This is a genomic window from Alishewanella sp. WH16-1, assembly GCF_001441695.1.
Taxonomy (GTDB): Bacteria; Pseudomonadota; Gammaproteobacteria; order Enterobacterales; family Alteromonadaceae; genus Alishewanella; species Alishewanella agri.
Genome location: NZ_LCWL01000095.1, coordinates 1 through 57671, shown reverse-complemented (window position 1 = coordinate 57671; position 57671 = coordinate 1). Strand labels below are relative to the sequence as shown.

Here is a 57671-nt window from a genome sequence, read left to right as displayed (position 1 = left end):
TGCAACGCAATCAGAATTTGCTGCGTTAAGCGCTCCTGCACTTGTGGGCGCTGAGCAAAAAAGCGCACGATCCGATTGATCTTCGATAAACCAATAATCTTCTTTGCCGGAATATAGGCCACAGTAGCGCTACCATCAATAGTCACAAAATGGTGCTCGCAGGTACTGGTAAAGCTAATGTCTTTCACCTTGACCATTTCGCTAACTTGCATCTTATTTTCAATCAGCGCAATTTTCGGGAAATTGCGGTAATCCAAACCGCCAAATACCTCATCAACATACATCTTAGCAATGCGATGCGGTGTTTCTCTAAGGCTGTCGTCGTTTAAGTCCAGCCCGAGCGTCTGCACTATTTCGGTCATCAGCTGATTAATTTTCTGATACTTTTGATCGCGGGATAAACCGTTATCATGCATTGGGGTTTCCAGACCTCTGGCTTCCAATGCACTACGGACTAACATCGCTTCTTCAGTTAACATATTCACTTCCAACACCTGACTCTGATGCGCCTTGTACGCGGCAACTCTGCTTGCAGTTTAGCGGCGGGCATAATATTTGCCATTTTACACCCATAAAACACGAAAGCCCAGCTAAAGCCGGGCTCAAGGATGTCGAGGGCAGGCTTACTGTAACAAAGCGAGCGCTTCTAACAGTTCACGCGGCTCCACTTCCGGGCCATTTAACGACTCATCCCAGTTGGTGCCAATCAGCACGCCATCGTCGTACATTTCTTTTAACCAGCCTTCACAGAACACATCCAGCGGGATGGCTTCAGGCTTATAATTTTCCCATTCGTCTGAGCAATGGGCCTGAGCGTCCGCTTTATTCGACCAGAACGGCATCACGTCAGTTTCTTCAAATTCTACCGATTCGACTACCAGCAAATTTTCACCATCCGCCAGGGTCCAGACTACCCCTTCGGTTTTAGCTTCTTCGACAAAACGCTGAAAACTTGGATCATGTGCAAACTCAGACATACCTAACCTGCTTTAAAAGAAATTCTCCCTGCTATTAAAGCAGAGATCGGCAACCAAAAGCCAACTTTATTCACCATAATGGCTGCTCCCTACCCCCTAATCAGAAAATGGCGTACAATCGCCCCGACTGTGACAATCCAGAATGGACGGTAACTGAAACCATGGCGCAATATATTTTTTCAATGTATCGGGTATCGAAAGTTGTACCCCCGAAACGTACCATCTTAAAAGATATCTCCCTGTCGTTTTTCCCCGGTGCGAAAATCGGCGTACTGGGCTTAAACGGCTCCGGTAAATCTACGCTGTTACGCATTATGGCCGGCGTAGATAAAGAATTTGAAGGCGAAGCCCGGGCACTTAGCGGTACCAAAATTGGTTATCTGCCGCAGGAGCCGGAGCTGGATCCGAATAAAACCGTAAAAGAAATCGTTGAAGAAGCGGTCGCTGATGTAAAGCAAGCCTTCGCCCGTCTGGACGAAGTCTATGCCGCTTACGCCGATGAAAATGCCGACTTTGATGCGCTGGCCCGTGAGCAAGGTGAACTGGAAGCCTTAATTCAGGCTAAAGATGGCCACAACCTGGAGAATACGCTGGAGCGCGCCGCAGATTCACTGCGTTTGCCGCCCTGGGATGCCAAAATCGAACATCTGTCGGGTGGTGAACGCCGCCGGGTAGCAATTTGCCGGCTGGTACTGGAACGCCCGGACATGCTATTACTGGACGAGCCAACTAACCACCTGGATGCTGAATCCGTGGCCTGGTTAGAGCGCTTCCTGCACGACTACCCTGGCACTGTCGTTGCCATTACCCACGACCGTTACTTCCTCGATAACGTGGCGGGTTGGATTTTAGAGCTGGACCGCGGTGAAGGTATTCCTTGGCAGGGTAACTACTCCAGCTGGCTGGAGCAAAAAGAAGCCCGGCTGGCGCAGGAAGAAAAATCTGAAAATGCCCGCCAGCGCTCTATTAAGCAGGAATTGGAGTGGGTACGCACTAACCCGAAAGGTCGCCATGCCAAGAGCAAGGCACGGATGGCCCGCTTTGAAGAGCTGCAAAGCCAGGAATTTCAAAAGCGTAATGAAACCAATGAGCTGTTTATTCCGCCGGGGCCGCGCCTGGGTGATAAGGTGCTGGAAGTCAGTCATTTGCGCAAAACCTTTGGCGATCGGGTGCTGATTGATGATTTAAGCTTTAGTATTCCGAAAGGCGCTATCGTCGGTATTATCGGTCCGAACGGTGCCGGTAAATCGACGCTGTTTAAAATGATCACCGGCACCGAACAACCGGATGGAGGCAATATTGAAGTCGGTGAAACGGTACAGATCGCCAGCGTCGATCAGTTCCGCGATAAGATGAACCCGAAAAACACGGTCTGGCAGGAAATTTCTAACGGTCAGGATATGCTGCAAATCGGTAACTTCCAGATCCCAAGCCGGGCTTATGTCGGTCGCTTTAACTTTAAAGGCAATGACCAGCAGAAATTTATCGGTGAGTTATCCGGCGGTGAACGTAACCGGGTGCATTTAGCGGCGCTGCTTAAAGCCGGCGGCAATATGCTGTTGCTGGACGAACCAACCAACGATCTGGACGTAGAAACGCTGCGTGCACTGGAAAACGCGCTGCTGGATTTCCCAGGCTGTGCCATGGTGATCTCGCATGACCGTTGGTTTCTCGACCGTATCGCCACCCACATTCTGGATTACCGCGATGAGGGTAAGGTGAACTTCTTCGAAGGTAACTACTCAGATTATGAAGCCTGGCTGAAGCAAACCTACGGCGCCGCGGCATTAGAGCCACACCGGATTAAATATAAGCGGATCTAAGCTCCGCCTTTTCGTTAAAACGCCTGCACTTGCAGGCGTTTTTGTTGGCACAACTTGTCAATTACAAAAAAAGGCGTATAGTAACTGATAATCATTATCATGTAAGGAGTTTATGATGAAAGCACTGATGATTATTACCCTGCTCACCGGTATTGCCTTACCCACTGTGGCGTCAGATCGTCCGGCCCATTTTCAGGGCACCGAAATTACCTCAGCCGCGCAAGCAAAAAGTATTTTAAAACAGTACAACGCTAAGTTAGCGGCGTTGTTAAAAACCGAGTTAAACCCGACCAGCATGACCGAGATCCACCAGCTGACCTATACGCTGGAGAATGCATTGGCTAAGCTACCCGCTGCAACAGACGACATCAAAGCTGTGCTGGAAGAAGTGCATCTGGGTTCAGAAAGTATGGATTATCAGCGCGTGAAAACCAACGCAGCGGCCTATTTGCAGCAAAGTCAGGCGCTGCTTAACTAACCCTCTGTAATATGGCCTGGCAGCTGCCAGGCTTTGATAAAACCAAAAACTGGCAAGCGCTTGGCACAGCCGTTACAATAACCGCACCCACGTTACTGATTGTACTGTAATGAGCAGCTGGCAACTTTTAAGCTGGATCCTGTTTGCATTTATCCTGCTGCGTTTTTATCCGCGGGAACTGTTACCACGGCTGCTGCAGCTCTCAGGCTATCAACATCTGGTATTTGCTTCGGCTGTGGCGCTGACGCTGCTCTGGTCGGTGCGGGCCGGTATCGCACCGGGGTTGGAATTGTTCTTTCTTGGTGTGACAACACTGGTACTGTGTCATGGCTGGCGTATCGCGATCTGGATTAGTTGTCTGCCGCTGCTGCTGTTAATGCTGTTTGGGGTTATCGACTGGCCAGATGGCGGCGCCTTTGCCTTAACCACCTTTGTACTACCCGGCTTGTTTAGTTACGCCGTATTTGTCTGGTCTTATCACTATTTAAGCCGGCACCTGTTTGTTTACATCTTTGTTGCCGGCTTTATCAGTGCAGCTCTGACGATCTGCGTGAAAATCTTGCTGACGTCTTTGTGGTTCTATACTCAGTTTGATTACGGCTGGCATACCATCTATCAAAACTATACTCAGCTGGCGTTACTGATTTGGTTCGGTGAAGCTCTGCTTAATGGCATGGCCATCACCCTGATGGCGGTGTACCGGCCACAGTGGCTCAGAACTTTTTACGATAATGAGTACCTGTCGCCGGATCGCTAGGGCGTTTAAACGCCCCAGGTCGCTAGACCACGCCCTGCTCGATCATCGCCTCAGCGACCCGCTTAAAGCCAGCGATATTGGCCCCTAATACTAAGTTACCCGGTTGACCAAATTCTGCCGCGGTATCACGGGCGCGCAGATAGATATTACGCATTATCACCTGCAGCTTGGCATCGACCTCCTCAAAGCTCCAACGTTGCATACTGGCATTTTGTGCCATCTCCAGTTGACTGGTGGCAACACCGCCGGCATTGGCTGCTTTGCCGGGGCCATAGGCAATACCGCTTTTTAAGAATACTTCAACCGCCTCTTGTGTAGAAGGCATATTGGCACCTTCTGATACCGCCAGACAGCCATTCTCTACCAGGGCTCTGGCATCAGCGACGGTCAGCTCATTCTGGGTGGCACAAGGAAACGCCAGCTCGGCTTTAAAGCGCCACACCGCATGACCATCAGCCGGATAATCCGCTGTACTGATATATTCGGCGTCCGGATGAAACTTTAGATAAGCCGTTAAGCGTTGTGGCTGCGCTTCTTTAATCTGCTTTAAGGTATCCAGATTAATACCGCTGGCATGATAGAGAGTGCCTGAGGAATCGGAACAGGTAACCGCTGTGGCACCCAGCTGCTGCAGCTTTTCGATGGTATAGATTGCGACATTGCCCGATCCTGAAACCAAACAACGTTTACCAGCGAGCTGCTGCTGCCGGTCTGCCAACATATATTGGGCAAAGTAGACGCAACCATAACCAGTTGCTTCCTTGCGCGCCAGTGAGCCGCCCCACAATAAGCTCTTGCCGGTAAAGACACCATCAAAGCTGTTGGCCAGCTTTTTATATTGGCCAAACATATAACCAATCTCGCGGGCACCGACACCGATATCACCGGCTGGCACGTCAGTGGTGGGCCCGATATGCCGGTACAACTCATTCATAAAAGACTGGCAGAAACGCATAATTTCGCCGTCAGATTTGCCTTTCGGATCGAAGTTAGCGCCACCTTTGGCACCACCAATCGGTAAGCCGGTTAGCGCGTTTTTAAAAATCTGCTCAAAACCCAGAAATTTGATAATGCTGGCATTAACAGAAGGATGAAAGCGAATTCCCCCCTTGTATGGACCTAACGCCGAATTAAACTCAACACGATAGCCTTTGTTAACCTGAATATTGCCCAGATCATCAACCCAGGGCACCCGGAACATAATTTGCCGCTCTGGCTCGACCATCCGTTCAATAATAGCTTGTTGCCGGTATTTAGGATTGTGTTCCAGGATGGGTGTCAACGACTCCAGTACTTCTTCAACGGCCTGATAAAACTCAGCCTGGGCCGGGCTGCTGTGTTGTAAACGGCGAATGGTATCGTGAATATAGGTCATGATTTGGCTTCTTGCTGCAATGTCTGGCGCAATAATGATTTCTAGCCGTATAGATGTCAAGAGAGAAAGATTTCCAAAATAGAATATTTAAACAAATAATGCGCATAAATATATGGAATAGTAAGTTTATTGCACATAAAAAACCGATCGCCATCAGATTTTCGCTTGCCACCCCAGATTGAAAACAAAAAAACTAATTTTTAGTCAAAAACGCTACTAATTAGTATTAAGTAATTTCCACAAATTAACAAAAACTTGCATATAAAAATAATTACATATAAAACATGATGTTAAGTTAGTTATAAAGTTGGCATAACGCTTGTAATAGTAAGGGGGTAGTAACCCACTAACCCTTAACGAAGCGAGTAGAATATGAAAACCTTAACTAAACTGATGCTGACCACTGTTGTAGCTTTAACCTTAGCCGCCCCGGCCAGTGCCAATAGCCTGAGCGAACTCAGTAGTGAATTACTGAGCAAACAGCTGAGCGAATTACGTGAATCGGTAAAAGTACAAGCGAAACAAGCGCTGGAAAGCAGCGTGCGGCAAGTTGCAGAGCAAATTGGTTTGGCATCCGCTGTTACGCCAGAACAGACTGACGTAGCAACGACCAGTACAGTCGCTAAGCCAGAGGCTCAGGCTAAGGCGGAATAATGCAGAATACAGGACAGGCGGTAATGCAGTACGCCTTCAGGCCCCAGTGGTATTGCGCAACCGGGGCCTGTTAGCCAGCAAGGTTAGCCTTTTAACACCGTCGCCACGGCTTTGGCGAAATAATCGATATTAGTATGATTTAACCCGGCAATACTGACCCGGCTTGAACCCACCATATAAATACTAAACTCTTCGCGTAAGCGATCGATTTGCGCTTTATTTATTCCCAGAAAGCTAAACATACCGTGCTGACGGGCGATAAAGCTAAAATCCTGCGTAATCCCTTCGGCGGCAAATTTATCAATAATCAGCTGACGGTAGCTGTTAATCCGGTCGCGCATTTCTGCCAGTTCCTGATGCCACAATGCTGTTAATTCCGCGCTATCCAGAATATGGCTAACGATAATGGCGCCGTGTGCCGGTGGCATGGAGTAAATCGAGCGTACGACGCTCAGCAGATTGACTTTCGCCAGCTCCATCACCTTGCTGTCTGCAGAGACGACACTAACCGCACCGATCCGCTCACGATACAGGCCAAAATTCTTCGAGCAAGAGCTACACAAGATCATCTCAGCGACCCGCTCCGCCAGATAACGCAGGCCCTTGGCATCTTCATCCAAACCGCTACCAAAGCCCTGGTAGGCCATATCTACCAATGGCGTAAAGCCTCGCTCCAGTGCCAACTCGGTAAAGCGCTGCCATTGCTCAAAGTTCAGATCCATACCACTGGGGTTATGACAGCAGGCATGAACTAATACCACGTCGCCGGCCGGCACTTGCGCTAACTCTGCGAACATCTGCTCGGTTTTTAGCCCCTTGGTATCGTAATCGTAATAGGCGTACTCTTTAACTTTTAAGCCAGCTGCCTGAAACATCGAAATATGGTTAGCCCAGGTCGGGGTGGTGACCCAAATTGTCGCATCCGGATTGGCGCGTTTAATAAACTCGGCCGCAACCCGCAGTGCGCCAGTACCGCCAGGCGTATGCGCCGTGGTCACCCGGTTCGCTAGCAACACCGGATGGCTACTGCCAAAGGCCAGCTTCTCAATATGGGCGTTAAACCCCGGATCTCCGGCCATTCCAATATAGGTTTTACTATCTTCCTGCTTCAGACGCAGAGCTTCGGCTTCTTTTACGCACTTCAGCACCGCCGTGTGGCCCTGCTCGTCTTTGTACACACCGACGCCAAGGTCAACTTTCAGTGGATTAGGATCTTCACGGTAAGCCGCCATCAGGCCCAGAATGGGATCGGTGGCAACGGGTTTTAACTGAGCAAACATAATGTTCTACCTGGATTAGAGTGCTAATAAAAAAGCCGGTTTACACGGCCAGTAAATAGTCCGGAATAGTCAGACAGACCGCCACCAGCAAGGCCAGCGCCTGCGGATTAAACACCTCTGGCTGGAAGTCTTCGGCATCGACAATGCCCAGTATTCTGCCCGATTGCGCATAGAGTGGCAAACAGGCTTCGGCCTGAACTTTCGGGTCACACGTATAGTATTCGCCACCCTGTTGTAAATAACTGGCGACACTGTTAATCACCCGCGCTTTACCGCTTAAGCCAACAGTGCTGTTGTTACTGATTGCAGCGAACTCTGCCGTCAGCGGGAACTCGGCGCGTGAGGGCGCACCAAAGTAGCTGAGTTTGACCAATACCGCTTCGCCAGCTGGATTTTGTCTCGCCTGGTAGATACCAAACCAGGCCACGCCAGCCTGCTGTTGATAAAAAGCAGTAATTTGACTGAGCTTACTGAGGGCTTGTTGATTGGCAGCAGTTTGACCACCTAAAATAGCGGTTAAATCATATGGCTCTGCCGCCAGCACGCCAAACAGTGAGCAGGCCCCACCTTCACCGAGCTCTGGCACCTGATATTGCCAGTTCACCGCTGTGTCGGCCGCTTGCTGCAGATACTGCTGCAAAGCCTGCTGTTGTTCAGCGACTGCGGCAGTAAAAACCGGCGTCGCCAACTCTGCTAAACCACTTAATTGCAAATACTGTGTTAAAGAGACTGAATTACTCAAATTATAGCCGTCCAGATTTCTAAAATAATGCGCATCATTCTACCAGAAGCCACTGAAAATCCAAGCTGACCACCGAAAAACTTGCCTCGCGCTTACCACCTCAGTAAGCTTGCCGGCAATCGTTTACACAGATCCCTATCTTATGAGTAAAAAAATATCTCTTGCCGATTGGCAAACGCAACTGGGAGCCAACAACAGTCCGGAAGCTTTGGTACCGGCCTCGGCTGCTGACAATCTGGTTTATTCCACGGCCAGTGGTCGCATTAACAGCAAAACAGAGCAAGAAATAGTCGGTACCGCCTACGCAGACGGGGCTCTTAGGGTAAGGCGTGAAACCAAAGGCCGGGGTGGTAAAACCGTCCTGACAATAAGCGGCCTTACCGGCAGCAACGAGCAACTAAATGCCTTATGCTCTGAGTTGAAAAAGAAATGTGCCTGCGGTGGCGCGGTAAAAGACGGCGTGATCGAAATTCAGGGCGATAAACGCGAACAGGTCACGGCAGTCCTGCAGCAAAAAGGCTATCAGGTAAAACAAGCCGGCGGCTAGCAGAACCATAACTTAACAGTAAAACGGCAGCTCAAGCTGCCGTTTTTGCTCAGGCTCACTGTTCCGAGTTATCCGGCCGGCCAAAAACGCCGGTGAAGAAGCTGCCTTTGCGCCACAGTGGTCGCTGCGCAGTGTTTGCCACATCTAAGGCAATATTAAAGTTAATATCAGTAAAGACCGCCCCGGCATCATAGCGAATGGGGCCGTAGTCACGTTCCAGGCTTGGGATATCGTCTGATGGCTTATGATAATGCTTGGCAAAGAAACTGCCCCAGATCTTACCGCCATCCTGCGCCGGATCCTGTGAGGTAAAACCGGTCATTAAAAAGACGGCCGGTACGCCCTGTTGTACTAACCGGAAATGGTCTGAGCGGGTAAAAATTGCCTGCTCCGGCATCGGATCGGCACTGAGCTTAATACCTTCTTTTTCCGCCGCACGCGCTACTACCTCACCCAGCGTAGAATGGTTAGCGCCAAAGGCTATCAGATCGGCAAAGGGGTAAAGCAGCACCGGCATATCCAAATTAACATTGGCCACCAACTTCTCAACCGCCACAGGTGGATTTTTGGCAAAGTAATCGGCACCCAGCAGGCCTTTCTCTTCGCCGGTCAGCGCGACAAACAGAATCGAGCGTTTCGGCGCCGCTGGCAAAGCCGCAAATAAGCGCGCCGTCTCCAGCAAAATGGCGGTGCCCGCAGCATTATCCATGGCACCGTTATTCACTTTATCATTAGTGCGTAAATCATTGGCCAGGCCAATATGATCAGAATGTGCACTTAATACCACGACTTCATCTTTTAAGCTCGGATCAGAACCAGGCAGTAGCGCCAGCACATTGGGGCTGGTTACATTTTGATGTGTGCTCTCGCTTTGCAGACTAACAGTACCATTCAGAGCAAAGCCCTGTGGGGTTGCATCCTGCTCCAGCTGGGCAAAGATCTCATCCAGCGATTTACCACTGGCGGCAAACAAGGTTTTAGCCGCTTCCGGATGTAAATATGCGCCGCCTTGTAACTGCGGAAAGCCGCGTCCCGGTTCACCATCAGCATTAAGCCAGGTCATACTGGGCGTATTTAAATACAGCAAGCTGTTGGCATAAGGCCGCGTTTTTTCTTGCTCAGGCGTATGCACCGTTAGAATGCCAACGGCACCACGCTCGGCGGCAAACTCGGTTTTCATGCTACCCAGATAGGCACGCTCTTCACTAGGCAATTTAGCGGGTAAGCCAGCCAGCATCACAACGACCTTGCCTGTTACATCAAGGTCCGCATAATCATTCAGCCCAAAAGCTTCGGAAACCAAACCATAGCCGACAAATACCATTGGCGCCGTTAACGCCACACTGGTCTGTTGTAAACTAGGCCCACTAAAAAACTGCTGCGGATAGCTCAGCTCCTGTACGTGATCGTCAAACTGAAAACTCAGTTTGGCACTACCTGGTACCAGCAAGGCTTTGCGCAGTGGGACTTGCTGATAGAAACTGCCATCGGCAGCACCGCCTTTCAATCCCAACCCCTGTAACTGTTTGGCAATATACAGTGAGGCGATGTCATGACCACGACTGCCGGTATCCCGGCCTTCCAGTAAATCATCCGCTAAAAAGCTCAGATGGCTCTCAATAAACAGCGGGTTAGCTTTAGGCTGGCTTAGCTCCGGCGCTGACTTACCACAGGCAAATAGCGTAGCCGCTGCGGCCAGCGCCAATAAAACAGGTTTTTTCATACGACAGTACTCGTTTACGTATAGGGTTACTAAAAATAAAACGGGTGCCGTTTAAGCGGCACCCGGAACTTAAGCTTCAGACATCAGGGTTGGGTAGAGAGCTGCCCTTGCTGCTGATAACGCTGCTGATAGCGACGATGCAGCTGCTTATGCTTGTTATCCAGATCGACAGTACGGCCATCGATCCACATTTGTTCAACTTGATGACCGCGGTAATCAAAAATATCACCGTTTGATACCACTAAGCTGGCACTTTTACCCACTTCAATCGAACCAAGACGATCGGCAACACCGGCAATCTCTGCAGCATCCAGCGTCAGTGCGCGCAGCGCGGCAGCAGGATCCAGCCCATAGCGAGTAACATGGCCGGCAGCAAACACCAGATTACGGGTATCCCAGAAGCCGTCCAGCGATAGCGCAAACTTCACGCCGGCACGTTTTAACACGCCTGGCGCACTAAACGCCTGATCGTAGGCTTCATCAACACGGGTCGGCAGACCATAAGGCGCGGTATAGATCACCGCCACCTGGTTGGCAGCCAGCTCATCGGCAATGCGCCAGCTGTCACGACCACCGACAATCACTAACTTCACACCATACTGCTGCGCCAACAGCATTGCCTGACGCATTTGCCGTGGATCATCGGCATGCACAAACAGCGGTAACTGCTGCTCAAAAAAGCTTAACATGGCATGCCAGCGTGAATCACGCCCACGATTCAGCCCTGCTTTTTCCGCCAGATAGTAGGCATGAGCCGCGGTAAAGTAGTCCTGCAATTGCGCCAGCTGCTCGGCCTGACGCTTTTGCTGCTGCTCGACACTATCGCGAACCCACCAGCCGGTTTGAATCCCCATTCGTGGCCAATTGACATGCAAGCCAACACTGGATTGCACCAAAGCATCCTGCCAGTTCCAACCATCCAGTTGCATCAGGGCTGAGCGCCCGGTGATCAGCGCGCCGGACGGGTAAATCAGGCTGTGGCTAAAGCCATTACTGCGAATGGTTGGGATCACGGCCGAATCAGCATTAAAGGCCACTTCAGCGCGCAAATCCGGGTTAGTAGCAGTGGTTTCCCGATCATCACGGGTGGCACGTACCGCCTCGACTTCAATTAAACCCAGCTGATTAATCAGTGCAATCAGGCCCGGGTACAGATTCTTACCAGTCAGATCCTGCACCTGTGCATTGGCTGGCGCGCTCAGGTTCACGCCAACCGCGGCAATTTTACCATCCTGAATCAGTACATCCTGCACCGTTGGTGCGACCACCACTGAATGGACGGTAGCATTTTTTAATAACAGGGGCTGGCTCGCTGCCGTGCCCGGTACCGGATTAACCGCGGCGGCACTGCCGGCAGCCAGCACACAGGCTGCGGCCAGAATAGATTTTATTAATTTCATCAGTGTTGTCCTCCGTGGGCATGACCGTGGCTATGCAGGTGATCACCAAAACCAAAACGCAGTTTCAGCCAATCGTCGTTATCCTCGCAGTGCCAGATCGGATCGTCCTGTTTGTAGCTGTTAGTACTGCCCTGGCGTGCCGACTCACCGGCCGTCAGCACTTTCTGGATCAGCTGCTGGCGCTCACTCTCCAGTTGCTCGCGCTTTGCCAGATCGCTGCTACGATCAAAGTAACGCGCACCTTCAATCCAGGTTTGCTGCACGACGCTATAGACTGATAACGGATGCTGATCCCACAGTACGAAGTCAGCTTGTTTACCTTCAGCAATCGACCCGACTTTATCATCAATTTTCAGCTGCTTGGCCGGATTGATGGTGACCATCTTCATCGCTTCATGCTCATCCATATTGCAGTACATGGTCGATTTTGCTGCTTCCTGATTTAAGCGACGTAACAGGCCCGGGTCATCAGAGTTAACACTCACTAACAAGCCTTGCTCATGCATTAAACAGGTATTGGTTGGGATGGCGTCTGTCACTTCCATCTTAAAACCCCACCAGTCAGCAAAGGTTGACACACTGGCGCCGTGCGCCTGCATTTCACTGGCGACTTTGTAGCCTTCCAGAATATGGGTATAGGTATTCACCTTAAAGCCCATCTCATCAGCAACTTGCATCAGCATCAGAATCTCTGACGCCACATAAGAGTGAGTGTGGATATGACGTTTACCTTCCAGTATCTCGACCAGGGTTTCCAGCTGGTAATCACGACGCGGCGGCACGGTGCGACTCTGCTCGCGACGCGACAACGTGTTATAAGCCTGCCAGGCAGCCTGATACTCTTTCGCCGCCTGGAACTGATCACGGATAAAGGTTTCTACCCCAATCCGGCTTTGCGGGTAACGGGTGTTAAACTCGGTGCCCCAGTTTGATTGCTTGACGTTTTCACCCAGCGCAAACTTGATGCTTGGCGGCGCATTACGGAACTTCATGCCCTCGGCATCCGCCCCCCAGCGCAGGCTGATAATTTGTGCCCGGCCACCGATAGGGTTGGCACTACCATGCAGTACCTGAACCGCGGTAACCCCACCTGCCAGCGCACGGTAGATATTAATATCATCCGGGTTAATCACATCGCCCAGATGCACTTCAGCGGTATTGGCATGCGAACCTTCGTTAACGCCCTGCTCAGTAGCAATATGCGAGTGCTCATCGATAATACCTGGGGTTAAATGTAGTCCGGTCGCATCAATGACACGGTAGCCGCGTGGCGTTGCCAGATTTTTGCCAATTTTTTCAAACTTGCCGTTACTGACCAAGACGTCGGTGTTTTCCAACACGCCAGCCTCAGTAGCCGACCAGACGGTCGCATTTTTAATATGGAGCTTTTCGGCTTGCGGTAAGGCTTCGACACCAAAGGCACGGTTTGGATAAGTCAGCTTTGACAGCATGGCTGCCGGCGCTGGCGCCGGTTTCGCTGCTTTGGGCTCGATGCTACTGCGCTGCGCCGTCACACTTTGCTGTTTGCCCGCTGCATCCAGCCAGTAGCCGGCTAACTGTTCGCCACTGAGCACACCATTAAACTGCAGCACCACAGCCTGCTCGGTTAAATCTTTTAATGGCAGACTAAATTGCAGGCGCTGATCCTGAGCTTTGATATTTGCCAGTTTGGCTTTTTTCTCGCCCAGTACCGCTTCGCCAGCTAGTTTCGGGGCATTGCCAGTTAACGTTATCTGTACGCTTTGCTCACCGACACTCAGCTGATACTGCCCGGCAAAGGCCGCAGGCTGGACTGGTGCAAAGCGTTTTTCCTGACCACGCAGCCAGGTCGCCACGATCTCACCCTCTGCGAACAGATCGCCACGGCTGATTACCAGATCGGCCTGATAACCCGGCGCTACTTTACCCAGTTGTTGACCCAGGCCAAGAATATTAGCGGGTACCGTAGTCAGCGCCGCCAGCGCTTGCTGTTGGCTTAAGCCGTACTGAACAGCTTTGCGCAGATTCGGGATAAAGTCGGTTTTTTTGTTCAAACCGTGGCTGGTAAACGCAAAAGGGATACCAGCCTGCGCCAGTACTGCCGGGTTAGCCGGTGCCCGTTCCCAGTGGCGTAAATCGGCCAGATTGACATCCAGCCGCTGCTCGGCAGTCGTCACATCCGGCGCGGCCGGGAAATTCAGTGGTAATAAGATCGGCTTGCCAGTGGCTTTGATTTGCTCCAGCCGGCTGTATTCGTAACCTGATCCCAGTAACAACGCATTAGTAATCTCAAACTCAGACAACACCTTGTTGGCTCGCAGCAGCGAACGCTCATCACTGGTGTCAAATAACACCCCTTGCTGTTTAACATTAGCCAGACCTGCCAGCGCAGCATTAAACTCTAAAGGCTGGCCATTCACCGTGACATTTTCGCGGCTGCTGGCTGCCTGATACCAGTTGGCATCAGATAAAGTCTGACGGATCAGCGCAATAGAGCCCATTAGGGAAGAGGGGTAAGTTTGTTTCGAACTGCCTTTGCTAAAGGCCATAAAATGCTGGCTATCGGCTTTTAATACCAGATTATTCGGTAAATCATCGGCCAGTGAGGCTACAAAGGCGGTGCCGCGGAAAATCCCATCCTGGCGCGCGCTCTGTACCACCGTAAAGCCCTGCTTCAGAAACTCTTCCGCCGCTTTGCTATCCGGTTTGAATTCGCTGACCCAGCGCTGCTCTGCATGGATGGCATCATTGGCAGCATTACCACCACGGCGTTCATTTTCATAGACCGGACGGCGGCCAAAACTAAAGCCCTCGCCTTCACCGGCTTTTGGCACACCGTACTGGGTGTAGGGGTCTATAAAACCCGCATAGACGGTGTAACCGCTAAGATCCCGCTGTTGGTAACCAGCCGGCACCCGACCGTTACTGTTAACAGCCTCAATTTTGCCATCCCGGATCAGGATGGTCGCACCGGTCAGGGTTTTACCCGGTTCGGTTTGCACGGTGGCATTGGTCAGCGCAACCAGATTCGGTGTTTTATCGCGGATCCCAAGCTGCGGTGTAGTCTGAGCTGCGCTACCGGCTGCACTATAGCAGCCGAATAACGCCAAACTCAGCAAAGACAGGCGAGCTGATGTCATAACATTTTCCTGAATGAAGCGGGGTTTACCCCTGCGTTTTTATACTAAAAGTAAGATGACTTAACTCCTGCTCGGCCAGCGGCATACTAAAATAGTAACCCTGTACCAGGTAGCAGGCGTTTTGCTTTAAAAACTCGGCTTGCGCTTCAGACTCAACCCCCTCTGCTACCACCCGTAGCTGCATCTTCTGCGCCATCGCGATAATAGCCGCCACGATATCCATATCATTCTGATCTTCCGGAATATCTTTGACAAAGGAGCGGTCGATTTTCAGCTCATCAACCGGAAAGCGTTTTAAATAGTTAAGCGACGAATAGCCTGTACCAAAGTCATCAATAGATAAAGAGACGCCGAGACGCTTTAACTGATTTAGCTGTTTAATAGCCGCATCGGTGTCCCCCATTAACATACTTTCAGTAATTTCAAACACCAGATAGGCCGGATCGACACCGGTACGCTGTATAATCCGTTCAATCGTTGCCGTTAATTGTTCGTCGTTAAATTGCCGTACCGACAGATTAATTGAGACACTAACCGCATAACCACGACTATGCTGTCGCGCCAGGAAACGACAAGCCTCCAGAATGATCCATTCACCAATGGGTACAATCAGACCGGTACTCTCTGCTACGTGGATAAAGCGGTTAGGCGGAACCAGCGTATTATCCGGCAGCAGCCAGCGGATCAAGGCTTCATAACCAATTAAGGTTTCATCACTGAGATCGATTTTTGGCTGGTAATAAAGTAAAAATTGCTGGTCCCGGATCGCTTCCCGCAGCTGACTTTCAATCAACAACCGTTCATTCGCCGCATCATTTAAGTCCTGTGAGAAGAATCGGTAAGTGTTCTTACCGCGGGCCTTAGCTTCATACATTGCTAAATCGGCGTGTTTTAGCAGTAATTCTTCATCAACAGCATCATCCGGCGCCACGGTAATACCGATTGACGCGCTAATCGCCACTTCTTGCCGGCCCAGTTTGACGGGTGTTAAAAACGCCTGTTGTAACTCTGACGCTATAGTACCGGCGTGTACCTTATCCTTAATATCACTGAGAATAACCGCGAATTCGTCCCCGCCCAGCCTGGCGATTAAGTCATCATCCCGCAGTCTGCCTTTTAAACGCCGTGCCACCTCGACCAGCAACTCATCACCCGCATCATGACCCAGGGTGTCGTTAATTAATTTAAATTCATCCAAATCGAAATAGAGTAGCGCGAAACTAAAATAACCACGCTGCGACATCAAAATCGCCTTGCGTAACTGATCGCGGAAATAGCTGCGGTTAGCCAGCCCGGTTAGCGCATCATAATAAGCCAGTTGCTCCATTTGTTTCTGGCTCTGTTTGATAAAGGAAATATCCTGTAACGATGCGACATAATGCGTGAGTAAACCTTTATCGTCACGGATTGGTGCTATCGCCAATGACACCCATTGCCCCTGTTCTGCCTGGCGACCAGGTTGCAGCAATACATCACCATGCCAATGCTGACGCTGCTCCAAGGTCTTGCTGATATCAGTACTGAGTTGCTGCATATCATTGGCAAACAATTTCAGCAAAGAACAGCCATGGATAGTTGCAGCAGGTTGCGCCAACATCTCAGCTAAAAAAGGATTGATATATTCAATTTCCAGATGCTGATTCGTTATTGCGATACCTGAACTGGAAAACGCGACCGCCTTACTTAACTTTCTCGCCTGGAGTTCAGCCCGCTCCTTTTCGGCAATACGGGCATTTAAACCTTGCACCAGCTCACTAATTTCCCGTGACATTCCCAGAAATGCCCGGTTTAGCATCCCCAGTTCATCCGCCTTATTGTCCAGAAAAAGTTCCGGTAATTGTCCCTGCCCCAACCGCTCAACAGCCTGAGCCAACCTTTTTAACCGGCGTAACAAAATCTGGTGCATCAGGCCGAACAGCAGCAGCGTCAACAACAACGCAATGGCAACGGACATCAACATCGCGCGAAAACGAAAGTCATATTGTGATGCCAACAGCTGTGCGCGATCCTGGTATAACAGCAGCGTCCATTGCAGTTTCGGAATCGGGATGCTGGTTAACAAATAAGCCGGCGCCAAGGCGGCAAGACGGTCGGCCCCGCCGGGTAAGGCTGCGGCGACAGCTGCCAACTGCGGATCGGCAATAGGTTCGCCCTGATAAACAGCATACATAGCTGCTTGGGAGTCTTTAACGCCAGGCTGCAATACTTGTCCATGTTCATCCAGAAGCAGGCTGCGGTTTAACGGACTCCAATGACCGATATTGGAGCGGTTAACGGTTAACTCTGCCAGGTTAATAGCTAAACCTAACACTCCCAGAAATTCATTTTGCTGATAAATGGGAACTAACACGGCAACGATCCAGCTTTCCCAAACCTGGTCATAATAAATCGGGCTCCACCGCAAGGTTCGCTCGGGGTTTTGCTCTGGTGCCGCTAACTGATACAACGGATTCGTGGTCACCGGCAACTGCTTGTCTACGTGGATGACCCAATCAGCAGGGGCCACACGAATAAACTGCTCTGCTGCCATAAAAAACACACTGGAAAAATCCTGCTGCAATAGCGGCATCATCTGCTGCCAGGCGATTGCACTGGCCTGCAAAATGGGTTGCGCTTTATTCGCTGGCCGCCCTTGCGGTGAAAAGACCCCAGACCACTCATCGCGCTGGCGCCAGCTGCCATCGTTCACTGGCAACGCCTCACTGACCGGCAGCGTACCGACAGGGCGTTCGGTTAAATGACGCAGCAGAATTTGCTGCGCGCGCAACGCTTTTAATTCCAGTGACAGCAGATAACGTTCAAATTGCTTCTGATAATTGTCCGCCGTACGGGCAATACTTTGCTGTTGCTGCTGTTGTAAGCTTTGCTGTTGGTAACTGGTGAAAAAATGGGTGATACTCAAGCCTGTCAGCAAAACGGCCATAAACACCAGAGCTGAAAACTTTAGTCCCAGTGAATTAATCCTGGTAACCTTATTCTGCGTAAGATCCTTCACCAATTGGGCTCGCTGCTGTTATAGTGACCTAAAGTGCCTCAGTCAGGTACACTGAAAGCGGTGTTTGACTGTACAATGTTCTAAGTTAATCGAACAGAAGAGAGTATACAAATGAAAAAAGCCCTGTTTGCTTCCCTGCTAAGTTTTACGCTGGTTATGCCTGCCATCGCTGCCACCGCTTTTACTGATGGCAAAGATGCCGTTGACTACCGTCAAGCCAGTTTTCAATTGATTCGCCATAATATGGGCGATATTCAGGATATGATTCGCGGTAATGTTGCTTTCGATGCTGAGCGGGTACAGCGCCGTGCCGAAGCACTGGCTCTGCTGAGCCAATTACCCTGGGAAAGCTTCACCATTCCGGGCACTAAAGAGGCCGGTGGTAATGTTAAGCCGGCGATTTGGGATAATTTGCCAGAAGTACAGGAGCGCGGTGCTAAGATGGCTGCAGATGCCGCAACTCTGCTTGCAGCGGCGAAAACTGCCGAGCAAGCAGAGATTCGCAAAGCCTTCGGGGATTTCGCCAGAAACTGTAAGGCGTGTCACGATAAATACAAAGCAGATTAATTAATAGATCAAGGGCAGCCATGGCTGCCCTTGATCTGTAAAGCGCCGCTTAATCGTCATTAAATAAACTTCAACAGCATTTCCCCTTGCCAGAGATAAAACACCGTTAATAACACCGCCACCAGCGCAAAATAACTCCAGCTGGCACGCAAAGATGGAGCTTTAGCAGTAGCACTGGCTTTACTGCGCCCGGTAACCATGGCCCCAATTACGTTATCATGCCGGATACTGTGCCAGATTGCCGCCAATATATGCACAGCGACGCAAATCAAAATCAGATCAATATTCAGTTTATGAATTTTTGATGCCAGTGACACCCAATCTTCTGCTAAGTGCCGCACCAAGGGGCCGTCGCTAATATAACTGTTGTCAAAGGTTGCCAGCCCGCTCAAAATTTGCACACTGAGTAGTGATAGCAGCGCAAAAATCATATAGCCGCCGGCCGGGTTATGACCGAGTACTGGTTTCGGATTGCGTAAATAACGAACCGCGGCTAGTGGTGAAGCCGCAAAGTGACTAAAGCGGGCGGTCACACTGCCATAAAACCCCCAGCAAATCCGGGCAATCAACAAGGCAGCCAGGGTGTAGGCCAGTAACTGATGTTGTGCCATAAGTCCTTCATTGCCGGTGTACCAGAGCGCGGCCAGCAGAACCACCTGCGACCAGTGAAATACCCGTACCGCCAAATCCCATACTTGCACTTTAACTAACATTGAGCTTTCCTTTTGTTGTGCTAACCTTCTGATTTTACACCAGCGGAACAATAAGATGAAAATACTAAGCTGGCTACTGGCGCTGCTTTTACTGGTAATTATTCTGCTCAGCGGCAGTCTGTACTTTTACCTTAAGGGTAGTTTACCAAACTATAATGGCCGTTATCAGGTCGCAGTGGCTGAACCTGTCCGCTTAAGCCGTGATGCGCTTGGTTATCTGACTATTTATGCCACCGAGCGTTCCGATGCGGCTTTCGCACTGGGTTTTGCTCACGCCCAAGAGCGTTTTTTTCAAATGGATTTGAGCCGCCGTTATGCCGCAGGAGAACTGGCGGCCTTATTCGGTGCGCGGGCATTACCTCAAGACAAACAACAGCGGCAGCATTTATTCCGGCGCCGGGCCGAACAACTACTCACCAGTCTGCCAACCGCTGAGCTGCAACTGCTGGCCGCATACAGCCGGGGCGTCAATGAGGGTCTGGCCAGTCTGTCGCGAGCGCCGTTCGAATACAGTCTGCTACAGAGCCAACCCGAGCCCTGGCTGGAGGCGGATACCCTGTTGGTGATCTACAGCATGTATCTGGATTTACAGGGCAAAGCCGGACGCGATGAATATGCGATGACCCAATTACAGGCGGCGCTTCCAGCCGACTGGTACCATTTTTTACAACAACACAGTAGTGATTGGCAAGCAGCGATCGACCAAAGCCGGGTCAACGCCATAGCGGTTCCGGATAGCCCTTATCCCACAGCATTACAGCAACTACAAAGTTGTCAGGATTGTACGCTAAAAGATGCGACTGATCTGGGCAGTAATAACTTTGCCGTCGCCGGCAGCCTTACCTCGCATAGCGCAGCAATTCTGGCAGATGATATGCACCTGTCACAACGCGTGCCGGGGATCTGGTACAAGGTGCAATTAAATTGGCAACATAACGGCACCACCAGACAAGTAACCGGCCTCAGTTTACCGGGTACACCCGCGATAGTGGTCGGCTCCAACGGCAAAATCGCCTGGGGTTTTACCAATACTACCGCCGACTGGCACGACCTGGTGAAGATCGAACTCTCAGCCGATCAGCAACAGTACCTTGGCGTCGACGGTTGGCAGCCGCTGCGACGTTATCAGGAACAGATTCTGGTCAAAGATGCGCCGGTTGAAACCTTGACCGTACAATACACTGAGTGGGGCCCGTTAGTGTCCTTTCCCGACGACCAGCCATATGCACTGCGTTGGGTCGCGCACGAACCCTATGCCGTTAATTTTACGCTGCGCCAGCTGGAACTCGCCGATAATGCTGCAGCAGCGCTCGCGCTTGCACCTGAGATGGGTATTCCGGCGCAGAATCTGCTGGTAGCCGATGCCGGTGGCAATATTGGCTGGACAGTATTTGGCCCAATCCCAGAGCGGAAACTACAAGATTGGGATACTGCACAGTATTGGCATCAGGGTGATAATTACTGGCGTGAGCGCATCGCTGCCTCCGCTTATCCCCATATCTTTAATCCTGCTTCAGGCCGTTTATGGTCAGCAAATGCCAGGACCGTTGGCGATGAAGCTTATCAACTACTGGGTAATGGCGGCTATGATCTGGGGGCCCGCGGCCGGCAAATTGCGGATAGCCTGCGTGAAGCCAGCCAGTTTGATGAACAGGCGCTACATCAGATCCAGCTCGATCACCGCGCAATATTACTGCAACGCTGGCAACAGCTCTTGCTAAACGAGCTGAGCGTCGAACTAGCGGCGCAGTTAGGTTTGAGCGAGTTTAGGCAACATATTGCCCAATCAGCTGATACTGCCTCACCCGAGGCAATTGGCTATACCCTGCTGCGACAATTCCGGCTTAGCATGCTGGAGCTGACCTTTGCCCCCATCGCTGCATTACTGGAGCAAGCCGGCGCCCGCAGCAGCGATCTAAAATATTCGATGGAAACCCCGTTTTGGCTGCTGTGGCAACAGCAGCGCCCGGATACCTTACCGGCGGCATATAGCAGCTGGCAGGAGCTGCTGTTAAGCGCCGCTCGGGATAGCCAACAGAAGATCCTGGAGCAGTATGGCAGTTTGCAGCAGGCCAACTGGGGCAAACGCAACAGTGCGCGGATCGAGCATCCGCTGGCTTCAGCCATACCACTGCTCGGCCGCTGGCTGAATATGCCGGCCACGCCGCTGGCCGGCGACAGCCATATGCCGCGGGTACAGCATGCGGCCTTTGGCCAATCGCAACGTATGGTGGTGGCTCCCGGCCAGGAGCAAAGCGGCATTCTGGTGATTCCGGCCGGGCAATCCGGGCACCCGCTGTCGCCCTTTTACCGGACGGATCATCGTTACTGGCAAGCAGCGATAGCGCTACCCTTTTTACCGGGGCCGGAAAAATATCAGCAACAGTTGCTGCCGGCCCCTTGACTTTGGCCATCCAGACGGATTATGGTGCTGATATGAAAACAGTATCAGTTGTGCTCGGTTTTTTTAGCTTTACCACCTTAGCGAGGAGGTAGCTGACCGTGCGCGCGTGTTAAGCAGAAACCTCCCAAGCCGGGAGGTTTTTTTTTGAGTCGTTTTTAGTAGTTATCAGCACAGAGGCCGTTATGGAATTAGATCAGATCAGAACCGCGATCAGCGATACCGATCAGCAGTTATTGGGGTTACTGGCAAAAAGGCGTGCACTGGCATTGGCCGTCGCCGAAGCGAAATTATCGCAGAACAAGCCCATTCGCGATCAGAAGCGGGAACAGGAATTATTACTGTCGCTGATTGAGCAAGGTAAGCCGCTGGGACTGGATGCGCAGTATGTGACACGAATTTATCATGTCATTATCGAAGACTCAGTGTTACAGCAACAAGCCAAGGTGCAGGGCCAGCTAAATGGTGAACATACCCCGGCGGTAAGGGTAGCCTTCCTCGGCGGTCAGGGCTCTTACAGCTACTGGGCAACGCAAAAATACTTTACCCGTCGCGCCGAGCGGATTATTGAACTGGGCTGTGACAGCTTTAATGACATTGTCAAAGCGGTGGAAACCGGCCATGCCGACTATGCAGTACTGCCCATTGAAAATACTTCATCCGGTTCTATTAACGAGGTATATGACTTACTGCAGCACACCCGCTTATCGATAGTCGGGGAGTTAACCCATCCGATCGAGCACTGCTTGCTCGGCCTGCCTGGTACCGACCTGAGCAAAGTACGCCAGGTCTGCTCCCATCCGCAGGTCATTGCCCAGTGTAGCCAGTTCTTACTGGGGCTGACTAACGTTAAAATTGAATACTGTGAAAGTTCATCCGCCGCCTTTGCCAAGGTAAAAGCCTTACAGGACCCCACTATTATCGCGATTGGCGGCGAAGAAGGTGGCAAACTCTATGGCCTGGAGGTATTAACCCGCGAGCTGGCGAATCAGAAACAAAACGTCAGCCGCTTTATTGTGGTTGCCCGTAAACCGGTGCAAGTGGCAAAAGCGATCCCGGCCAAAACCACCTTTATTATGTATACCGGCCAGCAACCCGGTGCTTTGGTTGAAGCGCTGCTGGTACTGAAACAACATGGCATCAGTATGAGCAAACTCGAGTCACGCCCTATTCCGGGTAATCCGTGGGAAGAGATGTTTTATGTCGATGTCAGCGCCAATCTGAATGACTACGCCATGACGCGCGCGCTGGAAGAGCTGAACAATCTGACCAAGTTTGTCAAAGTGCTGGGCTGCTACCCGAGTGACGAAGTCACGCCAACCGAGATCCAGGCATAAGTCTGCATAGCCAGGCCTGAACAGCCAAGCCTTAACAGAGAAGATCGAGGGCAGCCCAGAGGCTGCCCTCACTGTATCAGAACAGGATCTGCTGGCCCTGCTCCGGGATCTGCGCCTGAATCCCCGCCTCAGCCAGCACCTCTTGCAGCACCTGCTGTGCCTCAGGTTCACCATGCACCAGATAGAACTCGGGCGCACCGCCAATGGCGGTGGCCCAGCGCACTAGCTCAGTTTGTCCGGCGTGCGCAGAAAAGCCGCCAATGGTATGCAATTTGGCTTTTACCACTGTATCCTGCCCGAAAATTTTCACCCGCTTTTCACCATCCACCAAACGCCGGCCGAGCGTGCCTCTGGCCTGAAAACCAACAAAGATGAGATGGTTAGTGTTTTTCCATAAATTATGTTTCAAATGGTGTACGATGCGCCCGCCATTACACATACCACTGCCAGCGATAATAATAGCGCCATGAGTCACCCGGTTGATTGCCATTGAGTCTTCGACGGTTTCAGACACTTTCAGCATCGGTAACAACTGCTCCAATGTCATGCCTTTCTTATAACCAATCTTGTCCAAATCACTTTGCTCAAGTCGGTGCAGATACTCGCTATAGATCCGGGTAATGCTAATCGCCATCGGGCTATCCAGAAAGACCAAACGTTGCTTTAGCCGCCCCTGACGGTGCAATAGTGCCAGGTAATACAGAATTTCCTGCGAGCGTCCCAGGGCAAAGGCCGGAATAAACACATTACCGCCATCGTTATAGGCTTGCTCCAACGCAGTCGCAAACTCTTCAATGGTATTATCCAGCGGTTGATGGTTACGATTACCATAGGTACTTTCCATCAACACAATGTCGGCCTGGTCAACCTCGGTTGGTGCCGGCAGCAGTACAGTCGCGGGATTACCCAGATCACCGGAGAACACCAGTTTTTTCATCGCCTGCTTACCCTTTAGCCAGAGCTGCACTATGGCCGACCCCAGAATATGGCCGGCATCAGCAAACTCCAGTTCAACGCCCTGTAATGGGAAAGCTCTTTTGTTATAGCCCAGCACCTGTACTAAGTCACTCACCCGCTCCGCATCCTGCAGCGACATCACCGGCTCATAGATTTTCTTGCCGGCTCGGGCGGCTTTGCGGTTTTGCCATTCCAGATCTTTTAGATACAGATTGACTGAGTCCTTTAACAGCACCGGTAACAGTTCGGCGGTGCCCGGAGTACAGTAAATATTGCCGCCAAAGCCTTTCGCCACCAGCAAAGGCAATAAGCCGCTATGATCAATATGCGCATGCGACAGGATGACGGCATCTATGTCCTTTGGTTTAAACGGGAAGCGGAATTTGTGCCATTCTCTGACCTGATCCGCGCCCTGCACCATGCCACAATCGAGTAAAAACTGTTGCTGATTCATCTTTAACAGATAACAGGAACCGGTGACCTGCCTGGCGGCGCCGATAAAGGTTAAACTGGCATTAACTGGCATGGTTAATTTCCTCATGGTTCACCGCGCTAGTTTGCGGTGCTTGTTGGGGTCCATGCAATTTGGCAAGTGCCAGCATAGCCCGGGTTAATTGTTGGTTAAAACGACGCAGCTCGGCAAAACGCAACAGCTGATCGCCGCCAGAGTCATTACTTAAACGTTCGGTCAACACCAGTAGGTATAACTGATCTTTCAATTTTTGCCGTTGCCGCATCAAATCACGATAACAGCTACGGATCAGCTGGGCAGCATCCGGCCAATGTGCCGAACTGAGTTGTTGCCATAAAGCCTGTTCTGGCACAAAGGCTTGCGGATCGCGCTCGGCTTGCTCTGCTAACTCAGGTAGTAACTGTAATGTCATTTCTAACCTTAGCTGATTTTTGATTAGTTCGTTTAGCGCGTGCGATTCCTGCTCTGCCAGCTGGCTTTTGCCCAACAAGGTTAAATAGTGACTGATCTCACTTTGTAGCTGCCGGATCTGCTCAATACTCTGGCTTGATAATGTTTTACCCTGACTTAACAGCAACGCCTGACCGCTTATCAATTGCCCTACCCTTAAACTCTCCATACTCAGGGTCTTAATGGCCACTGCCGGAATACTCAGGCTGGAAGCATCCAACACCCGTAGTTGGCCGGCTTTTTGTGCCCGAAAGCGGCTATTTAAAAACAATACCAACCTGCTGGTCAGCGGCCACATCAGAAGCACGCCTAAAATATTAAATAAGGTATGAAACAGCGCCAAGCTAAGCGCCGGATTAGGGTCGTGAAACAGCGCGTTCTGTAGCAGGCTGATAAACCACAGCAAGGGTGTCAGGATAATGATAGCGGCGATACCGGTTACCAGGTTAAAGATCACATGTAGCATGGCTAATCGCTTGGCTTTTGCCGTCGCAGCTAAGGTCGAGATAATGGCGGTGGAGGTAGTACCTAAATTTGCCCCTATCACAAAGGCAGCCGCTACTGACAACGGAATAACCCCAGTTGAGGTCGCAGTAATAACCAGCGCCAGTACAGCAATTGAAGCCTGCATCACCACGGTCAGCAAGGTGCCAATTAACACCCCGAGTAACAAGCCCCAGACACCAAGCTCGCTGAGCAGGGAAAACTCGATATCGACAAAGACGGTATCGAAACTGTCTTTTAAGTAAGCCAGCCCCAGGAAAAACAAACCGAAGCCCACCAATGCCTCGCCAAAACCTTGTCGCCGAGCCGATTTTGCGAATAGTTTTAATAAGGCCCCCGCGCCAATCAGCGGCATCGCCAGCGCTTCAATTTTAAATTGCATGCCGACTAAAGCGACAAACCAACCGGTCAGAGAGGTCCCGACATTACTGCCATAAATGACAAAAGCAGCATTTTGCAGCGACAAGATACCAGCATTGACAAAGCCGATGGTGGTAACAGTAATCACGGTTGAGGATTGCACAGCGACGGTGGTGGCCGTGCCAAAGAGCAAACCCTGCCAGGATTTTTGGGTGCTGCGCTCCAGAAAATGCATCAGGGCCCGACCGGCTGCAGCTTTTAGCCCCTTACTCAGCCAGTCCATGCCCAGCAGGATTAACCCGAGCGCACCCAGACCAATTAAAATATCTGATAGCATAGCCTTCCTTCTTGCTTTTCTATGTTATAACCCAACTTTACAACGCCTTAGCTGTTTTGTATCAAAAAAGTAGTAATAAAGGGGATCTTGTCATGACCGAAAGCAATGCTTTATATAAACGCCATTTTGCCACGGCCCAGGAATCATTAGACGCTATCTCGCAACTGCAGGACCATGACTCCTACAAACTGGCCTTTGCCGATACCGGTTTTTTAATGCAGGACGAGCTGCGGCATGTGCGCTTACAACTGGAATATCTGAAACCGCAACTGGTGCTGGATCAACATCAGATCAATGCCACTATAGTCGTGTTCGGTAGTGCGCGCTTTTTGTCCCCAGCTCAGGCCGAGCAACAACTCGCAGAAGTGAAGCAGCATTATGCGGCAAACCCGGACTCCCCTGCCGCTATCCATGCACTGACGCAAGCGGAGCGGGATCTGAAGAACAGCCGTTATTATGCGGCATCGCAGGAGTTTTCACGTCTGGTGACCGGTCATAGTTGCCAGCATCCGCACTGCGCGCTGACTATTATCAGCGGTGGTGGCCCGGGGATTATGGAAGCGGCCAACCGCGGCGCGATGGATGCGAACGGCAAGAGCATCGGCTTAAATATTGTGCTGCCAAAAGAGCAGCATCCTAACCCCTATATCACCCCGGAATTCTGTTTCCAGTTTCATTATTTTGCCATTCGCAAAATGCATTTCCTGCAACGGGCGCGGGCGCTGGTGGCCTTTCCGGGTGGCTTTGGTACGCTAGATGAGTTATTTGAAACCCTTACCCTAATCCAAACCAAAAAAGCCGAACGGGTACCGGTGATCCTGTACGATAAAGCTTTCTGGCAACGTTTGATCAATTTCGAGATGCTGGCAGAAGAGGGACTGATTAGCCCGCAGGACCTGGAACTGATTCAGTATGTCGACAGCCCGGAGCAAGCCTGGCAGGTGATTTATGATTTCTATCAGTTGGGTAAGTAGCGCCAGTAAATTCGGGCGCTAACTGCGCCCGTCTGCTGCTTTTTGCAGTAATTGCTTACTTTCCTGCAGAAATTGCTGCGCCAGCTCGCCGAAGAACTGCTGGCCCTTGGCAAATTCCGCCATTAAACCGGCTTTGTCCTGCGCTGCCAACAAGCCCAGCAGCTGAGTAAAACGCTGCTGATAACGCTGCAGCAGCGCCGTCACATCAGCCGATGACAACATAATATCGGCATAAAGTTCAGCGTTCTGTGCAAACAAGCGCCCCACCATCGCCAGCTCCAGCCGGTAAATCGGTGAACTGAGTGCCAACAGCTCATTTAAATCGGCCTGCTCTTCGGCCAAATGCACACCATAGACCAAAGAGGAAAAATGCCGCATCGCCTGGATCAGTTGCATGGCGCTATCATGCTCATCCGCGGCCTTAGTCGTCAGCTCCGCGCCCCAGATCACCAGTTGCTTTAATAACCACTGATAATCTTCCGGCTGCCGGCCGTCGCAGACTACGACGACTTGCTTAATCAGGTTATTGATATCCGGACCAAACATCGGATGTAAGCCAACGACAGGCCCGCTATGCTGCGCCAGCATCGCTTGCAGCGGCCGAGCCTTAATGCTGGTTAAATCGGCCAGTACGCACTGTGCAGGCAGCGTCGGTAACTGCGCAATCACCTGCTCGGTCAGCGTAATAGGTACCGCCAGTAATACCAGGGCGGCATCCTGACATAACTGGGCCGCCTGCGGCCAGTCCTGAGGTTCCAGTATTGCCACCTGATAGCCGGAGCGTTGAAATAAGCTGACAAAACGATTGCCTAAGGCCCCGGCGCCGCCGACCACCACCACCTTGCCGCCACTGGGCCGGCAACAGACAAAGTGCTGATCCTGGGTGGCATAAGACTCGCGCATCACCCGGCGTAATAAGTCCTCAACCAATTCCGGCGAGACGCCTTGCGCCAGCGCTTGCTGTCGTCTGGCGGCAAGTAATGCCTGCTCCCGCTCCGGTACATAGACCGGCAATGCATATTGTTGCTTCACCTGCCCAACCTGGGCGGTGACTCTGGCCCGGCGCGCCAATAGCTCGACGAGCTCACTATCCAGCTGATCAATTTGCTCTCGCAGCGGCTGTAATGCCGCTGTAGCTACATCACTGGGCTTCACCTCAGGCCACCGCCGCCAGTTGCCGCATTTGTTGCGCTAAACTGTCCAGTAAATCTGCGGTTGTTGACCAGTCAATACAGGCATCCGTGACTGAGACACCGTATTTTTCAGCTTTGCCATTAACGATATCCTGCCGCCCGGCCTGTAAGTGGCTTTCCAGCATAATACCGATAATGGCCTCATTGCCGGCTAAACGCTGTGCCAACACCTCTTGTGCCACCTGTGGTTGCCGGTTATGGTCCTTATTGGAATTGCCATGGCTACAGTCTACGACAATGCCGTGCGGTAGTTTGAGTTTATCCAATTGCGCCAACGCAGCCTCAATGCTGGCGGCATCATAATTAGGTTTGGCGCCACCTCGCAGAATAATATGCCCATCCGGATTACCGGCAGTTTGGATCAGGCTGACCTCACCTTTTTGATTAATGCCGAAAAAGGTATGACCGCTGGCAGCCGATTGCAGGGCATTAAGCGCAACGCTTAGGCTACCATCAGTACCATTTTTAAAACCAACCGGCATGGATAAACCGCTGGCCATTTCACGGTGAGTTTGCGACTCCACAGTGCGGGCACCAATTGCCGCCCAGCTAATCAGATCCGACATATACTGCGGGCTGATCGGATCCAAGGCTTCGGTCGCCACCGGCAATTCCAGCTCGACCATTTTCAATAACAGCTCTCTGCCCCAGGTTAAGCCGGTCTCTAAATCGAAAGAGTCATCCAGGTGGGGATCGTTAATAAAGCCTTTCCAGCCGACTGTGGTACGGGGCTTTTCAAAGTATACCCGCATCACGATATACAAACTGTCCTGATAGGCTAACTGCAGTGCTTTTAACTTATTGGCATAGTCAATGGCGGCGACCGGATCATGGATTGAACACGGGCCAGTTACCACTAACAGACGTTTGTCACGGCCGTGAATAATATTGGCGATATCAGCGCGGGCTTTGGCAACAAAGTCCGCGCCTTGCTCCGATAACGGCAATACCCGTTTTAATACAGCCGGCGAACTTAAGGGTTTCTGCGCTACGATACGCAGGTCATCGACGATCATGGACACGATTGAGCTCCTTTGCAGTGCTGCGGAGACTAAGCATAGGCAAGAGTCTGGGCTTGTGCCGCCTGCTGACGCAAAAAAGCGTTATCTTCCGCCCTCTGTGCTAAGTAAGCTGTTCAAAACCCAACTCAAATCCGTAAACTTATTTATACAGCACGTATCTATAAAATTACAATAGACTGGAGTGTACGGATAGATGGCTATCAGGTCAACCCTGTAGGTCAACAAAAATAAGGAAATCCCTAGCTTTAGCCAGAAAAACAAAATGCACACTTATCTTTACAGTTAACCTGACAGAATAGCGAATTCAGATAATTAACAGCGAAAAGGGTTATAAACGTTGTAAGATTTTTTGATAGGCCAGCGAGATACGGACAAAGGTGGTTTTATCACCGCCTCGATCCGGATGATGTTTTAGCGATAAACGCCGAAAGGCCTTTTTCAGCTCGCTAAGGCTGCAGGGCCAATCCAGTTGTAGCAGCTGTAACGCCTCATCATCGTTGAGCTGGATCACGCTACTGCTAACGCCATGGCGCTGCTGATAATACTGCCAGAAGCTCGCCAGTCGCTTACTTAATGCCACCGGCGTCATCCGCCAATAGTTTTGCCAGTCGGCATAATAAGCAGCCTTGCTGTCGGTAGGCAGCGGCAGATGGTCTTGCCAGGGTGCAATTTTAATTCGTGCCAGGCCAATATCCAGATAAGCGGTACTGCTTAACGCCCAACGCTCTGCCAGTCGGTACAGCAAGTGATACAGCACAAAATGGCGTTGGAACAGCGCAAACTGGCTGTCTTGAATGGTAGTAAGAGGTTTTAAATTCAGCAGGCTTAAAAGTTGCTGCTCCGTCAGCTCGCCAAAACGGCGTAGCAGGATCTGCTCCAACCGAAGTTCCAGTTGTTGCAACTGAGTGGGATTTAGCGGTGCTTTAGCAGTCAGTTCTGCCATAAAAAAACAGGGCCGGCATAGTGCCGGCCCTTAACAGCTTAGTTAAGCTTTTCGCGGATACGCGCTGATTTACCTGAACGATCGCGTAAGTAGTAAAGCTTAGCACGGCGAACGGCACCACGACGTTTAACGGTGATGCTGTCTACCAGCGGGCTGTGCGTCTGGAATACACGCTCAACACCTTCGCCATTAGAGATTTTACGTACGGTGAACGCAGAGTGCAGACCACGGTTACGCTTGGCGATAACAACGCCTTCGTAGGCCTGTAAACGGGTTTTGTCACCTTCTTTAACTTTAACCTGAACCACTACAGTGTCACCTGGAGCGAATGCAGGAACGTCTTTTTTCAGTTGTTCCTGTTCAAGTTGCTTGATGATGTTTTGGCTAACTTTGCTCATAACAATCTCACTTTACCTGGAGTTAACTATCTTGCTTGCTGCTGCAACGCCTGGTATTCCTGTTGGAATTCTGCCAGTAATTTGCGTTGCTCCTTAGTCAGAGCCAGGGAATTTAACATATCCGGCCGTCTTAACCAGGTTCTACCGAGAGCCTGTTTCAGACGCCAGCGTCTAATTTCTTCATGGTGCCCACTCAGCAATACGGCGGGTACCTGTTTGTCTGCTAACACCTCAGGGCGGGTATAATGTGGACAATCCAACAAGCCGGCTGCAAACGAATCCTGCTCAGCAGATAAATCATGTCCCAAAACCCCGGGTACCAGTCGCGACACAGCATCAATTAATACCATTGCCGGCAACTCGCCCCCACTTAGTACGTAATCACCGATTGACCATTCTTCGTCAATTTCGGTTTCGATCACGCGCTCGTCAATTCCTTCGTAACGGCCTGCTACCAGGAGCAGTTTCGGATGTTTTGCCAGTTCAACCACACCTTGCTGGTCTAATTTGCGGCCTTGCGGCGACAAATAAACCGTATGCACCTTACCTCCCGCTGTGGCTTTCGCCGCGCGAATGGCATCGGTCAGTGGCTGCACCATCATCAGCATACCGGGGCCGCCGCCATAAGGCCGGTCATCAACAGTCCGGTGTTTGTCCGTGGTGAAATCCCGCGGGTTAAAACACTGCAGCTGAATAATGCCCTGCTTTACCGCCCGACCAGTTACACCGTATTGCGTAATCGCCTGAAACATCTCCGGAAACAGTGAGACAACGCCCACCCACCTTGGTTGTTCCTGCATTAAAACGCCGGGTCCCAATCTACTGTGATTTGCTTCGCGGTTAAATCCACCTGCTTGATCACGGTCTGATCAAGATAGGGAATTAAGCGCTCACCCTTACCAAAGGCGTCAGTCCGGTTGGCTTTCACCACTAACACATCGTTAGAGCCGGTTTCCATTAAGTCGGTTACCACGCCCAGATCATAGCCTTGCTCATTCACGACTTTCAGATCCATCAGATCTTTCCAGTAGTACTCGCCGTCGTCCAGCGCCGGTAAGGCATTGGCAGCAACCGCGATTTCAGCATTGACATAGGCCTGCGCCTGTTCCCGGACATTAATGTCAGTCAGTTTGGCGATTAAGCCATTACTATGCCGTTTCCAGCTGCTGACTGTTACTGTCTGCCAGTTACCCTGAAATTTGACCTGCCAGGGTGTGTAATCAAAAATCCCTTCCGGGATGTCCGTGTAGGAGTTAATTTTTAGCCAGCCATTGATGCCGTAAACCGCACCAAACTTGCCAAGTACTACAAAATCTTTTTCACTCAACAGTGACAACTCCACACGCCTTGCTAATTAAGCAGCTGCTTTCTTAGCGTTTTTTACCAGAGTGGCCACGCGATCACTCAGTGCAGCACCTTGTGCTACCCAGTGGTCAACGCGATCCAGGTCCAGACGCAGTTTCTCTTCAGTGCCGCTGGCGATTGGGTTAAAGAAACCCACGCGCTCAATAAAACGGCCATCACGAGCAAAACGGCTGTCCGCTACCACAACTTGGTAAAATGGACGCTTTTTCGCGCCACCACGTTGTAAACGAATAGTTACCATACCGTCCTCTAATTTCAATCGTTCAGGTTTTAAAAAATAACAAAGCCCGCAGTCGGACTGCAGGGCTGCTGCATTGTACGGATTTTTGCCGCGAATGCAAGGCATTTCGCGGCCTGGCAACCCGTCACACCAGGATCAGCGCGGTGGTAACATACCGGGAGGCAACTTGCCGCCCATGCTGCGCATCATCTTCATCAAGCCGCCTTTGCCGCTCATTTGCTTCATCATTTTCTGCATTTGAGTAAATTGTTTCAGCAACTGATTGATCTCCTGCACCTGAGTGCCGGAGCCGGCCGCTATCCGTTTTTTGCGCGAGCCTTTTAGCAGGTCCGGAAATTCCCGCTCTTTCGGCGTCATCGAGTTGATAATGGCTTCCATCCGTACAAACTGCTTTTCATCTAACTGGCTGGCAGCACCTGCTGGCAGATTTTTCATCCCCGGCAGCTTGTCCATCAGTGACATCATACCGCCCATGCTACGCATCTGTACCAGCTGCTCGCGAAAATCTTCCAATGAAAAGCCTTTGCCTTTCATCATCTTCTGCGCCATTTTCGCGGTTTTTTCTTTATCGACCTTCTGCTCAAGCTCTTCAATCAGGCTCAGCACATCGCCCATACCTAAAATGCGCGAGGCGATACGATCCGGATGGAACGGCTCTAAGGCGTCAGTTTTCTCACCGGTACCGATAAACTTAATTGGCTTGCCGGTAATATGGCGGATAGATAAAGCGGCACCACCACGGGCATCACCATCGGCTTTGGTTAAGATCACCCCGGTTAATGGCAGGGCTTCGTTAAAGGCTTTGGCCGTATTAGCCGCATCCTGACCGGTCATGGCATCGACCACGAACAGGGTTTCAATCGGCTTTACCGCGGCATGCAGCGCCTTGATTTCATCCATCATCTCGCTGTCGACATGCAGACGACCGGCGGTATCGACCAGCAGCACATCAAACATCCGGGTTTTGGCATGCGTGATGGCAGCATTAACAATAGCAACCGGCGCCTGCGAGATGTCGCTGGGGAAAAACTCAACATTGACCGCTTTGGCCAGGGTTTCCAATTGTTTAATTGCAGCAGGCCGGTAAACGTCAGCCGATACCACCAACACTTTTTTCTTTTTCCGTTCGGTCAGAAACTTTGCCAGCTTACCAACAGAGGTGGTTTTACCTGCCCCCTGTAAACCCGCCATCAGAATCACCGCCGGCGGTTGGGTATTAAGAGCCAGCTCTTCATTCGCCTCGCCCATGGCTTCTTCCAGGGCTTTACGGACGATTTTTAGAAATTCCTGCCCTGGGGTCAGACTTTTGCTGACCTCCAGACCCACAGAGCGCTCTTTGATCTGGTTGATAAAGTCTTTGACAACCGGCAATGCCACGTCAGCTTCGAGCAGTGCCATCCGCACTTCCCGTAGCGTTTCTTTAATATTGTCTTCGGTAAGACGACCACGACCACTAATATTTTTCAGGGTCCGGCTTAAACGATCTGACAGATTTTCAAACATAGCGGAGATCCAATTCGGTAATTATGCCGATTATAGCGCGTTGTGATGCCAGCGTCAGCCTTTGCGCAAAGCCATCTTGCTGCTGGGCTTTGCCGGAAACTTGCAATACAATAGCCAACTTACTGCATCACAGGAGTGTTAAGCATGCCTTGGTTGTTACCCGCGTTGGCCCTGACTGCCTATACGGTTGCAACGGTTACCCTGCTTTGGCGTTTGTTCCACCCGGCAGGACCGAATTTTAAACTGACGTTCAGTGCCGGTACTGCGGCAGTGGTACTGCATATGTTGGCGCTGGTAGACAGCATTTTCACCGGGCAGGGTCAAAACTTCAGTTTACTTAATGTCAGCTCGCTGGTGTGCTGGTTACTCACCTTGTCCGTTACGCTAACCTCACTGCGCTCACCCGCGGTGCTTCTATTACCACTGGCGTATGGCTGCGCTGCGCTGATTTTACTGGCCAGTTTGTTGTTCCCGGTTTCAGTTCAGCTGCAGCATCTGGAGCAGAATGCTGGCTTGTTAGTCCATATCGCTATCGCCTTTACGGCCTATGTTGTACTGATTATGGCTACCTTGTATTCAATTCAAGTGTCTTACATTAGTTATAAGTTGAAACAGAAAAACTTTTCTGGTGTCAGTCGCTTTTTGCCGCCATTATTACAGGCTGAAAATCTGCAGTTTCGTCTGTTAGCGGCTGGTACCTTGCTGTTAGCGCTGGCGTTACTCAGTGGCATTCCCTTTATGACAGACTGGATAGATCATAAAAGCCTGTTAAGTTTACTGGCTTTAGTGTTATTCGGTGCTTTAAGCTGGGGACATGCTCGTCTTGGCTGGCGTGGCAAAACCGCTATTACGCTGACAATCAGTGGTAGCGTGTTGCTCACCCTGGCTTATTTTGGCAGCCGCTTTGTAAAAGAGGTGTTGCTCGGCAGATTTTGATACTGCCACTTAATTTATGTTTGACCATAAAGGTAATTAACGTTTGGACGCAATCTCAACCAGTACCCTCTTTATTATTTTGGGAGTACTGCTGTTTATCTCAGCCTATTTCTCAGGATCAGAAACAGGCATGATGTCGGTTAATCGCTACCGGTTAAAGCACCTTGCAAATGAGCAGCATCAAGGTGCAAAGCGCGTATCGGAATTGTTAGAACGCCCGGATCGGTTAATTGGTTTGATCCTGATTGGTAATAATCTGGTTAATATCGCCGCGTCAGCGATTGCGACTATTATCGGCATGCGTTTATATGGTGATGCAGGTATTGCCATTGCAACCATCATTCTAACGCTGGTGATTCTGGTATTTGGCGAAGTGACTCCGAAAACCCTGGCCGCACTGCACCCTGAACGGGTTGCCTTCCCCAGTTCAGCCATACTCAAACCACTGCTGAAAACCTTCTACCCGCTGGTTTGGTTCATCAACTGGATAACAAACGGTTTGCTGGCCATGATGGGAGTGAGTCCGGAAAAACATCAAGGACATAGCCTGAGTGCAGAAGAACTCAAGACTGTGGTACACGAGGCCGGTGCCCTGATCCCAGAACAGCACCAGAGTATGCTGGTCGGCGTGCTGGATTTAGAAAATGTTAAGGTTGAAGATATTATGACGCCGCGTAATGAGATCACCGGTATCGACGTTAACGATGATTGGAAAGATATCGTGCGTCAGCTGGCGAATGCTCAGCATAGCCGGGTATTACTGTACCGGGATAGCATGGATGATGCGATTGGCTTTGTGCATCCGCGAGATCTGGTGCGCCTGCTGTTAAAAGAACAATTTACCAAAGCCAGCCTGCTGCGCTCAGTACATGAAATTTATTATATCCCGGAAGGTACGCCGCTAAATACCCAACTGTTAAAATTTCAGAGTACCAAAGAACGGATTGGTTTAGTGGTAGATGAGTATGGTGATATTCAGGGGCTGGTCACCCTGGAGGATATTCTGGAAGAAGTGGTAGGCGAATTTACCACTGACGTGATTGAAGATAAGCACGAAGATATTCTGCAGCAGCCCGACGGTTCTTATCTGATTGATGGCAGTATTAACCTGCGTGATCTGAACCGGCAAATGCAGCTCGATTTCCCTACCGATGGTCCGAAAACCCTGAATGGTTTGTTATTAGAGCACCTGGAAGAAATCCCGCAAGGTTCAATGAGTGTCAAAATTGCCGGCTTTCAACTGGAAATTCTGGATGTGCAGGATAATATGATTAAAACGGTGCGGCTGGTATTGCCTTAAAGCGTCTCAACCGAACAGCAGACGGCTTAACCAGCCACGTTTTAAGTCTTTCTCACAGCCTTGTAGCTGCTGTTGATAAGTTTTGGCGCGATCATCAACCCGCCTGGCCGTATTCTGTAACCAGCTTTTACTGCGGTAAGTACCGCGCCGATAGCCGCCCCACCCCTCGTGATAGTTCAGGTAAAGCCGGTAAGCATCGTCTTTGGCAACTTTATTCACCTGATGGGTTTTATCTATATACCAACCGATAAAGTCTACTGCGTCAGCAAAATTGCTGCGACTGGCAAAGAAGCGGCCGGTATCCTTGACATAATCGTCCCAGGTTGGTGTTTTGGCTTGCGAGTAGCCATAAGCAGAGCTGCCGCGGCCATAAGGAATAAAGCCAAGGAAGTAGCGCATCGGCGGCTTAGCATTATGCTTAAAGCCGCTTTCCTGATACATAAAGCTGATCGGCACTGCGATTGGCATGCCCCATTTTTCACTGGCATTGGCCGTTGCCTTATACCAGGCGCGATTTTCACCGAAAATTTCGCAGATATTACTTTTGTTTTGCGGCGGCGGCGTCGCGCAGCCGCTAAGCAGCACTAACAAGCTTAGCAGAATCAAAGAGTTATTTTTTTTAAACTTTTTTTGAACTATAGGCATCAGTCAGATTCTAACAGTATGCATGGATGCAAACCAAGTTTTTGTTTTCCCTGGATTCTCCTTCACGGCTACCTCTGGTAGCCGTTTTTTTATCCGGCTAAGCCACTCAGGCCTGAGTACAGGCTGGAACTTCAGCAAAATATTCAGCAAGATACTGTTCAAAGCTCAAGGTGTCCGCCGCTTCAATTTGCTGCTGCTTGGTCAGCGATGTAATGGCAGCGCTGACGAAATCTTCCTCGGTATAAACCTGATAGCTTTCGGCTAACAGTTGCGCGCGATAAGTTTCCGCCAGCTCACGCATATAGTGGCCATTGTCCTGCCGGCTACTAAGCAAATGATTGAGGATTTTGCCAGACGGGGTTTGCGCCGGATCGAGCAAGCTTAAATAATACTGACGCATTGCCGCCTGATAGCGGTCACTCTGATAAACCTCATCCAACCATTTAGCTATTGGCATCATGTCAGCGAATAGTTGCTCGGCCCAATCTTGCATCAGTCGTGGCTGACCATCCTGGATTAGCTCCAAATTATGACGCCGACCATCTGTCACCACCTTTTTCAGATTTTGTTCGGTCACTTGCTGCTCACGGGCTGATAAGTCCGGACTTTGCTCAAGTAAACAATAGACCAGAAAAATATCCAGAAAACGCATTTGCTCAGCCGTAATGCCAATACTACTAAACGGATTCACATCCAGGGCGCGAACTTCAATATACTCAACCCCGCGTTTTGATAATGCACAGGTAGGACGCTCGCCCGATTCCGTAGTACGCTTTGGACGGATAGTCGAGTAAAACTCGTTTTCAATTTGCAGCACATTACTATTTAACTGCTGAAACTCACCGTCCACTTTTACGCCAATATTTTGATACTCTGAAGACGGCTGGGTTACGGCGGCGTGCAAACCGGCAATATATTCCGGCAGGCTGTTGTAAGTGATGTTTAAACTGGATTGTGCACTGTTGGTATAACCCAGATCACTCATTCGCAGTGAGGTCGCATAAGGCAGATAGAGCGTTCCCTTCCCCAGCTTCTGGAAAGAATAGCGCGATTGACGCCCCTCAAGGAATGACTGACACATGGCTGGTGAAGCGCCAAACAGATACACGATCAGCCAGGCATAACGCTTATAGTTACGAATTAACGCCAGATACTGTTCAGACACAAAATCCTGTAGGCTGCCGTTATCGCCAACTAACGGCTGATAAGCCTGCCAGAAGCTCTGCGGCAGCGAGAAGTTAAAATGGACGCCACTGATCGCCTGCATCATACTGCCATAGCGGTTCTTTAAACCCTGACGATACAGCGTTTTCATTTTTCCGACATTAGATGTGCCGTATTGCGCCAGCGGGATCTGGTGTTGATCGGTGATATAACACGGCATACTAGCCGGCCAGAGTCGCTCCAGCTGCAATTTTTTTAGCGTAAAACGATGAATATCAGTCAGTTGTGCCAAGGTAAGCTCTAAGTCGGCACTGGCTGGAGTAATAAACTCCAGTAAAGACTCCGAAAAATCAGTAGTAATCCAGGGATGGGTCAACGCAGAGCCAAGGGCCACCGGATGTGGCGTTTGAGCCAGCGAACCATCCTGATTAACGCGCAGCGTCTCGCGCTCTATACCGCGTTTTATACCTTTGATACTGTGTTGCTGGCCGGCTTGCTGCAGTGCAGCCAAACGTTGAGAAATGCTGGAGCTCAAGATGATTCCTTACTGATTGAAGCTTTCCCCAATGATTGGGGAAAGCAAACCTATTATCAAGGGCGTAACACGAAAAGCGCCTTACGCGACCAACCAGCTTCCGGGATCAGTTTTTCGGCTCTGACTCCGTAGATTCTTGCGCGGCGGGCTTTTTCGGTTCAGCGTCATCCAGAAAGTCTGCATCTTCAGAATCCCCCACCACATGTTCGAGTTTAAGTTTGCGCACACTGCGAAACGTCGTGATAGGACCGGAGCAAGCGTAGGCCAGAAAGATAATAAACAGCATTTGTGCCGGTCGTGCCGCAATAACGACAAAAATTAATACCACCAGCAAAATAGTCAGGAATGACACCCGGTCACGCCAGTTCAGGTTTTTAAATGAGTTATAACGGAAATTACTCACCATTAAAAAGCCTGCAGTAATAGTCAGTAAGCCAACTAAGTAACCATATTTATCGCCATCGATTTCGAAGGCGGCACCGTTCCAGACCATACCCGCGACCAGCGCAGCGGCAGCAGGGCTGGCCAACCCCTGAAAAAACCGACCGTCGGTAACACTCAGATTGGCATTAAAGCGCGCCAGACGCAAAGCGGCACAAGCAACATAGATAAAGGCCGCTAACCAACCAAACTTACCTAAATCGGCCAGAGCCCAGTTATAAGCCACCAAGGCAGGGGCGACACCAAAAGCCAGTAAATCTGACATACTGTCATACTGAGCACCAAATTCACTTTGGGTATTGGTTAAGCGCGCCACCCGGCCGTCAAGACCATCAAAAATCATCGCAATAAAAATGGCGACCGCTGCGGCTTCAAAGCGACCGTTCATTGATGATACGATAGCAAAAAAGCCAGAAAATAAACCTGCAGTCGTTAACAGGTTAGGAAGCAGATATATGCCCTTATGTGGGCTGGTTTCACTGTTTTTTAAATCTGTCATAAGGCAACTTCTGAAAAAACGATTACACTGATTATAAGGGACATAACATAGCATGGATAGAACCATGGCAAAAGTGAGGCAAATCTTAATTGGTAGCATCTTTTCAGTTCTTAGCCTGAGTGTTGCTGCGCAAACGGTTTACAGTTGGCAAGATGCTAAGGGTGTAGTGCATTTCAGCCAACAGCCACCGGCTCAGGGCGAATATCAATTAGTGACAATTCGTACCAGCCAGGCGGCATCAGCCCCTGCATTAACGGCGGGTACCGTTAATGCTGAGCAGGCAGCAGCGGTAGCACTTGATCCAACGCTTTGTCAACAAGCGCGAGACCAGTTAACGCTACTGCAAAGCAGTCAGGAGCTGTTTACCAAAGAAGCAAACAGTGAAGAGCTAAGATTGTTGACTAACGAAGAGCGTGAGCAGCAAATCCTGTTGGCAAATTTTGAAATAAAAAGGCGCTGTCCTGCAGCGCCTTAATCGTTAAGTTTATTTCGCTCCGGAAGTTTCCGGAGCGCAATTAATTCCGGCTGGTTACCGTGAACTGCTGGCCGTTGTGGTCTATTACCACAGTAGAACCAGGTAAGATCTCGCCTTGCAACAAGGCCTGCGCCAGCGGGTTTTCCAGATGTTGCTGAATCGCCCGTTTTAATGGTCTGGCACCATACAATGGATCGAAACCTACCTCAGCCAGTTTTTCCAGTGCCGCATCACTTACCGACAACTGGTAATCACGCTGCTGTAAACGTTGCTCCAGCCGCGCCAGCTGAATCGAGGCGATCTGTTTAATTTGCCGATCATCCAGCGGGTGAAATACCACTGCTTCGTCCAGCCGGTTTAGAAACTCTGGCCGGAACTGTTTACTCAGCACGCCCATCAACATCTCTTTCATCTCGGTATAGCTAAACTCACGATAGTGTTCCTGAATCAAATCGGAGCCAAGATTCGATGTCATAATAATCACCGCATTTTTGAAATCGACGGTGCGGCCCTGGCCATCAGTCAGCCGGCCATCATCCAGTACCTGTAGCAGAATATTAAACACATCCGGGTGCGCTTTCTCCACCTCATCCAGCAAGATCACAGAATAAGGTTTCCGCCTTACCGCCTCGGTCAGATAACCGCCCTCCTCATAGCCAACGTAGCCCGGAGGCGCACCCACTAGCCGTGAGACCGCATGTTTCTCCATAAACTCGGACATATCGATCCGCACCATCGCATCCGGGCTATCAAATAAGAATTGCGCCAGCGCCTTGGTCAACTCGGTTTTACCGACCCCTGTGGGCCCCAGGAATAGGAAGGAGCCAATGGGTTTGTTCGGATCGGCCAGCCCGGCACGGGAACGGCGAATAGCGTTCGCAACCGCACTTACCGCCTCCTGCTGTCCGACAACTTTAGCGTGTAGCGCATCTTCCATCCGTAATAATTTATCGCGTTCGCCTTCCAGCATTTTATTGACCGGAATACCGGTGGCCTTTGATAACACATCGGCAATTTCCTGATCAGTCACCTTATGCCGCAGCAAGGTCATTTCCTGCATCTCGGCTTGCGAGGCGAGATCCAGTTTTTTCTCCAGCTCAGGGATACGACCATACTGTAGTTCCGACATCCGCTGCAGATCGCTGGCGCGTCTGGCCACTTCCAGATCCAGTCTCGCCTGCTCCAATTCGGCTTTAATATTTTGCGTGCCTTGTAACGCAGCCTTTTCCGACTCCCAGACTTCATCCAGTTCGTTATAACGCTGCTCCAGCTCATCGATTTGTTCACGGATGGTGTCGCGGCGTTTTTTACTGGCATCATCGGTTTCTTTCGCCAACGCATTGTCTTCCAGCTTTAGCTGGATAATCCGGCGCTCTAAGCGATCTAGCTCCTCCGGTTTGGAATCCATTTGCATCCGGATACTGGAAGCCGCTTCGTCAATCAAATCGATAGCTTTATCGGGTAGTTGCCGGTCACTGACATAACGATGTGACAGCGTTGCTGCCGCCACAATCGCCGGGTCAGTAATTTCTACCGAATGGTGCAGTTCGTAACGCTCTTTTAAACCACGCAGGATGGCAATGGTGTCCTCGACACTCGGCTCTTCTACCAGCACTTTTTGGAAACGACGCTCCAGCGCCGCATCTTTCTCAATATATTTGCGATATTCATCCAGCGTAGTGGCGCCCAAACAGTGCAGTTCACCGCGCGCTAGTGCCGGCTTTAACATATTACCAGCGTCCATGGCACCATCGGCCTTGCCGGCACCGACCATGGTATGAATTTCATCAATAAACAGAATGATCTGGCCTTCTTCTTTGGCTACTTCATTCAGCACGGCTTTTAAGCGTTCTTCAAATTCACCGCGATATTTAGCGCCAGCCAGCAGCGCGCCCATATCCAGTGAGAGAACCCGCTTGTCTTTTAAACCTTCCGGGACTTCTTTGTTCACAATGCGCTGCGCTAAACCCTCGACAATCGCTGTTTTACCCACACCAGGCTCACCAATTAGTACCGGGTTATTTTTGGTACGCCGCTGCAGCACCTGAACACAACGACGAATTTCTTCGTCTCGGCCGATCACCGGATCCAGCTTGCCGGACTCGGCGCGGGCGGTCAGATCAATGGTATATTTGGTCAACGCCTGGCGGGTATCTTCAGCATTCGCATCTTCCACTTTCTGACCGGCACGCAGTTGCTCGATCGCAGCGCTGACCTTATCTTTCGTCACGCCCAGTAACTGTAAAATGCGGCCTAATTCAGATTTATCCTCGGTAGCCGCCAGCACAAATAACTCACTGGAAATAAACTGATCTTTACGCTTTTGTGCCAGCTTATCGCACTGCTGCAACAATTGAGCTGTTGCAGCAGACAGCTGCAAGCTACCGGCATCACCCTCCACCCGGGGCAGACGCTCTATTGCCTGACTTACTTTAGAACGCAGTTCATTAAAGTTGATGGCCAGCTTGTTCAACAGCTCGCGCACTGTGCCGCCTTCCTGATTTAGTAAGGCAAACATAATATGCACTGGCTCAATAAATTGTTGATCGCGACCCAGCGCCAGCGATTGCGCATCGGCAATGGCTTCCTGGAATTTACTGGTAAATTTATCTAGACGCATTGGCAGGCTCCCGCTGATACCTTAACTATGATGTTAGCTAAGATTGGGTGGGAGTGTGGAAAATTCAAGCAGCAAACGTCAAAAATTTGACTTGTATCAAGCCAATGCCGTTAAGGTGAAGGCTGCAGCCAGATTGCACTGGCCTGACGGCCGGTTTGGCCATCACGCCGATAAGAGAAAAAACGCTGTTGATCGCTATAAGTGCAATATTCAGCTCCATAAATGGCGGTAATACCACTCTGCTGTAATCGGAGTCGGGCGAGCTGATAGAGATCCGCTAAATATTTTTCGGCGCTTAACGCCACAAAGGCACCTGACGCCAGCGGGTTTTGTGCCACAAATACGGCCCGCACTTCGCTACCCACTTCAAACGCCGTAGGGCCTATTGCTGGCCCCAGCCAAACCAGCAATTCAGCAGCAGGTGACTGAAAACAAGCCAGCGTTTGTTCTATCACACCGGCAGCTAAACCACGCCAGCCTGCATGTACCGCCGCGACTTCAGTGCCGGCAAGATTGCAAATCAGCAGTGGTAAGCAATCGGCGGTCATCACCAGACACACCTGTGCCGCTTGCCGGCTGTAACTGGCATCAGCGGTTAAATCAGTCTGTGCAGCCGTAGGTAATTGCAACACCCGGGTACCATGCACCTGGTTCAGCCAAAACGGTATCGCCGGCAGTGTCGCCAGTTCAGCAAAGCGCTGCCGGTTGGTATTGACTGCTATGGGATCATCACCGACATGAGCCCCGAGATTAAGACTAGAAAAGCTCGCTGTTGACACCCCGCCCAAACGAGTCGAACTTACCGCTCTGACATTAGCCGGTGCCGGCCAATCGGGGTAGAGCAATACTGTGGTGTTGGCAGCGTCTATCATCGGTTACACAAAGTCCATACCGTGCTGCTGCGTATCTGCTCGCAGGGCGTCGTTTAGGGCAACTAAATCATCAGGTAAGGGTGCATGCCATTCCAGTAACTGGCCGGTAATAGGATGCGCCAGCTTTAACATAGCAGCGTGCAACGCCTGACGTTTAAAATTACGCAGCAGCTGCAATAACTCTTCACCGGCCTGGCGTGGCGGTCTTGGCCGACCGCCATATACCGGATCACCAACCAGCGGGTGACTGATAAAGGTCATATGCACCCGGATCTGGTGCGTGCGACCGGTTTCCAGCCGCAGGCGCAAACGGGTATGAGCGCGGTATTTCTCCATCACCCGATAATGCGTCACTGCCGGTTTGCCGTTTTCATTGACTGCCATTAGCGTTCTTTTGGTTTGATGCCGGCCAATCGGTTGTTTCACAGTACCGCCACCGGTCATAGTGCCGTAACAGACCGCTTCATATTCCCGGGTAATTTCCCGCGCTTGCATCGCCTCGACTAAATGCGTCTGTGCCGGGATGGTTTTCGCGATCACCATCAGACCGGTCGTATCTTTATCTAAACGATGTACGATACCCGCCCGTGGTACCTCGGCAATAGCCGGGCAATGGTGTAGCAACGCATTAAGTAAAGTACCGTCTTGATTACCGGCTCCCGGATGCACCACCAGACCAGCCGGTTTATTAATTACCAGAATATGTTCATCTTCAAAAATAATATCCAGTGCAATGGGTTCAGCATCAAAACGCTCTTCTTCCAGAATATCGGCCAGAATCTCGATCTGCTCACCGCCCAGCATTTTCTGGCGTGGAATCGCACAGGCCTGCCCGTTAACCTGCACACTATTGGCCAGGATCCACTCTTTTATCCGCGAACGTGAATAATCCGGGAACATTTCGGCCAGAACCTGATCTAAGCGCTTACCGAAAAGATGCTCAGGTACGATTTCTGAAAGTTTTAGCTGTTTTGTCATAACGGAAGCAGTTATCCTGTGTGCAACCCCGCGATATCTGGGGTAGAATCGCTTGAGCGGGTATTTTAACGATTTTACGCCGGACTAGACAGCCATTTAGCCGAAGTAGTAACGGATTTTTACATGAAACTAAAATTTATTTTAATCGCTTTGTGCGTAATTGCCTTATCTGCCTGTGCCGGGAAACCGAAAGAGGAAGCCATTAACCCAAATCAAACCGCGCAAGGCCAGTATCAACAAGCTAAAGAAGTGCTGGACGCCGGACTCTACAACCGAGCCATTGAACTGCTAAAAGCCGTAGAAAGTCGCTATCCATTTGGCCCTATTGCCCGTCAGGTCCAGCTCGATTTAATTTATGCCTACCATCAGTCAGGCGACTTACCACAAGCGCTGGCCAGTATTGACCGTTTTATCCGGCTAAACCCCAATCAGCCGGATTTGGATTATGTGTACTATATGCGTGGTCTGACCAACCTGAAAGCTGACGAAAACGCTTTTCAGGAGTTCTTCGGCGTTGACCGCGCAGACCGTGATCTGGCGAGTACTCGTCAGGCATTTGATGACTTTCGGATCCTGTTAAATAACTATCCACAAAGCCGCTACGCCGATGATGCGAAAAAGCGCATGGTAGCCATTAAAGATAAATTGGCTCGTCATGAGCTATTAGTAGCGGATTATTATATGCGCCGTGGTGCTTTCCTGGCTGCTGCTAATCGGGGCAAATATGTAGTTGAGTTTTATCGTGACTCACCCTTAGTTGAACAAGCGCTGGAAATTATGGTGGAAAGTTATGACCGCCTGGGTCTGGATAAATTAAAAACAGACACCGAACAAGTCTTGTTACTCAACTTCCCGCAAAACGCGCGTTTCCGCTAGAAATCATCGCCCCTGCGCTATGCAGGGGCGCCTCTTTATCAAAGGGCTTCTAAGGCTTCTGATAACTTAGTTACACCGATCACCGTCATTCCGGCAATCGCCTCTTTCGGTTGGTTCGCACTTGGGACAATGGCGCGTTTAAATCCGTGCTTAGCTGCTTCCTTCAATCGCTCCTGCCCACTAGGGACCGGACGAATTTCGCCAGCCAGACCCACTTCACCAAAGACAACCAAATCATTAGGTAATGGCTTATCCCGGAAACTTGAAACTAAAGCCAGCAAGGTTGCCAGATCGGCACTGGTTTCATTAACCTTAACCCCCCCCACCACGTTCACAAAGACATCCTGATCGGCCATCTGAATACCGGCATGCCGGTGCATTACGGCCAGTAGCATAGCAATCCGGTTTTGCTCCATCCCCAGTGTAACCCGGCGCGGATTATTGAGCGGTGAATAATCAACCAACCCCTGGATCTCTACCAATAATGGCCGGGTGCCTTCCCATAGCACCATGACAATACTACCGGATTGATCTTCTTTGCTGCGGGTTAAAAAAATAGCCGACGGATTTTTGACTTCTTTCATGCCCTGACCGGTCATCGCAAACACGCCCAGTTCATTCACCGGGCCAAAGCGATTTTTATGACCTCGTAAGGTGCGATAACGACTATCCGCATCACCATCCAACATCACCGAGCAATCAATACAATGCTCCAGAACCTTGGGCCCGGCGAGCGAACCATCTTTGGTAACGTGGCCAACCATGATAATGGCAATTTGATGCTGCTTGGCAAAGCGCGTTAGAAAAGCCGCACTTTCACGCACCTGTGACACACTGCCAGGTGCGGATTGAATGTCGGCCAAATGCATCACCTGAATCGAATCAATTACCATAATGCGTGGCTTTTCTTGCTGTGCCAGATGGCAGATCGTTTCAACATTAGTCTCTGCCAGCATTTTCAGTTCACTCATGGGTAAAGCTAAACGCTGAGCCCGCATTGCCACCTGTTGCAACGACTCTTCGCCAGTGACATACAGGGCGCCGCCTTGCGCCGCCAGACCACACATAATTTGCAGCAGTAAGGTACTTTTACCTGCACCAGGATGACCACCGATTAGAACGGCAGAGCCCGGCACAATACCTCCTCCCAGCACCCGATCAAACTCAGCAAAACCAGAGCTAAAACGCGGCACATCCTGTAAATCGACTTCATCAAGCCGCATGACCTTAGCCACTGCCGCCCCGGCATAGCCTTCGAAGCGGGCATTTTTACTGTTAACTGCGCCTAAGCGCACTTCGGTAATACTATTCCAGGCCTGACATTCAGTACATTGCCCCTGCCAACGCATAAAGTCTGCCCCACATTCATTGCAGACATAGGCGGTTTTATTTTTAGCCATTTACTTTCCTGTTATCTAGGGCGTGTTGACGTTTGCTGCTTGTTTTTGCAGCCGTTTGGCTGGTGTTTATACAAGGCAGAGCTTGTGATGTGTAGTTATTCTACATGAACAAGCGATAACGCAGTAGAAACGCCAGCCAAACGCTGCCCGAAGGGTTCGCGCTGGCGGCGCTTTGCTCTTTGGCACTCGTCACTTATTTAGAATAACTAAACTGCGCTCCTCGTTTCGCGATCAAAGCGCCGCCAGTGCGAACAAAATCTAAGCAGAAAACGTCAACACGCCCTAAAAGGCACAGATATTGCTTTTCATTTTAGAACACCGTAGCTTAACCTTATTATAACCAGAGGCTGCCATCTAATTGGCAACTGAATCATCAAACTATGACGTCAACAGACTTGAAAGCCTATTTTGGTATTATCGAGCGGATGAAAGGTCTGCTGCACTCGGCTGAGTTTGAGCAAACCTTTGCCAGTCTGACCGCCGGTATTCCGAAATCCAAGCAGTTTCTACTGAAAATGGAGCTGAAAAGGCTGGCACAACCCTGCAATTATTATATTGACTTGCGAGGGCATGTTGACGGCGAAGTTAAACCATATGAGTTTCGGGAAAAAACCCATTATCTGGACGATAAAGCCCGCCAAATTTTTGAGGATGGCATCGCAGCTTATGGTCAGTATACGTTAGGTGTATACGAAGAAGTGATGAATGCGGAAAATAACTTTCGCGTGCGTCATCGTAAAGAAACCGAAGAGCGGATCCGCACGACGCTGGACAGTTTGAGACGCGGTCCGAGCTTACCTGATGAATCCACAAGCTCGCAACCGGAGTTGACCGATACGCCGGAACAGCATCAGCCAAATAAGTTTGTGCAATTTGGCAATTATATCAGCCGGATTGAAGAGCGGATGAATTTTGGCATCGAGGTAGAAGTTCGCACCGCAACAGAACGTTATGCCGCCATTACCAGTGATTTGTCTGTCTCCGGCTGTAAATTAAAAGTCCCGGCAGATAAAGTCGCCGAACCCGGTGATGTAATTAATCTGGTGCTAAAAGGCCTGGAAAAAGAGTTTACCCTTAACTTGCCAGAGGGGCTGGACTATCAGGTGGTCGGCAAAGAGCTGCAGGACAAATATGCCTATTGGCGGCTGAAACGTCTGGCACCCGAGCAACACCCGCAGTTTAACCAGTTTTTGCAGAGCTTTATTAATGGTAACAAACGTCGTTATAAAGTTAATCTGGATAACACCACAGATGCCGTAATCACCAAAGGTTACGAACAATACTATCTGCCCCGTATCAATAGTCTACCGGTTTATCTGAGCATCCTGGATGGGCAGGTTGCCAGTCGCTTTTGTTTAACCAGTGATTATAATAAAGGCTGTTGGCATTACTTTCTGGACGAGCAACAACAATCAGTGCTCAGCCATCTACTTTCAGCCCGCCGCTTAAAACATTTGCTAAACCGCCCTCTGGCCGAACGCACTGATATTTTGTACTGTTTTACTCATGCCGCCAAAGGCAAGCTCTACTTCTATGCAGCCTTAAGCAGTGAATTAGCCACAGAGCCTTCGCTAAGGGCCATGTTTTTTGGTTTTGGTGCAGGTAAACCGAGTTGGCGCATCTTCCATCTGAGCCTGCAGAAAACCAGCGCGACAAATAGCCAGAGCGAATTCGCATTACCTGGCTCACACGGTGTCCAGCAAACCTCACCTTTGCTGCGAGGTATGCTGGAGCCTATTTATTATATTGCAGTCCTGACAGATATTAGTTCGGCGGAGCAGCGGCATTGTTACACCGGCCACACCTACGACACTTCCAAGTTGGCAGCATTAAACAAGTTTGGATTAAGCAAAGCTGCGCCCGGCACACTTTGCGAAGCCATCCCAATCCATTACGTCAACTTACGCGCTGAATCCCGTTACTTATATAAAACCACTGTATTGGTGCGTACAAAACAAGATAGCGAGCCACTGACAGCTTTTAGTCGTGATTTTTCCTCTGGGGGCCTGCAACTGGAGGCTTCGCAGCCGGTTAATCTGCAAAAAGGCGATATTGTGTTGCTGGATCTTCCCGATTTACAAAAAATCACGCTTAAACATCAGCTAAGTAGATTACCTTACGAGATAATGGCGGTAAGTAAAAGCCGCACCATTATGAATCTTAAGATTGCCAAAGCGGATATGCATGAGGGCAAGCAGTTTTTTCAACAACTTATTCAAAGTAATAAGAATAAACTGACCGTAGCTGAGGAAACGCCAAAATATCCGGGGCTTTCTGATGCGCTGCGTAATATGTATTTAAAGGCCCTGTCTAACTTCGCCATCTTTGTGCATCGCAAAGGCTTGAGGCATGACATTAACGTCCTTGGCCAGGGTGCTCAGCCCAATCCGCTCCACAGCCTGCTTTTACTGGCGCAGGAAGAGCAGAACAATCTTAGTTTCGAGTTGCTAACCAAAGCACATACGCTCAATTATGAACTTGCCAATCAGCTAAAACAAATGAAACGCCAGGATCCCCCTAAAGCTTACGAACTCTATATCCGGGTTGCGACGGTGGCTGGCCAGCGCCAGTTTAGTAGCTATTTTAACTTTGAGTTTGCCACTGCGGATGAGTTAAAGCTGTTTGCGGTAGACGCTATTGAGCAGCATACATTGTTTGCTTTTAGGTTCTTTCTAACCCGTACCGGTAAACTCGATTCGGAGTACATCGCCAAAGAGCTGGGTTATATCAGTGTCTATGCGATCCACAAAGCTAAATCGCTGGAAGAAGAACTCTGGCATGTCGAAGGTGTAGCCGATGGTGTAGAAATCTCGACCGAGTTTGTCAACCGCTTTGCGCCCTCTCAAAGTCAGGCTCAGCAACAACAACGTCAGGCTATTCTGCAGACGGCAAGCGCTTTAACCAGTTAGCCAACTCAGCGAAATGCTCGTTACGTGCCTGTGGCGCGGTTAACATCGTGATATGGTCATAAGGGTGCTGATAGCCAGCAGAGCGACTCAACAGTGTGAAGCGTGCTTGTTGCTGAGCAGCCTCCTCGATAAAAGCCCGTACATCCTGTGGATGACCCAACAGTTGATCTTTTTCTGCGGCGAAATGCCATAAGGGTGGCCAGTTAGTGCGCTGACATGCCGCGTGATAATCAAAACCATCACTGCAATCGACAAAGGGGTCACCGCGGATCCAGCGTACGGTATCGAGTAAGAATTGCATTGGCTCGTCATCCGCGCCAAAACGCCAGCGTTTTGCCGGCACATAGCCATAGCGTTGTCCCAGCCAGGGTGCTAAACGGTTCCAGCAAAGATCGATTTTCAGCTTTCTGGCGAAACTGTTTACACTAATCACTCTTTTGCTGCCAAAACAGACTTTTGCCAGGACTTTAGTGGTTAGCTCGGGAAAACGCGCCAGACTGGCCGCAGCCAACACACCGGCCCAGGAGTGACAAATCAAAATAATTTTTTGCTGATGCTGCTGATAAACATAATTCAGTAGCGCCGGAATATCCTGACAAATCATTTGCTGTTGGCTTTGTTGTAAGCCTTCTGACAAGCGCGGGGTGGATAATCCCCGCCCGGCAAAGTCCGCGGCATAGCCAATAAAGCCCTGCTCAGCTAAGAAACAACCCAGCCCCTTACCACTCTGACTATAAAAAATACGGCCGTTTTCTACTGCCCCATGCAGATAGAGTACCGGCGCGATAAGTTTGCCAACCGGCTGCAACTGCCGCAGATGTAGCCGATATTCTGGTAGTGCCAGATACAATGATTGTTGTAACAAACTCACGGACAATCCAGTAGATACAGCAACTGTAATAATGAACCTGTAGTAATCGCCGCCTTCGCTGCCGCCTGCACCTTGGGTTTGGCATGGAAGGCGACGCCGAGTGCAGCCTCGGCCAGCATAGGCAGGTCGTTTGCGCCATCACCGATCGCTACCGTCTGCGACGGTGCGATCTGATAACATTGCGCCAGCTCACTGACTACCTCAGCTTTGCGTTTCGCATCGACAATATTTCCGAGTACCCGGCCGGTTAACTTGCCATCGACAATTTCTAACTGATTGGCAAAAGTAGCGCTAAGCTGCAGTCGCTGTTTAAGAGCCTCGGTAAAATAAGTAAAACCACCGGAGGCAATGGCAACCTGCCAGTGATGCTGTTGTAACACCGCGACCAAGTCAGTCAAACCAGGCATCAGCGGCAATTGCTTTAGTACATCACTTAACACCGACTCCGGGGCACCGGCTAAGGTTTGCACCCGGGCCAACAGGCTTTGCGCAAAATCCAGCTCACCGTTCATCGCACGGGCAGTAATAGCAGCGACCTGTTCGCCAACCCCTGCTAACTTAGCGATCTCATCGATACATTCAATTTCAATAGCAGTAGAATCCATATCCATTACCAGCAGCCCCGGCTGGCGCAAGCTGGGTTGCTGCCTGAGATAAACCAGTTGGCAATCGTAATCCAGTGCTAAGCGATTTAACAGGGCTTGCGGTGGCACCATACCGTCCGGTAAATGCAAACGCAGGGCTGGCGACAATTGCGGCACAGGCTGTAGCAAACTCAGTTTAACGACCCCATCGGGTAATGCCAGCGCCTGTGCCAGCGTGGTTAGCAGTGACCAGCTAAAGTGGGCACCAAAACATAGCAAAACCGGCAATTCTGGCTTAGCCGCCTGGCTCACTGCATTAAACTGACCCTGCTGCCAGCTAAGCTGGCAACACCCCTGATAGGCCTGTACTAATGCAACGGGCGACAGCTCCGCGAACGGAATAGCTTGCGATATCTGATTCAATTTCGATCCTGTACTTAGTGAAGAGGGCATGGCATCCTAGCGCCAATTGCGCCTGGCATTAAACTTTGCAGATGAAGATTATGCAGCACCATAGCCTATCCACTTATCGTTCTTCAAGTGTTATTACACTATTGCAGTTAGCACTCGCCGTGCTGGGGATCTGGTTTATCCTGCATAGCTGGAGTAGTGCCCGCGCCGAGGGACAGCTGGTTTTACAACAACAAAATCAACTATTAATGCGAGAAACTCTGACCGCCTTGTCGCATACCGCCGGTTACTTGCTGGAAAATGATCAACTCGATGGCTTAATTCAACTCACCGCTCAAATCGCGGAAAACCCGTTTTTACATGATGTGGTGGTGTACGATGCAAATGGTGTTCGCCTTAGTTGGTCGGAGGCCAATACCCCGGCCCGGCTGATGTACAGCCCCGAGCAATCGTTACCGCTGGTACCTATGGTGGAGGAAATCAGGGTCGGCGAGCAGTTGCTGGGGTATATCAAGATTAGTATGTTGCATGATAAAAGCCTGTTTCCAGGCTATGATTTCTGGCAACAGTTAATGCAGCAAATGCTGGGTTTATTTTTACTGACTGCCGCCATTGGGATGCTGATAAAGCGCAGCTTCTACCATTTTGCTGAACGCTATCAGGCCAATCGGCCACACCTCTGAAGTTTTAACGCCGCCAAACTGTTTTGCCACAATTGTGACGCAATGACAGCTGCGGGTTCAGAGCGTAAACTGCATAAAGCTGCAAACACCCGCAGTAACTGCGCCGGCGTATTAATTTGCCCCTGAAAGCCAGACAGCGGCATTGCCGGTGCATCCGTCTCTAACACTAAGGCCGCAAGCGGCAGCTTTGATACTGCTTTGCGGGTTTTCTCGGCGCGCTCGTAAGTGATAGTGCCTCCAATACCCAGTTTAAAACCCTGCTCGATAAAGGCCATCCCCTGCGCATAGCTGCCTGAAAATGCATGCAGGATGCCACCAGCGGTAAAACGTTGCCGTTTTAACTCCGCCAGCAGCTGCACCTGACTTTTGCGATGATGCAGGATCACCGGCAGATCCAGACGGTTAGCCAACGTCAGTTGGGCACTAAATAGCTGCTGCTGCAGCTCGAAGGTGTCACTATCGAGCGCAAAATCAAGGCCAATTTCACCTACTGCAGCTACCTGCCCGCGGTGCTGTTCCAGTAAGTCAGCCAGCTGTGTCACCTGCTGCAAGCTATGCTGCGCCGCCCACCAGGGATGTATCCCCAGCGCAATTTGCCAGGCCGGTTCTGTGGCGCGTAATTGCAGTAAGTCAGGCCAGGCTGCAGCTGAAACCGCCGGGATCAGCAGTGCTCTGACACCGACCAGCTGTGCCTGCTGCCAATGCTCCTGCTGCTGTGGTGCCAATTGTGGTAAGTCGAGGTGACAGTGGGTATCAAAAAGCGCCAAGCCGCCTGATGGCAGGCGGCTTGGATTAATTGTTGCAGAGCTAAATGAGGCCATGGCTTAATTAAGGACACAGCCGCTCGATTTGCCAGCTGCCATCGGCCTGACGCTGATACATAAAGCGATCGTGTAAGCGGTGTTCGCCCCCCTGCCAGAATTCTATTTTCGACGGCTTCACCAAAAAACCGCCCCAAAACGAGGGCAAAGGCACTTCGCCATGCGCAAACTTATGTTTGATCTCGGCAAACTTTTGCATCAGGGCATGCCGGGTCGAAATCGGCCGGCTTTGCTCTGAGGCCCAGGCCGCCAGCTGACTTTCTTTGGGTCGTGACAGAAAATATTTTACCACCTGACTGCTGGGTACGCGCTCGGCGGTGCCGTAAACAATCACCTGGCGCTCCAGTGGATGCCAGGGAAAGTGCAGACTGACCTTCGGATTAACCGCCAGCTCAGAGGCTTTGCGGCTACCAAGGTTAGTATAAAAGGTAAAACCACTGCTGTTGACGTCTTTTAACAGCACCAGCCGTTGCGACGGCTGGCCTGATGCATCCACCGTCGCGACACACATTGCCGTCGGATCCGGCAATTCAGCAGCAATCGCATCTTTTAGCCATTGTTCAAATTGCACTATCGGATCAGCGGCTAAATTATCCGCATCCAGCTTATCTTTGGTGTAACTACGGCGGATATCATCAATTTTCATGTTACATACGCTCCATCACCTCAATACCCAGCAGATCCAAACCCTTGGCCAGCAGGCGGGCACTGATAATACTGAGCATTAAACGGCTATCCCGCTCAGCAGGATCAACACCATCTTTCAGGATTGGGCAGGCTTCATAGAAGGTCATAAACAAACTGGCCAGCTCGTACAGGTAGCTACAAAGTAAATTCGGCTGGGCATCCTTCATCACCTGCTGCAGCGTTTCTTCAAAGCGCAGGATTTTCACCGCCAGCAGCCTTTCCTGCTCCGCGGTCAGTACGATAGGCGCTTGGAAGCTGTCTGCAACCTCAGCTTTACGCAAAATGCTGCGCACCCGAGTGTACGCGTATTGCAGATAAGGCGCCGTGGCGCCTTCAAAAGCCAGCATCGCATCCCAGCTAAAGATATAGTCACTGGTGCGGTTCTTCGACAGATCAGCAAATTTTACCGCACCAATCCCCACTTTACGCGCGATCTCGGCGATCTCCTGCTCCGACAGCTCGCTGGATTTTTCCCGCACCACCGCATCCGCCCGCACTACGGCCTCTTCCAACAGTTCAGCCAGCTTAACAGTGCCGCCGGTACGGGTTTTAAATGGCTTACCATCTTCGCCCATCATGGTACCAAAGGGGCAATGATCATAAGCGGTGTCGGCACGCAGTAAACCAGCTTTACGGGCCGTCAGTTCAACCTGTTTAAAGTGCAGCGCCTGGCGGGCATCGGTAAAGATAATAATCCGGTCCGCCGCCAGCTGATGGCTACGATACTGACACGCAGCTAAATCAGTAGTGGCATACAGGAAACCACCGCCGGTTTTCTGAATGATAAAGGGTGATGGCTTGCCTTCTTTATCGGCCAGCTCACTTAAAAACACCACCAAGGCGCCCTGATCCTCAACCGCAATACCAGCTGCAACCAGTTGATCAACAATCGGCTGTAGCATCGGGTTGTAGGCGCTTTCCGGTTTGATATCGGCATCGGTCAGCGTCACATTTAGCTTCTGATAGACTTCATTACTGTGCTTAACCGAGGTATCGATAAAGAGTTGCCACAGTTTTTGACAATGTGCATCCCCGCTTTGCAGTTTCACCACATAGTCACGGGATTTATCGGCAAAGCCGGCTTCATCATCAAAACGCTTTTTTGCCTGACGGTAGAAGTCCTCCAGATCGGCGAGCGCGACGCTTTCCAGATCCACGCCCTCAGCCAGCTTATCTTCCAGATGCGCAATCAGCATCCCGAACTGGGTGCCCCAATCCCCCATATGGTTTTGCCGGATCACCTTATCACCCCAGAACTCCAGGGTACGAACCACGGCATCACCGATAATGGTCGAGCGCAAATGACCAACGTGCATTTCCTTCGCCAGGTTTGGTGCCGAGTAATCCACCACTACGGTTTGTGGCTGCGGATTGGCGCTGACGCCCAAGCGGGCATCACTGGCGGAATGGGCTAATTCACCGGCCAGCCATTCGGGCTTTAAGGTCACATTGATAAAACCAGGGCCCGCGATCTCAACCTTGCTGGCCAGATCATCCAGCGCTAACAAGGCAACCAGTTGCTCAGCCAGCTGGCGAGGGTTGGTTTTTAACTGTTTGGCGGCGCTCATCGCGCCATTGATCTGGTAGTCACCAAATTCCGGCCTAGTGCTTTGCGTCACCGCCGGATTGGTCTCAGCTGGCAAGCCTAACTTAATAAAGGCGTCCTGAGTTTTATTGGCTAAAAGCTGTTTAATATTCATTACTTAACCTGTTAGTGTTCACGGGTTTTGAAGAATTTGATCTTCGGATAACGCTCCATCGCCAGGTTAAGGTTAACCATGGTCGGTGCAATATAGGTCAGGTTATCGCCACCATCCAGCGCCAGGTTAGTGCTGGCTTTGTTCTGGAATTCCTGCAGCGCTTTGGCATCATCGCAATAAACCCAGCGCGCCGTGCTGACGTTGACACTCTCGTACAAGGCATCAACGTTATATTCTGATTTTAAGCGATGCACGACCACGTCAAACTGCAGTACGCCAACGGCACCCACAATCAGATCGTTATTGTCCAGTGGCCGAAACACCTGCACTGCGCCTTCTTCTGACAGCTGTACCAGGCCTTTTAATAATTGCTTTTGTTTCAGCGGATCACGCAACCGGATTCGGCGGAACAATTCCGGTGCAAAGTTCGGGATACCGGTAAACTGCATATCTTCGCCAGTGGTAAAGGTGTCACCAATTTTGATCGTACCATGGTTATGCAAACCGATAATGTCACCGGGATAGGCCTCTTCCAGATGCTCGCGATCGCCGGCGAGGAAGGTTAAAGCCTGCGGTATCAAAATATCTTTGCCAATACGGACGTGCCGTACTTTCATACCTTTTTCATACTTGCCCGACACGATACGCAGGAAGGCGACACGGTCACGGTGCTTCGGATCCATATTCGCCTGGATCTTAAATACAAAACCGCTAAAGCCACTCTCTGTTGGCTCAACCTTACGACTGGTGGTTTCACGCGCCTGGGGTGCAGGAGCCCAGTCAGTCAGTCCATCCAGCATATGATCGACACCAAAGTTACCCAGCGCCGTACCGAAGAATACCGGTGTTAACTCGCCTTTTAAAAATAACTCGCGGTCAAATTCATGACTGGCGCCCTGCACCAGCTCCATTTCGTCCCGCAATTGTTGCGCGAAATAGCCAAGACGTTGATCCAGCTCAGGGTTATCAATACCTTTGATGATATCGACATCCTGAATGGTATGGCCAAAACCCGACTTATAAAAAATCACCTCATCGCGCAGGATATGGTAAACGCCCTTAAATTCCTTACCCGAACCAATAGGCCAGGTAATAGGGGCGCAGGCGATTTTCAATACGCTTTCCACTTCATCGAGCAAATCAACCGGATCGCGGATATCCCGGTCCATTTTATTCATAAAGGTCAGAATAGGTGTATCGCGTAGCCGGGTAACTTCCATCAGCTTGATGGTCCGATCTTCAACACCTTTGGCGCCGTCGATTACCATTAAGCAAGAGTCTACGGCGGTCAGGGTGCGGTAGGTATCTTCCGAGAAATCCTCGTGACCGGGGGTGTCCAGCAGGTTAACCAGACAGTCTTTATAAGGAAACTGCATCACTGAGGTGGTAACCGAGATGCCCCGCTCTTTTTCCATCTCCATCCAGTCTGAGGTGGCATACTGGCCGGATTTTTTGCCTTTAACGGTACCGGCTTTTTGAATAAGTTGCCCGAATAACAACACCTTTTCGGTGATAGTGGTCTTACCGGCATCCGGGTGCGAGATAATAGCGAAGGTTCTGCGGCTGTCGACTTCCGCAATAAAGGCTTGATTGGTCATAATTTCCGTAACTAATAGCGCTGAGAACTTTTGTCGCAGCTGTATTGGTAAATGCCGGCTATTATAGCAGCCGTAACGGCTCACTCACAGCATCTTGAACAGCAAGCAGATGTTACAGCGGTAATGCCATTAAAACGGCGGCTTCACGACCTGCGGCATTAACGTAATAGTTGGCGCGGCGGCCGGTTTCAATAAAACCATACTTTTGATACAACTGAATGGCATGCTTTGCTGATTCACGCACTTCGAGCCAGGCATCCAGCACCTGACGTTGCTGGCACTGAGCGATAAAATGCTGCAGTAACTGAGCCCCCAGCCCCTGCCCTTGCGCATCTGCCCGCACACAGATATTAAATAGTTGCGCTTCGACAGCGATATGCTGGCCAAAATAGAAACCCTGTAATTGTTCTTGCAGATAGATACCAAAACTAAAATAGCGCTCGCCAAAGCAAGAGGCGAATACCTTCTCTGACCAGGGATAAGGATTGGCAGCTTGTTCAATCAGATAAAGCTCGGCTATCTGTTTAGGCTCTAACGGGCGGATCTCAGTCATTGATATAATCACCCAGCAGTGTCCAGAGCGCACGTTTTTGTTGAGGAGTAAATTGGAACTGGGGATCGAGCAGTAATTGTTGCTGCTGCACGCTAAACGCATTATGTTGCGCCGCTATGCGGTAACCTTGCAAAGAGGTCAGCGTCAGACAGGTTTCCAGATCAGCAAGTAGCTGGCCACTCAAGCGTTCAGCAGCTGATGGCAGAGTCATTTCCGGCATAGCGAAAAAACCTTGCTTCGGTTGCAATGGCTTGATACCGAGTTGCTGTAACAGTAAATATTGAGTTGAATTAAGATTTGTCATATCAGGAATTGGCAGGGGCAGAGGGATTCGAACCCCCAACCATCGGTTTTGGAGACCGCTGTTCTACCAATTGGAACTATGCCCCTGTAAAATTACCAACGACCTGACTCACTGTCGTTAAATAGCCGCTCATTATACTGTCTCAGCGGACTAAAACAAGCTCAGCTTACAGCTTGATGCCGTTTTCAATTGCAAAAAAGTG

At 50.6% G+C, this 57671-nt stretch carries 50 protein-coding genes and 1 tRNA gene (1 of these 51 running past the window's edge); 15 read left to right on the top strand and 36 right to left on the bottom strand.

The features are described 5' to 3' along the window. Positions 1-479, bottom strand: the 5' portion of a protein-coding gene (gene folE, locus AAY72_RS08850; RefSeq protein ID WP_057786906.1) for a GTP cyclohydrolase I FolE. The gene continues 163 nt to the left of window position 1, outside the view; 479 of the gene's 642 nt are visible here — the first part of the coding sequence; it begins with the start codon at positions 477-479; its stop codon lies off the left edge, out of view. A 144-nt stretch (positions 480-623) separates the two neighbouring features. Then, entirely contained in the window at positions 624-977 is a 354-nt protein-coding gene (locus tag AAY72_RS08845) for a DUF2750 domain-containing protein (RefSeq protein ID WP_057786905.1), read from the bottom strand. 161 nt (positions 978-1138) lie between these two features. Here AAY72_RS08845 and ettA point away from each other — a divergent pair, with 161 nt between their 5' ends. The 3 genes from ettA to AAY72_RS08830 all read left to right on the top strand — a co-directional run bounded on the left by ettA (position 1139) and on the right by AAY72_RS08830 (position 4035). Further along, positions 1139-2800 carry an energy-dependent translational throttle protein EttA gene (gene ettA / locus AAY72_RS08840; protein WP_057786903.1) on the top strand — a complete coding sequence of 554 codons (1662 nt, stop codon included), beginning with the start codon at positions 1139-1141 and terminating at the stop codon, positions 2798-2800. Positions 2801-2915: 115 nt separating this feature from the next. Next, complete coding sequence (locus tag AAY72_RS08835; RefSeq protein WP_008985911.1) at positions 2916-3278, top strand: DUF6746 family protein; 363 nt, start codon at positions 2916-2918, stop codon at positions 3276-3278. 49 nt (positions 3279-3327) lie between these two features. Next, the gene (locus tag AAY72_RS08830) at positions 3328-4035 is read left to right on the top strand and encodes an energy-coupling factor ABC transporter permease (protein WP_369815350.1); all 708 of its coding nucleotides are present in this window, start codon (positions 3328-3330) and stop codon (positions 4033-4035) included. Positions 4036-4057: 22 nt separating this feature from the next. Here AAY72_RS08830 and gdhA read toward each other — a convergent pair whose 3' ends face one another. Further along, positions 4058-5410: an NADP-specific glutamate dehydrogenase gene (gene gdhA, locus AAY72_RS08825; RefSeq protein WP_057786899.1), complete on the bottom strand. Its 1353-nt coding sequence runs from the start codon at positions 5408-5410 to the stop codon at positions 4058-4060. A 372-nt stretch (positions 5411-5782) separates the two neighbouring features. On the opposite strand from gdhA, the gene AAY72_RS08820 reads away from it, so the two are divergent. Then, positions 5783-6064, top strand: a complete 282-nt coding sequence (locus tag AAY72_RS08820) for a hypothetical protein (protein WP_057786897.1) — start codon at positions 5783-5785, stop codon at positions 6062-6064. A gap of 83 nt (positions 6065-6147) precedes the next feature. Here the strand turns inward: AAY72_RS08820 and AAY72_RS08815 are convergent, their stop codons facing one another. Next, a complete protein-coding gene (locus tag AAY72_RS08815) occupies positions 6148-7344 on the bottom strand; it encodes an amino acid aminotransferase (RefSeq protein WP_008985907.1) in 1197 nt (398 codons plus the stop codon). A 40-nt stretch (positions 7345-7384) separates the two neighbouring features. Continuing rightward, positions 7385-8086, bottom strand: a complete 702-nt coding sequence (locus AAY72_RS08810; protein ID WP_057786894.1) for a GAF domain-containing protein — start codon at positions 8084-8086, stop codon at positions 7385-7387. Positions 8087-8228: 142 nt separating this feature from the next. Here AAY72_RS08810 and AAY72_RS08805 point away from each other — a divergent pair, with 142 nt between their 5' ends. Continuing rightward, a complete protein-coding gene (locus tag AAY72_RS08805) occupies positions 8229-8633 on the top strand; it encodes a translation initiation factor (RefSeq protein ID WP_082628977.1) in 405 nt (134 codons plus the stop codon). A gap of 55 nt (positions 8634-8688) precedes the next feature. Here AAY72_RS08805 and AAY72_RS08800 read toward each other — a convergent pair whose 3' ends face one another. The 4 genes from AAY72_RS08800 to AAY72_RS08785 form a co-directional block, all read right to left on the bottom strand. Continuing rightward, positions 8689-10356, bottom strand: a complete 1668-nt coding sequence (locus AAY72_RS08800; protein WP_057786892.1) for a M28 family metallopeptidase — start codon at positions 10354-10356, stop codon at positions 8689-8691. An 83-nt stretch (positions 10357-10439) separates the two neighbouring features. After that, positions 10440-11756: an amidohydrolase family protein gene (locus AAY72_RS08795; RefSeq protein WP_057786890.1), complete on the bottom strand. Its 1317-nt coding sequence runs from the start codon at positions 11754-11756 to the stop codon at positions 10440-10442. Next, entirely contained in the window at positions 11756-14875 is a 3120-nt protein-coding gene (locus AAY72_RS08790) for an amidohydrolase family protein (RefSeq protein WP_057786888.1), read from the bottom strand. The genes AAY72_RS08795 and AAY72_RS08790 overlap by 1 nt, the downstream gene beginning before the upstream one ends. Positions 14876-14900: 25 nt before the next feature. Then, positions 14901-17798, bottom strand: a complete 2898-nt coding sequence (locus AAY72_RS08785) for an EAL domain-containing protein (protein ID WP_231728936.1) — start codon at positions 17796-17798, stop codon at positions 14901-14903. Positions 17799-17981: 183 nt separating this feature from the next. On the opposite strand from AAY72_RS08785, the gene AAY72_RS08780 reads away from it, so the two are divergent. Beyond that, on the top strand, positions 17982-18437 hold the full coding sequence (locus AAY72_RS08780; RefSeq protein ID WP_057786886.1) for a cytochrome c: 456 nt from the start codon (positions 17982-17984) through the stop codon (positions 18435-18437). 59 nt (positions 18438-18496) lie between these two features. Here AAY72_RS08780 and AAY72_RS08775 read toward each other — a convergent pair whose 3' ends face one another. Further along, positions 18497-19150 carry a cytochrome b/b6 domain-containing protein gene (locus AAY72_RS08775; RefSeq protein WP_057786884.1) on the bottom strand — a complete coding sequence of 218 codons (654 nt, stop codon included), beginning with the start codon at positions 19148-19150 and terminating at the stop codon, positions 18497-18499. A gap of 55 nt (positions 19151-19205) precedes the next feature. Here AAY72_RS08775 and AAY72_RS08770 point away from each other — a divergent pair, with 55 nt between their 5' ends. Both AAY72_RS08770 and AAY72_RS08765 read left to right on the top strand, forming a co-directional pair. After that, positions 19206-21554 carry a penicillin acylase family protein gene (locus tag AAY72_RS08770; RefSeq protein WP_057786882.1) on the top strand — a complete coding sequence of 783 codons (2349 nt, stop codon included), beginning with the start codon at positions 19206-19208 and terminating at the stop codon, positions 21552-21554. 182 nt (positions 21555-21736) lie between these two features. After that, a complete protein-coding gene (locus AAY72_RS08765; protein WP_057786880.1) occupies positions 21737-22888 on the top strand; it encodes a chorismate mutase in 1152 nt (383 codons plus the stop codon). A 76-nt stretch (positions 22889-22964) separates the two neighbouring features. Here AAY72_RS08765 and AAY72_RS08760 read toward each other — a convergent pair whose 3' ends face one another. Both AAY72_RS08760 and AAY72_RS08755 read right to left on the bottom strand, forming a co-directional pair. Beyond that, positions 22965-24371 carry an MBL fold metallo-hydrolase RNA specificity domain-containing protein gene (locus AAY72_RS08760; protein WP_008985896.1) on the bottom strand — a complete coding sequence of 469 codons (1407 nt, stop codon included), beginning with the start codon at positions 24369-24371 and terminating at the stop codon, positions 22965-22967. Continuing rightward, positions 24361-25968 (bottom strand): Na/Pi cotransporter family protein, encoded by a 1608-nt coding sequence (locus tag AAY72_RS08755; protein ID WP_057786878.1) that lies wholly within the window; start codon positions 25966-25968, stop codon positions 24361-24363. Before AAY72_RS08755 ends, AAY72_RS08760 begins: the two co-directional genes overlap by 11 nt. Before the next feature lie 92 nt (positions 25969-26060). On the opposite strand from AAY72_RS08755, the gene AAY72_RS08750 reads away from it, so the two are divergent. Next, complete coding sequence (locus AAY72_RS08750; RefSeq protein ID WP_057786876.1) at positions 26061-26942, top strand: TIGR00730 family Rossman fold protein; 882 nt, start codon at positions 26061-26063, stop codon at positions 26940-26942. An 18-nt stretch (positions 26943-26960) separates the two neighbouring features. Here AAY72_RS08750 and tyrA read toward each other — a convergent pair whose 3' ends face one another. The 8 genes from tyrA to ffh all read right to left on the bottom strand — a co-directional run bounded on the left by tyrA (position 26961) and on the right by ffh (position 33607). After that, on the bottom strand, positions 26961-28097 hold the full coding sequence (gene tyrA / locus AAY72_RS08745) for a bifunctional chorismate mutase/prephenate dehydrogenase (protein WP_057786874.1): 1137 nt from the start codon (positions 28095-28097) through the stop codon (positions 26961-26963). 1 nt (position 28098) lies between these two features. Further along, the gene (locus AAY72_RS08740) at positions 28099-29151 is read right to left on the bottom strand and encodes a 3-deoxy-7-phosphoheptulonate synthase (RefSeq protein WP_057786872.1); all 1053 of its coding nucleotides are present in this window, start codon (positions 29149-29151) and stop codon (positions 28099-28101) included. A 334-nt stretch (positions 29152-29485) separates the two neighbouring features. Then, the gene (locus tag AAY72_RS08730; protein WP_057786868.1) at positions 29486-30100 is read right to left on the bottom strand and encodes a DNA-J related domain-containing protein; all 615 of its coding nucleotides are present in this window, start codon (positions 30098-30100) and stop codon (positions 29486-29488) included. 38 nt (positions 30101-30138) lie between these two features. Further along, positions 30139-30498 carry a 50S ribosomal protein L19 gene (rplS, locus tag AAY72_RS08725; protein ID WP_008985889.1) on the bottom strand — a complete coding sequence of 120 codons (360 nt, stop codon included), beginning with the start codon at positions 30496-30498 and terminating at the stop codon, positions 30139-30141. A 26-nt stretch (positions 30499-30524) separates the two neighbouring features. Continuing rightward, positions 30525-31298 (bottom strand): tRNA (guanosine(37)-N1)-methyltransferase TrmD, encoded by a 774-nt coding sequence (gene trmD / locus AAY72_RS08720; RefSeq protein ID WP_057786866.1) that lies wholly within the window; start codon positions 31296-31298, stop codon positions 30525-30527. Then, a complete protein-coding gene (gene rimM / locus AAY72_RS08715) occupies positions 31298-31834 on the bottom strand; it encodes a ribosome maturation factor RimM (protein ID WP_008985887.1) in 537 nt (178 codons plus the stop codon). The genes trmD and rimM overlap by 1 nt, the downstream gene beginning before the upstream one ends. A gap of 18 nt (positions 31835-31852) precedes the next feature. Further along, positions 31853-32104 carry a 30S ribosomal protein S16 gene (rpsP, locus tag AAY72_RS08710; RefSeq protein WP_008609832.1) on the bottom strand — a complete coding sequence of 84 codons (252 nt, stop codon included), beginning with the start codon at positions 32102-32104 and terminating at the stop codon, positions 31853-31855. Between the two features lie 135 nt (positions 32105-32239). Beyond that, positions 32240-33607: a signal recognition particle protein gene (gene ffh / locus AAY72_RS08705; RefSeq protein ID WP_057786864.1), complete on the bottom strand. Its 1368-nt coding sequence runs from the start codon at positions 33605-33607 to the stop codon at positions 32240-32242. 144 nt (positions 33608-33751) lie between these two features. On the opposite strand from ffh, the gene AAY72_RS08700 reads away from it, so the two are divergent. Then, positions 33752-34543, top strand: a complete 792-nt coding sequence (locus AAY72_RS08700) for an inner membrane protein YpjD (RefSeq protein WP_057786862.1) — start codon at positions 33752-33754, stop codon at positions 34541-34543. A gap of 43 nt (positions 34544-34586) precedes the next feature. Next, on the top strand, positions 34587-35843 hold the full coding sequence (locus AAY72_RS08695) for an HlyC/CorC family transporter (RefSeq protein WP_082628975.1): 1257 nt from the start codon (positions 34587-34589) through the stop codon (positions 35841-35843). Positions 35844-35849: 6 nt separating this feature from the next. Here AAY72_RS08695 and AAY72_RS08690 read toward each other — a convergent pair whose 3' ends face one another. From AAY72_RS08690 to pssA, 3 genes are all read right to left on the bottom strand, one after another. After that, positions 35850-36488 carry a hypothetical protein gene (locus AAY72_RS08690; RefSeq protein ID WP_057786860.1) on the bottom strand — a complete coding sequence of 213 codons (639 nt, stop codon included), beginning with the start codon at positions 36486-36488 and terminating at the stop codon, positions 35850-35852. Between the two features lie 106 nt (positions 36489-36594). Then, positions 36595-38187 (bottom strand): glutamate--cysteine ligase, encoded by a 1593-nt coding sequence (gene gshA, locus AAY72_RS08685; RefSeq protein ID WP_057786858.1) that lies wholly within the window; start codon positions 38185-38187, stop codon positions 36595-36597. Positions 38188-38293: 106 nt separating this feature from the next. Beyond that, positions 38294-39127, bottom strand: a complete 834-nt coding sequence (pssA, locus tag AAY72_RS08680; RefSeq protein WP_057786856.1) for a CDP-diacylglycerol--serine O-phosphatidyltransferase — start codon at positions 39125-39127, stop codon at positions 38294-38296. Between the two features lie 64 nt (positions 39128-39191). Between pssA and AAY72_RS08675 the strand changes: the two genes are divergently transcribed. Then, on the top strand, positions 39192-39602 hold the full coding sequence (locus tag AAY72_RS08675) for a DUF4124 domain-containing protein (protein ID WP_008985880.1): 411 nt from the start codon (positions 39192-39194) through the stop codon (positions 39600-39602). Positions 39603-39642: 40 nt separating this feature from the next. Here AAY72_RS08675 and clpB read toward each other — a convergent pair whose 3' ends face one another. From clpB to rluD, 3 genes are all read right to left on the bottom strand, one after another. Continuing rightward, a complete protein-coding gene (gene clpB / locus AAY72_RS08670; protein ID WP_008985879.1) occupies positions 39643-42222 on the bottom strand; it encodes an ATP-dependent chaperone ClpB in 2580 nt (859 codons plus the stop codon). Positions 42223-42332: 110 nt separating this feature from the next. Then, a complete protein-coding gene (pgeF, locus tag AAY72_RS08665; RefSeq protein WP_057786854.1) occupies positions 42333-43094 on the bottom strand; it encodes a peptidoglycan editing factor PgeF in 762 nt (253 codons plus the stop codon). 3 nt (positions 43095-43097) lie between these two features. Next, a complete protein-coding gene (gene rluD, locus AAY72_RS08660; protein ID WP_057786852.1) occupies positions 43098-44072 on the bottom strand; it encodes a 23S rRNA pseudouridine(1911/1915/1917) synthase RluD in 975 nt (324 codons plus the stop codon). Between the two features lie 123 nt (positions 44073-44195). On the opposite strand from rluD, the gene AAY72_RS08655 reads away from it, so the two are divergent. After that, the gene (locus tag AAY72_RS08655) at positions 44196-44948 is read left to right on the top strand and encodes an outer membrane protein assembly factor BamD (protein WP_008985876.1); all 753 of its coding nucleotides are present in this window, start codon (positions 44196-44198) and stop codon (positions 44946-44948) included. Positions 44949-44986: 38 nt separating this feature from the next. Here AAY72_RS08655 and radA read toward each other — a convergent pair whose 3' ends face one another. Continuing rightward, complete coding sequence (gene radA, locus AAY72_RS08650) at positions 44987-46348, bottom strand: DNA repair protein RadA (protein WP_057786850.1); 1362 nt, start codon at positions 46346-46348, stop codon at positions 44987-44989. Between the two features lie 380 nt (positions 46349-46728). Between radA and AAY72_RS08645 the strand changes: the two genes are divergently transcribed. Then, a complete protein-coding gene (locus AAY72_RS08645; RefSeq protein ID WP_008985874.1) occupies positions 46729-49257 on the top strand; it encodes a PilZ domain-containing protein in 2529 nt (842 codons plus the stop codon). Here AAY72_RS08645 and AAY72_RS08640 read toward each other — a convergent pair. Further along, the gene (locus AAY72_RS08640) at positions 49223-50128 is read right to left on the bottom strand and encodes an alpha/beta fold hydrolase (protein ID WP_057786848.1); all 906 of its coding nucleotides are present in this window, start codon (positions 50126-50128) and stop codon (positions 49223-49225) included. The two genes, AAY72_RS08645 and AAY72_RS08640, sit on opposite strands and share 35 nt — an antisense overlap. Then, entirely contained in the window at positions 50125-51135 is a 1011-nt protein-coding gene (serB, locus tag AAY72_RS08635; protein WP_231728935.1) for a phosphoserine phosphatase SerB, read from the bottom strand. The genes AAY72_RS08640 and serB overlap by 4 nt, the downstream gene beginning before the upstream one ends. Positions 51136-51215: 80 nt before the next feature. Here serB and AAY72_RS08630 point away from each other — a divergent pair, with 80 nt between their 5' ends. After that, on the top strand, positions 51216-51806 hold the full coding sequence (locus tag AAY72_RS08630) for an AhpA/YtjB family protein (protein WP_057786928.1): 591 nt from the start codon (positions 51216-51218) through the stop codon (positions 51804-51806). Here the strand turns inward: AAY72_RS08630 and AAY72_RS08625 are convergent. The 7 genes from AAY72_RS08625 to AAY72_RS08595 all read right to left on the bottom strand — a co-directional run bounded on the left by AAY72_RS08625 (position 51782) and on the right by AAY72_RS08595 (position 57555). Continuing rightward, positions 51782-52573 carry a TatD family hydrolase gene (locus AAY72_RS08625; protein ID WP_231728934.1) on the bottom strand — a complete coding sequence of 264 codons (792 nt, stop codon included), beginning with the start codon at positions 52571-52573 and terminating at the stop codon, positions 51782-51784. The two genes, AAY72_RS08630 and AAY72_RS08625, sit on opposite strands and share 25 nt — an antisense overlap. Before the next feature lie 61 nt (positions 52574-52634). Further along, positions 52635-53273 (bottom strand): pyridoxamine 5'-phosphate oxidase, encoded by a 639-nt coding sequence (pdxH, locus tag AAY72_RS08620; protein ID WP_008985869.1) that lies wholly within the window; start codon positions 53271-53273, stop codon positions 52635-52637. Between the two features lies 1 nt (position 53274). Next, complete coding sequence (gene argS, locus AAY72_RS08615; protein WP_057786843.1) at positions 53275-55014, bottom strand: arginine--tRNA ligase; 1740 nt, start codon at positions 55012-55014, stop codon at positions 53275-53277. Between the two features lie 11 nt (positions 55015-55025). Beyond that, positions 55026-56612 (bottom strand): peptide chain release factor 3, encoded by a 1587-nt coding sequence (gene prfC / locus AAY72_RS08610; RefSeq protein WP_008985867.1) that lies wholly within the window; start codon positions 56610-56612, stop codon positions 55026-55028. A gap of 112 nt (positions 56613-56724) precedes the next feature. After that, positions 56725-57165 carry a ribosomal protein S18-alanine N-acetyltransferase gene (gene rimI, locus AAY72_RS08605; RefSeq protein WP_057786841.1) on the bottom strand — a complete coding sequence of 147 codons (441 nt, stop codon included), beginning with the start codon at positions 57163-57165 and terminating at the stop codon, positions 56725-56727. Continuing rightward, a complete protein-coding gene (locus tag AAY72_RS08600; RefSeq protein WP_057786839.1) occupies positions 57158-57469 on the bottom strand; it encodes a hypothetical protein in 312 nt (103 codons plus the stop codon). The genes rimI and AAY72_RS08600 overlap by 8 nt, the downstream gene beginning before the upstream one ends. Before the next feature lie 9 nt (positions 57470-57478). Continuing rightward, positions 57479-57555 (bottom strand) — tRNA-Trp (locus AAY72_RS08595). Positions 57556-57671: the final 116 nt, after the last annotated feature.

Excerpts from the sequence above, each read along its gene's own strand:
- pssA (WP_057786856.1), bottom strand. The coding sequence starts at position 39,127 with ATGACAGATTTAAAAAACAGTGAAACCAGCCCACATAAGGGCATATAT.
- trmD (WP_057786866.1), bottom strand. The coding sequence starts at position 31,298 with ATGCAGGAACAACCAAGGTGGGTGGGCGTTGTCTCACTGTTTCCGGAG.
- AAY72_RS08765 (WP_057786880.1), top strand. The coding sequence starts at position 21,737 with ATGGAATTAGATCAGATCAGAACCGCGATCAGCGATACCGATCAGCAG.
- rimI (WP_057786841.1), bottom strand. The coding sequence starts at position 57,165 with ATGACTGAGATCCGCCCGTTAGAGCCTAAACAGATAGCCGAGCTTTAT.
- AAY72_RS08630 (WP_057786928.1), top strand. The coding sequence starts at position 51,216 with ATGCAGCACCATAGCCTATCCACTTATCGTTCTTCAAGTGTTATTACA.
- ffh (WP_057786864.1), bottom strand. The coding sequence starts at position 33,607 with ATGTTTGAAAATCTGTCAGATCGTTTAAGCCGGACCCTGAAAAATATT.
- AAY72_RS08800 (WP_057786892.1), bottom strand. The coding sequence starts at position 10,356 with ATGAAAAAACCTGTTTTATTGGCGCTGGCCGCAGCGGCTACGCTATTT.
- AAY72_RS08730 (WP_057786868.1), bottom strand. The coding sequence starts at position 30,100 with ATGGCAGAACTGACTGCTAAAGCACCGCTAAATCCCACTCAGTTGCAA.
- AAY72_RS08770 (WP_057786882.1), top strand. The coding sequence starts at position 19,206 with ATGAAAATACTAAGCTGGCTACTGGCGCTGCTTTTACTGGTAATTATT.
- pdxH (WP_008985869.1), bottom strand. The coding sequence starts at position 53,273 with ATGAAAATTGATGATATCCGCCGTAGTTACACCAAAGATAAGCTGGAT.
- ettA (WP_057786903.1), top strand. The coding sequence starts at position 1,139 with ATGGCGCAATATATTTTTTCAATGTATCGGGTATCGAAAGTTGTACCC.
- AAY72_RS08740 (WP_057786872.1), bottom strand. The coding sequence starts at position 29,151 with ATGATCGTCGATGACCTGCGTATCGTAGCGCAGAAACCCTTAAGTTCG.
- AAY72_RS08760 (WP_008985896.1), bottom strand. The coding sequence starts at position 24,371 with ATGCCAGTTAATGCCAGTTTAACCTTTATCGGCGCCGCCAGGCAGGTC.
- AAY72_RS08675 (WP_008985880.1), top strand. The coding sequence starts at position 39,192 with ATGGCAAAAGTGAGGCAAATCTTAATTGGTAGCATCTTTTCAGTTCTT.
- rpsP (WP_008609832.1), bottom strand. The coding sequence starts at position 32,104 with ATGGTAACTATTCGTTTACAACGTGGTGGCGCGAAAAAGCGTCCATTT.
- AAY72_RS08655 (WP_008985876.1), top strand. The coding sequence starts at position 44,196 with ATGAAACTAAAATTTATTTTAATCGCTTTGTGCGTAATTGCCTTATCT.
- AAY72_RS08820 (WP_057786897.1), top strand. The coding sequence starts at position 5,783 with ATGAAAACCTTAACTAAACTGATGCTGACCACTGTTGTAGCTTTAACC.
- AAY72_RS08815 (WP_008985907.1), bottom strand. The coding sequence starts at position 7,344 with ATGTTTGCTCAGTTAAAACCCGTTGCCACCGATCCCATTCTGGGCCTG.
- AAY72_RS08835 (WP_008985911.1), top strand. The coding sequence starts at position 2,916 with ATGAAAGCACTGATGATTATTACCCTGCTCACCGGTATTGCCTTACCC.
- radA (WP_057786850.1), bottom strand. The coding sequence starts at position 46,348 with ATGGCTAAAAATAAAACCGCCTATGTCTGCAATGAATGTGGGGCAGAC.
- AAY72_RS08690 (WP_057786860.1), bottom strand. The coding sequence starts at position 36,488 with ATGCCTATAGTTCAAAAAAAGTTTAAAAAAAATAACTCTTTGATTCTG.
- AAY72_RS08790 (WP_057786888.1), bottom strand. The coding sequence starts at position 14,875 with ATGACATCAGCTCGCCTGTCTTTGCTGAGTTTGGCGTTATTCGGCTGC.
- prfC (WP_008985867.1), bottom strand. The coding sequence starts at position 56,612 with ATGACCAATCAAGCCTTTATTGCGGAAGTCGACAGCCGCAGAACCTTC.
- rplS (WP_008985889.1), bottom strand. The coding sequence starts at position 30,498 with ATGAGCAAAGTTAGCCAAAACATCATCAAGCAACTTGAACAGGAACAA.
- AAY72_RS08755 (WP_057786878.1), bottom strand. The coding sequence starts at position 25,968 with ATGCTATCAGATATTTTAATTGGTCTGGGTGCGCTCGGGTTAATCCTG.
- AAY72_RS08845 (WP_057786905.1), bottom strand. The coding sequence starts at position 977 with ATGTCTGAGTTTGCACATGATCCAAGTTTTCAGCGTTTTGTCGAAGAA.
- AAY72_RS08645 (WP_008985874.1), top strand. The coding sequence starts at position 46,729 with ATGACGTCAACAGACTTGAAAGCCTATTTTGGTATTATCGAGCGGATG.
- pgeF (WP_057786854.1), bottom strand. The coding sequence starts at position 43,094 with ATGATAGACGCTGCCAACACCACAGTATTGCTCTACCCCGATTGGCCG.
- rluD (WP_057786852.1), bottom strand. The coding sequence starts at position 44,072 with ATGACAAAACAGCTAAAACTTTCAGAAATCGTACCTGAGCATCTTTTC.
- gdhA (WP_057786899.1), bottom strand. The coding sequence starts at position 5,410 with ATGACCTATATTCACGATACCATTCGCCGTTTACAACACAGCAGCCCG.
- AAY72_RS08805 (WP_082628977.1), top strand. The coding sequence starts at position 8,229 with ATGAGTAAAAAAATATCTCTTGCCGATTGGCAAACGCAACTGGGAGCC.
- AAY72_RS08750 (WP_057786876.1), top strand. The coding sequence starts at position 26,061 with ATGACCGAAAGCAATGCTTTATATAAACGCCATTTTGCCACGGCCCAG.
- AAY72_RS08795 (WP_057786890.1), bottom strand. The coding sequence starts at position 11,756 with ATGAAATTAATAAAATCTATTCTGGCCGCAGCCTGTGTGCTGGCTGCC.
- AAY72_RS08780 (WP_057786886.1), top strand. The coding sequence starts at position 17,982 with ATGAAAAAAGCCCTGTTTGCTTCCCTGCTAAGTTTTACGCTGGTTATG.
- AAY72_RS08775 (WP_057786884.1), bottom strand. The coding sequence starts at position 19,150 with ATGTTAGTTAAAGTGCAAGTATGGGATTTGGCGGTACGGGTATTTCAC.
- clpB (WP_008985879.1), bottom strand. The coding sequence starts at position 42,222 with ATGCGTCTAGATAAATTTACCAGTAAATTCCAGGAAGCCATTGCCGAT.
- AAY72_RS08700 (WP_057786862.1), top strand. The coding sequence starts at position 33,752 with ATGCCTTGGTTGTTACCCGCGTTGGCCCTGACTGCCTATACGGTTGCA.
- AAY72_RS08600 (WP_057786839.1), bottom strand. The coding sequence starts at position 57,469 with ATGACAAATCTTAATTCAACTCAATATTTACTGTTACAGCAACTCGGT.
- argS (WP_057786843.1), bottom strand. The coding sequence starts at position 55,014 with ATGAATATTAAACAGCTTTTAGCCAATAAAACTCAGGACGCCTTTATT.
- AAY72_RS08785 (WP_231728936.1), bottom strand. The coding sequence starts at position 17,798 with ATGGCCGTTTTGCTGACAGGCTTGAGTATCACCCATTTTTTCACCAGT.